The sequence below is a fragment of the Pseudoalteromonas sp. SWXJZ94C genome (genome assembly GCF_015864385.1).
In the GTDB taxonomy this organism is placed as follows: domain Bacteria; phylum Pseudomonadota; class Gammaproteobacteria; order Enterobacterales; family Alteromonadaceae; genus Pseudoalteromonas.
In genome coordinates, this window is sequence record NZ_JADYXF010000019.1 from 1 (window position 1) to 57,671 (window position 57,671).

At 37.9% G+C, this 57,671-nt stretch carries 51 protein-coding genes and 1 riboswitch; of the genes, 34 read left to right on the forward strand and 17 right to left on the reverse strand.

Annotated elements, in window-relative coordinates:
* The first annotated feature begins 440 nt into the window (after nt 1-440).
* The gene (locus tag I6F65_RS09730; RefSeq protein WP_197112674.1) at nt 441-959 is read left to right on the forward strand and encodes a hypothetical protein; all 519 of its coding nucleotides are present in this window, start codon (nt 441-443) and stop codon (nt 957-959) included.
* 39 nt (nt 960-998) lie between these two features.
* Here the strand turns inward: I6F65_RS09730 and coaD are convergent, their stop codons facing one another.
* The gene (gene coaD / locus I6F65_RS09735; RefSeq protein WP_024611896.1) at nt 999-1,493 is read right to left on the reverse strand and encodes a pantetheine-phosphate adenylyltransferase; all 495 of its coding nucleotides are present in this window, start codon (nt 1,491-1,493) and stop codon (nt 999-1,001) included.
* Between the two features lie 198 nt (nt 1,494-1,691).
* On the opposite strand from coaD, the gene I6F65_RS09740 reads away from it, so the two are divergent.
* Nucleotides 1,692-2,345, forward strand: a complete 654-nt coding sequence (locus I6F65_RS09740; protein ID WP_024611897.1) for a TetR/AcrR family transcriptional regulator — start codon at nt 1,692-1,694, stop codon at nt 2,343-2,345.
* A gap of 97 nt (nt 2,346-2,442) precedes the next feature.
* The gene (gene thiI, locus I6F65_RS09745; protein WP_024611898.1) at nt 2,443-3,900 is read left to right on the forward strand and encodes a tRNA uracil 4-sulfurtransferase ThiI; all 1,458 of its coding nucleotides are present in this window, start codon (nt 2,443-2,445) and stop codon (nt 3,898-3,900) included.
* A 27-nt stretch (nt 3,901-3,927) separates the two neighbouring features.
* Here the strand turns inward: thiI and I6F65_RS09750 are convergent, their stop codons facing one another.
* Nucleotides 3,928-4,830, reverse strand: a complete 903-nt coding sequence (locus I6F65_RS09750; RefSeq protein WP_197112676.1) for a ketopantoate reductase family protein — start codon at nt 4,828-4,830, stop codon at nt 3,928-3,930.
* A complete protein-coding gene (locus I6F65_RS09755) occupies nt 4,823-5,176 on the reverse strand; it encodes a VanZ family protein (protein ID WP_197112678.1) in 354 nt (117 codons plus the stop codon). The genes I6F65_RS09750 and I6F65_RS09755 overlap by 8 nt, the downstream gene beginning before the upstream one ends.
* 152 nt (nt 5,177-5,328) lie before the next feature.
* On the opposite strand from I6F65_RS09755, the gene I6F65_RS09760 reads away from it, so the two are divergent.
* On the forward strand, nt 5,329-5,811 hold the full coding sequence (locus I6F65_RS09760; protein WP_024611901.1) for a YajQ family cyclic di-GMP-binding protein: 483 nt from the start codon (nt 5,329-5,331) through the stop codon (nt 5,809-5,811).
* 326 nt (nt 5,812-6,137) lie between these two features.
* Nucleotides 6,138-6,324, forward strand: a riboswitch (cobalamin riboswitch).
* A gap of 36 nt (nt 6,325-6,360) precedes the next feature.
* Entirely contained in the window at nt 6,361-8,190 is a 1,830-nt protein-coding gene (locus I6F65_RS09765; RefSeq protein WP_197112680.1) for a TonB-dependent receptor, read from the forward strand.
* Between the two features lie 250 nt (nt 8,191-8,440).
* On the opposite strand, the gene msrA is transcribed toward I6F65_RS09765, so the two are convergent.
* The 3 genes from msrA to I6F65_RS09780 all read right to left on the reverse strand — a co-directional run bounded on the left by msrA (nt 8,441) and on the right by I6F65_RS09780 (nt 13,217).
* A complete protein-coding gene (gene msrA, locus I6F65_RS09770; protein ID WP_024611903.1) occupies nt 8,441-8,977 on the reverse strand; it encodes a peptide-methionine (S)-S-oxide reductase MsrA in 537 nt (178 codons plus the stop codon).
* Between the two features lie 85 nt (nt 8,978-9,062).
* Nucleotides 9,063-12,161, reverse strand: a complete 3,099-nt coding sequence (locus I6F65_RS09775) for an efflux RND transporter permease subunit (RefSeq protein WP_197112682.1) — start codon at nt 12,159-12,161, stop codon at nt 9,063-9,065.
* 3 nt (nt 12,162-12,164) lie between these two features.
* Complete coding sequence (locus I6F65_RS09780) at nt 12,165-13,217, reverse strand: efflux RND transporter periplasmic adaptor subunit (protein WP_024611905.1); 1,053 nt, start codon at nt 13,215-13,217, stop codon at nt 12,165-12,167.
* A gap of 245 nt (nt 13,218-13,462) precedes the next feature.
* Between I6F65_RS09780 and I6F65_RS09785 the strand changes: the two genes are divergently transcribed.
* From I6F65_RS09785 to I6F65_RS09810, 6 genes are all read left to right on the forward strand, one after another.
* Complete coding sequence (locus tag I6F65_RS09785) at nt 13,463-14,170, forward strand: DUF2982 domain-containing protein (protein WP_166110413.1); 708 nt, start codon at nt 13,463-13,465, stop codon at nt 14,168-14,170.
* A gap of 22 nt (nt 14,171-14,192) precedes the next feature.
* Entirely contained in the window at nt 14,193-14,525 is a 333-nt protein-coding gene (locus I6F65_RS09790; RefSeq protein ID WP_024611907.1) for a hypothetical protein, read from the forward strand.
* A gap of 68 nt (nt 14,526-14,593) precedes the next feature.
* Nucleotides 14,594-16,243 (forward strand): DUF1566 domain-containing protein, encoded by a 1,650-nt coding sequence (locus I6F65_RS09795; protein WP_166110416.1) that lies wholly within the window; start codon nt 14,594-14,596, stop codon nt 16,241-16,243.
* Nucleotides 16,244-16,252: 9 nt separating this feature from the next.
* Nucleotides 16,253-16,771: a DUF1566 domain-containing protein gene (locus I6F65_RS09800; RefSeq protein ID WP_166110419.1), complete on the forward strand. Its 519-nt coding sequence runs from the start codon at nt 16,253-16,255 to the stop codon at nt 16,769-16,771.
* A gap of 154 nt (nt 16,772-16,925) precedes the next feature.
* Complete coding sequence (locus I6F65_RS09805) at nt 16,926-17,843, forward strand: ExeA family protein (RefSeq protein WP_166110422.1); 918 nt, start codon at nt 16,926-16,928, stop codon at nt 17,841-17,843.
* Between the two features lie 11 nt (nt 17,844-17,854).
* A complete protein-coding gene (locus I6F65_RS09810; protein ID WP_197112684.1) occupies nt 17,855-18,973 on the forward strand; it encodes a general secretion pathway protein GspB in 1,119 nt (372 codons plus the stop codon).
* A gap of 59 nt (nt 18,974-19,032) precedes the next feature.
* Here I6F65_RS09810 and I6F65_RS09815 read toward each other — a convergent pair whose 3' ends face one another.
* Together I6F65_RS09815 and putA are read right to left on the reverse strand one after the other, a co-directional pair.
* On the reverse strand, nt 19,033-20,226 hold the full coding sequence (locus I6F65_RS09815) for an HD-GYP domain-containing protein (protein WP_197112686.1): 1,194 nt from the start codon (nt 20,224-20,226) through the stop codon (nt 19,033-19,035).
* 119 nt (nt 20,227-20,345) lie between these two features.
* Nucleotides 20,346-24,149, reverse strand: a complete 3,804-nt coding sequence (gene putA / locus I6F65_RS09820) for a bifunctional proline dehydrogenase/L-glutamate gamma-semialdehyde dehydrogenase PutA (RefSeq protein WP_197112688.1) — start codon at nt 24,147-24,149, stop codon at nt 20,346-20,348.
* Between the two features lie 169 nt (nt 24,150-24,318).
* On the opposite strand from putA, the gene I6F65_RS09825 reads away from it, so the two are divergent.
* The gene (locus I6F65_RS09825; RefSeq protein WP_024611914.1) at nt 24,319-24,801 is read left to right on the forward strand and encodes a winged helix-turn-helix transcriptional regulator; all 483 of its coding nucleotides are present in this window, start codon (nt 24,319-24,321) and stop codon (nt 24,799-24,801) included.
* A gap of 64 nt (nt 24,802-24,865) precedes the next feature.
* Here the strand turns inward: I6F65_RS09825 and I6F65_RS09830 are convergent, their stop codons facing one another.
* The 4 genes from I6F65_RS09830 to I6F65_RS09845 all read right to left on the reverse strand — a co-directional run bounded on the left by I6F65_RS09830 (nt 24,866) and on the right by I6F65_RS09845 (nt 27,693).
* Nucleotides 24,866-25,702 carry a mechanosensitive ion channel family protein gene (locus I6F65_RS09830; RefSeq protein ID WP_197112690.1) on the reverse strand — a complete coding sequence of 279 codons (837 nt, stop codon included), beginning with the start codon at nt 25,700-25,702 and terminating at the stop codon, nt 24,866-24,868.
* A 37-nt stretch (nt 25,703-25,739) separates the two neighbouring features.
* Nucleotides 25,740-26,483: an LrgB family protein gene (locus tag I6F65_RS09835; protein WP_197112692.1), complete on the reverse strand. Its 744-nt coding sequence runs from the start codon at nt 26,481-26,483 to the stop codon at nt 25,740-25,742.
* The gene (locus I6F65_RS09840) at nt 26,476-26,829 is read right to left on the reverse strand and encodes a CidA/LrgA family protein (RefSeq protein WP_197112694.1); all 354 of its coding nucleotides are present in this window, start codon (nt 26,827-26,829) and stop codon (nt 26,476-26,478) included. Before I6F65_RS09840 ends, I6F65_RS09835 begins: the two co-directional genes overlap by 8 nt.
* A 72-nt stretch (nt 26,830-26,901) precedes the next feature.
* Nucleotides 26,902-27,693, reverse strand: coding sequence for a crotonase/enoyl-CoA hydratase family protein (locus tag I6F65_RS09845; RefSeq protein WP_197112695.1), 792 nt, complete (start codon nt 27,691-27,693; stop codon nt 26,902-26,904).
* Between the two features lie 254 nt (nt 27,694-27,947).
* On the opposite strand from I6F65_RS09845, the gene I6F65_RS09850 reads away from it, so the two are divergent.
* From I6F65_RS09850 to I6F65_RS09860, 3 genes are read left to right on the forward strand one after another with little or no spacing between them, the layout of a single operon-like run.
* A complete protein-coding gene (locus tag I6F65_RS09850; RefSeq protein ID WP_024610599.1) occupies nt 27,948-28,268 on the forward strand; it encodes an HI1450 family dsDNA-mimic protein in 321 nt (106 codons plus the stop codon).
* Nucleotides 28,269-28,310: 42 nt separating this feature from the next.
* Nucleotides 28,311-29,123, forward strand: a complete 813-nt coding sequence (locus I6F65_RS09855) for a DUF481 domain-containing protein (RefSeq protein WP_166110437.1) — start codon at nt 28,311-28,313, stop codon at nt 29,121-29,123.
* Nucleotides 29,124-29,149: 26 nt separating this feature from the next.
* Nucleotides 29,150-29,638, forward strand: a complete 489-nt coding sequence (locus I6F65_RS09860; protein ID WP_024610597.1) for a hypothetical protein — start codon at nt 29,150-29,152, stop codon at nt 29,636-29,638.
* Between the two features lie 42 nt (nt 29,639-29,680).
* Here the strand turns inward: I6F65_RS09860 and I6F65_RS09865 are convergent, their stop codons facing one another.
* Entirely contained in the window at nt 29,681-30,166 is a 486-nt protein-coding gene (locus I6F65_RS09865) for a peptidylprolyl isomerase (RefSeq protein WP_024610596.1), read from the reverse strand.
* Nucleotides 30,167-30,178: 12 nt separating this feature from the next.
* Nucleotides 30,179-31,090: a tRNA-modifying protein YgfZ gene (gene ygfZ, locus I6F65_RS09870; protein ID WP_197112697.1), complete on the reverse strand. Its 912-nt coding sequence runs from the start codon at nt 31,088-31,090 to the stop codon at nt 30,179-30,181.
* 164 nt (nt 31,091-31,254) lie between these two features.
* On the opposite strand from ygfZ, the gene I6F65_RS09875 reads away from it, so the two are divergent.
* Together I6F65_RS09875 and I6F65_RS09880 are read left to right on the forward strand one after the other, a co-directional pair.
* Complete coding sequence (locus tag I6F65_RS09875) at nt 31,255-31,506, forward strand: succinate dehydrogenase assembly factor 2 (RefSeq protein WP_024610594.1); 252 nt, start codon at nt 31,255-31,257, stop codon at nt 31,504-31,506.
* Nucleotides 31,507-31,561: 55 nt separating this feature from the next.
* Entirely contained in the window at nt 31,562-31,903 is a 342-nt protein-coding gene (locus I6F65_RS09880) for a hypothetical protein (protein ID WP_166110451.1), read from the forward strand.
* Here I6F65_RS09880 and nadB read toward each other — a convergent pair.
* Nucleotides 31,884-33,488 (reverse strand): L-aspartate oxidase, encoded by a 1,605-nt coding sequence (gene nadB, locus I6F65_RS09885; RefSeq protein WP_197112699.1) that lies wholly within the window; start codon nt 33,486-33,488, stop codon nt 31,884-31,886. The two genes, I6F65_RS09880 and nadB, sit on opposite strands and share 20 nt — an antisense overlap.
* A gap of 246 nt (nt 33,489-33,734) precedes the next feature.
* On the opposite strand from nadB, the gene rpoE reads away from it, so the two are divergent.
* The 10 genes from rpoE to pdxJ all read left to right on the forward strand — a co-directional run bounded on the left by rpoE (nt 33,735) and on the right by pdxJ (nt 42,442).
* Entirely contained in the window at nt 33,735-34,316 is a 582-nt protein-coding gene (gene rpoE, locus I6F65_RS09890) for an RNA polymerase sigma factor RpoE (RefSeq protein WP_024610591.1), read from the forward strand.
* 1 nt (nt 34,317) lies between these two features.
* Nucleotides 34,318-34,935, forward strand: coding sequence for a sigma-E factor negative regulatory protein (locus I6F65_RS09895; RefSeq protein ID WP_024610590.1), 618 nt, complete (start codon nt 34,318-34,320; stop codon nt 34,933-34,935).
* A gap of 4 nt (nt 34,936-34,939) precedes the next feature.
* Nucleotides 34,940-35,890: a MucB/RseB C-terminal domain-containing protein gene (locus I6F65_RS09900; protein WP_024610589.1), complete on the forward strand. Its 951-nt coding sequence runs from the start codon at nt 34,940-34,942 to the stop codon at nt 35,888-35,890.
* Between the two features lie 19 nt (nt 35,891-35,909).
* Entirely contained in the window at nt 35,910-36,359 is a 450-nt protein-coding gene (locus I6F65_RS09905) for a SoxR reducing system RseC family protein (RefSeq protein ID WP_166110462.1), read from the forward strand.
* A 275-nt stretch (nt 36,360-36,634) separates the two neighbouring features.
* Entirely contained in the window at nt 36,635-38,422 is a 1,788-nt protein-coding gene (gene lepA / locus I6F65_RS09910) for a translation elongation factor 4 (RefSeq protein ID WP_024610587.1), read from the forward strand.
* A 15-nt stretch (nt 38,423-38,437) separates the two neighbouring features.
* Nucleotides 38,438-39,373, forward strand: a complete 936-nt coding sequence (gene lepB, locus I6F65_RS09915) for a signal peptidase I (protein ID WP_166110465.1) — start codon at nt 38,438-38,440, stop codon at nt 39,371-39,373.
* 2 nt (nt 39,374-39,375) lie between these two features.
* Nucleotides 39,376-40,053 carry a ribonuclease III gene (gene rnc, locus I6F65_RS09920; protein ID WP_024610585.1) on the forward strand — a complete coding sequence of 226 codons (678 nt, stop codon included), beginning with the start codon at nt 39,376-39,378 and terminating at the stop codon, nt 40,051-40,053.
* Nucleotides 40,043-40,975 (forward strand): GTPase Era, encoded by a 933-nt coding sequence (era, locus tag I6F65_RS09925; RefSeq protein ID WP_024610584.1) that lies wholly within the window; start codon nt 40,043-40,045, stop codon nt 40,973-40,975. Before rnc ends, era begins: the two co-directional genes overlap by 11 nt.
* Before the next feature lie 20 nt (nt 40,976-40,995).
* Nucleotides 40,996-41,688, forward strand: a complete 693-nt coding sequence (recO, locus tag I6F65_RS09930; protein ID WP_197112701.1) for a DNA repair protein RecO — start codon at nt 40,996-40,998, stop codon at nt 41,686-41,688.
* A gap of 22 nt (nt 41,689-41,710) precedes the next feature.
* A complete protein-coding gene (gene pdxJ, locus I6F65_RS09935; RefSeq protein WP_166110471.1) occupies nt 41,711-42,442 on the forward strand; it encodes a pyridoxine 5'-phosphate synthase in 732 nt (243 codons plus the stop codon).
* A 26-nt stretch (nt 42,443-42,468) separates the two neighbouring features.
* On the opposite strand, the gene barA is transcribed toward pdxJ, so the two are convergent.
* Entirely contained in the window at nt 42,469-45,255 is a 2,787-nt protein-coding gene (gene barA / locus I6F65_RS09940) for a two-component sensor histidine kinase BarA (protein WP_166110474.1), read from the reverse strand.
* 124 nt (nt 45,256-45,379) lie between these two features.
* Between barA and rlmD the strand changes: the two genes are divergently transcribed.
* The 5 genes from rlmD (at nt 45,380) to eno (ending at nt 53,349) form a co-directional block, all read left to right on the forward strand.
* Nucleotides 45,380-46,705: a 23S rRNA (uracil(1939)-C(5))-methyltransferase RlmD gene (gene rlmD / locus I6F65_RS09945; RefSeq protein WP_197112709.1), complete on the forward strand. Its 1,326-nt coding sequence runs from the start codon at nt 45,380-45,382 to the stop codon at nt 46,703-46,705.
* Nucleotides 46,706-46,713: 8 nt separating this feature from the next.
* Nucleotides 46,714-48,870 carry a GTP diphosphokinase gene (gene relA, locus I6F65_RS09950; protein WP_166110480.1) on the forward strand — a complete coding sequence of 719 codons (2,157 nt, stop codon included), beginning with the start codon at nt 46,714-46,716 and terminating at the stop codon, nt 48,868-48,870.
* A gap of 2 nt (nt 48,871-48,872) precedes the next feature.
* Nucleotides 48,873-49,667: a nucleoside triphosphate pyrophosphohydrolase gene (gene mazG / locus I6F65_RS09955; RefSeq protein WP_024610629.1), complete on the forward strand. Its 795-nt coding sequence runs from the start codon at nt 48,873-48,875 to the stop codon at nt 49,665-49,667.
* Nucleotides 49,668-50,302: 635 nt separating this feature from the next.
* Nucleotides 50,303-51,937: a CTP synthase gene (locus I6F65_RS09960; RefSeq protein ID WP_166110486.1), complete on the forward strand. Its 1,635-nt coding sequence runs from the start codon at nt 50,303-50,305 to the stop codon at nt 51,935-51,937.
* A gap of 113 nt (nt 51,938-52,050) precedes the next feature.
* Nucleotides 52,051-53,349, forward strand: coding sequence for a phosphopyruvate hydratase (eno, locus tag I6F65_RS09965; protein ID WP_024610627.1), 1,299 nt, complete (start codon nt 52,051-52,053; stop codon nt 53,347-53,349).
* A gap of 198 nt (nt 53,350-53,547) precedes the next feature.
* Here eno and mutH read toward each other — a convergent pair whose 3' ends face one another.
* Nucleotides 53,548-54,219 carry a DNA mismatch repair endonuclease MutH gene (gene mutH / locus I6F65_RS09970; RefSeq protein ID WP_024610626.1) on the reverse strand — a complete coding sequence of 224 codons (672 nt, stop codon included), beginning with the start codon at nt 54,217-54,219 and terminating at the stop codon, nt 53,548-53,550.
* Nucleotides 54,220-54,782: 563 nt separating this feature from the next.
* On the opposite strand from mutH, the gene rppH reads away from it, so the two are divergent.
* Together rppH and ptsP are read left to right on the forward strand one after the other, a co-directional pair.
* Complete coding sequence (rppH, locus tag I6F65_RS09975; RefSeq protein WP_024610625.1) at nt 54,783-55,301, forward strand: RNA pyrophosphohydrolase; 519 nt, start codon at nt 54,783-54,785, stop codon at nt 55,299-55,301.
* Between the two features lie 30 nt (nt 55,302-55,331).
* Nucleotides 55,332-57,596 carry a phosphoenolpyruvate--protein phosphotransferase gene (gene ptsP, locus I6F65_RS09980; protein ID WP_024610624.1) on the forward strand — a complete coding sequence of 755 codons (2,265 nt, stop codon included), beginning with the start codon at nt 55,332-55,334 and terminating at the stop codon, nt 57,594-57,596.
* Nucleotides 57,597-57,671: the final 75 nt, after the last annotated feature.

The window sequence follows — 57,671 nt, forward strand, 5'->3', positions numbered from 1 at the left end:
AAAGGCTGAAACCAGTTTTAGTAAAGGTATGCCAGCAAAGCAGAAGAAAGCGATGCGCAGTACAGCTTATCTTGAAAAGGTATTGAATTTATAGTGTTTTTTCATGCTCTTGCCCTGGGACTATTACCTACTTCGAATTTTTCTTATTTGATTTACTTACTTTTTTAAGTATTGTTTTTTTACTTTTTATATCAAAAAAAATATAATTTCAATTTATTTGATAATTGGTTTATCTATAAACATGTCTCTTTTTTTTGCGATGTATATTGATTATGAAGTTTTGTATAACGATGAATTTTGGTGGTTATGGTGGGTATATATATTAGGTGTAAACACTGTGGATTTTTTGATGATAGCTATATTCTTTATAAACAAAGATTTCTTGGGTTTAGACATGGCTAAAAAATGGCTAATAAATAGTACTGTTAAGGGAAAAGTTAATGGCTGACATACTTTGGAGAATTGTTGATTTAGGGTCCAATGTAGGCATACTATTTACTTGGTTTATCTTAATTGCATTTTTATATAACTTGTCTGCTAGTATAAATAAAGTTGATAAAAGCAGAGTTCATTTGTCACTTATAATGTTGGTATCGTATATTTCTAGCCTGTTTATGGATACAAGTACTGCAACCCCTCATTTAAATTACTTTTATTATGACTTTGTTACCATTGGTATTTTACTGCTTTGGTTATTTGCATATGAAAAAACAGTACCAACTGCTTTTTACTACTTAATTGTAGGTCTTTCTATCAACGCATTCTTGTTTTTAGGTATGCATTACGACATTGTAATTGCTGAAACACGCTACTATTGGTGGTTTTGGACGGTCTATGTCTTTGGTATGTATTTTATCGATTTTACCATGGCACTTGTACTTATTATAAACAAAGACTTGTTAAAATTAGTATGGCTAATCAAAAAGCTAAAACCTAGTTTTGTTACAAAAACGAATTAGCGTATATTTTTATACGCTAATGTAAGGTAAGAGTGCAATCTAATTACTGGCGCCATCACCAAGTTTAGTTTTAAGCGCTTTGACTATTATAGGATCTACAAACTCACTAACATCCCCATTGTGGCGGGCTACTTCTTTAACGAGCGTTGATGAAATAAATGAGTTTCGCTCTGCAGGTGTTAAAAATACACTTTCTAAATCCGGATTTAGGCGGCGATTCATATTAGCTAATTGAAATTCGTAGTCAAAGTCAGATACAGCTCTAATTCCACGAATTAAAACATTGGCGCTATGCTCTTTTGCTAAATCAGCGAGCAGACCTGAAAAACCAATTACTTTAACATTATCTAAGTGGCTTAAAATACTGTTTGCAAGTTCAACACGTTCTTCAAGGCTAAAGCAGGGCTTTTTACTCGGATTATGTGCAATAGCGACTAGCACGGTATCAAACATTTTTGCAGCACGCTGAATAAGATCGGTATGGCCATTTGTAAGCGGGTCAAAAGTACCTGGATAAATTGCAGTAATGTTCATAAAGTTCACTATCTATTATTTTTTCGCTAGTCTAACAGTGTTTTTTACACAAATCAGCTTTGCTAAAAAACAGGTGTTTTACTAATACGCTAAAGGGTGGGAAATAGTGTTAGAGTGTTTTAATGGTAAATATTTGTTTATACTGCATAGCTTGTTATAAGTGTAATGTAGTCCATAAGATAATTAGAGTGTTAGCATATGAATACCAAGGATAAAATAATACACACCAGTATTTCGCTATTTAATGAGCAAGGTGAACGTGCAATATCAACTAATCATATTGCATCACATTTAGGGATGAGCCCGGGTAATCTTTACTATCATTTTAAAAATAAAGAAGACATTATCCGTCATATTTTTGCGCTTTACCGCGAGCACCTAAGTACACACTTTAAGCCAATTAATAAAGATGACGATGCTTTTAGTCATTTAACCGCTTACCTAGATTCGTTATTTGAATTGATGTGGCGCTATCATTTTTTTTACGACAACCTTGGCGACATACTCTCCAGAGACAGTGATTTAAAGCAAGCCTATATTGATTTTCAGCTTGAGCTATTAGAGCAAGTACGCAAAATAATTATTGGCTTACGCGATAGTGAAATGATTGCTATTGATGAGCAAGATGTAATTGAATTAGCACATACCTTAAAATTAACGGTTAGCTTTTGGACGCCTTACATTAAAGCGCGTAGACCAAGTGGCACACTAGCCGAGCAAGATATATATCATGGTATTTTAAAAGTACTTACGCTATTTAGGGCGTACAGCACGGATAAAAGTATCGATAAAATGAATCTATTACGAGAAAAATACACAGAATTAGCACAACAAGCTTCAGCGGTTGTATAACAACTGCCTTTTGGCTATTTCCTAGACGCTGAATTTTTTGCTATAATCGCGCGCCAAATGCCTGGGAGCGCGAATTCCCGCAGTCTAAGAGTGAACTATGCTTAAATTTATCGTCAAACTACATCCTGAAATAGCCATTAAAAGCCGTTCGGTACGTAAACGCTTTACTAAAGTGTTAGAAAATAACATTAAAATTGTATTACGCCGTGTTGACGAAAAAGTACAAGTAAGAAATAACTGGGACAACATCTCAGTTGTAACCAAAATTGAAGATCCACAAGTTCGTCTTGATTTTATCGACAGCCTTAAGCGCATACCTGGCATTGTTCAGTTTATTGAAGTAACTGAAACACAATTTGAAACTCTTGATGATATTTACCAAAAAACAATAGCGCTAGTTGGGCATACAATTATAGGTAAAACATTTTGCGTACGTGCAAAGCGTATTGGGCAACATGATTTTACGTCTACTGATTTGGAGCGTTATGTTGGAGGTGGTTTAAACCAGCATATTGAAGGCGCAAGTGTGAAGCTTAGCCACCCAGAAGTAACAATACGCCTAGAGATAAAAGACGATAAAGCTTACATCGTTTCGCAAACACATTACGGCATGGCAGGCTTCCCGTTACCAACTCAAGAAGATGTACTGTCGCTTATGTCGGGTGGTTTTGACTCGGGTGTAGCCAGTTATCAAATGATCCGTAAAGGTGCACGTACACACTTTTTATTCTTTAATTTAGGTGGCGCGGCACACGAAATTGGTGTTAAACAAGCAAGTTATTACTTATGGAAAAAGTACAGTTCAACTCATAAAGTTAAGTTTGTAACTGTTGATTTTGAACCTGTAGTGGCAGAAATCCTCGAAAACGTTGAAAACAGCCAAATGGGTGTAGTACTTAAACGTATGATGATGCGCGCAGGTAGTGTTGTAGCGCAAAAGTTAAATATTCAAGCACTTGTCACTGGTGAAAGTATTGGTCAGGTATCTAGTCAAACATTAGCGAACTTAAGCGTGATTGACCGTGTAACCGAAACGCTTATTTTGCGCCCACTTATTCAACATGATAAACAAGAAATTATTAATATTGCTCGCCAAATTGGCACAGCTGAAATGGCTGAAACGATGCCTGAGTACTGTGGTGTAATTTCTAAAAAACCAACAGTTAAAGCTAAAATTGACGTTATTCTTGGTGAAGAAGAGAAGTTTGACTTTGATGTGCTTGATACTGTTGTAAATAACGCGCGCATCATGGATGTACGCGATATTGACGTTGAAGCTAAACAAGAATTAAAAGAAGCTGAATCAGTCGCAGATTTACCAGTAGGGTCTGTTGTTGTTGATATTCGTTCACAAGAGGAAGAAGAAGCCTCGCCTCTTGAGATTGACGGTATTGAAGTTGTGCACTTACCGTTTTTTCGTTTAGCGACTAAGTTTGGTGACTTACCAAAAAACACTGACTACTACTTGTATTGCGATAGAGGTGTAATGAGCCAACTACAAGCGCTTATGCTACACGAGCAAGGCTTTGAAACTGTAAAGGTGTATCGCCCGTAAAGTTGAGTTAAATTTTATAAGCGTGGTTTAGACCACGCTTTTTTTTGCCTGCATTTTAGCAAGTAGATCATCGTTATATGGTGTTTTAATATTATAGAGCTTACCTTGCTCGCTAATATAACCACAAATTGCCATTATTTCTGTTGATCTATTATGAGCTGCGTCTTGTTGCATTGAAGAGTAGTTTTCTGAGGTGAGGGTCATTACTTTATAAGCAGTTGTAAGTGCGTTAATTAAAGTTATATTGAGGTTTTGTGCTTTAGCTATGTTACATGCTTCAGTTAATAAGTTAATAATGGTTGAGTTGTATTGAGGCGCACGTAACTCACCGTTTTTAACATTATGCAAAGCACTAAGCGGATTAATTGCAATGTTAACCATCAACTTTTCAAAACGTAATTGTTGAATGTTGTTAGTTACAGTTAAGCGAGGAATTTCTTTTAATAGCTCGGTTATATCTGCTGCATTTTTAAGTGCTAATTCATTACACCCACCAATAACACTCTGCCCATCACCAGTATGCTGCACAATATATTGATTTGATTTAAAACCAGCCATAGTCGTGGTTAAAAAGTATAGTGCTTGATGATTACTTAGCTGATTGTTTAGCGTTTTAACATTTCCCATACCGTTGTGCGAGAGTATTACGCTAGTATGCTTTGATAAAAAAGGTCTGACTTGTTCAAATGCACTTTGCACCTGAAAAGCCTTAACGGTAAATAAAATTATATCAAATTCCGCTAAACTATTTAGTTGATTTAACGAAACAAAATGAGCATTTATTTTTTTTGAAGCGTAGCCATCTCGGCTATAAAAGCGTGTGTTATTGGTATTTTTACGTGTTAAAACATTTACATTATGCTGTGCGCTTAAAAAATGGCTAAATAATAAGCCTATCGCACCATCACCTACTACAAGAATATTAGTCATATGGGTTCTTTTTGCGAGTAATAAAAATAGCTTTAATTAAAAAGTAGCTTGCTGCACCTGCAAAATCAGCAAAAAAATCACCTAGAGATGCTTGTCTATAAGGAAGGGTATCTTGCATTATTTCTATTGAAGCGCCATAGCCAGCTAATAAAAGTATTTGCACATACAAAGGTATTTTAAATGCTTTATCCATTATTATGGCAAGTATAAAAAAAATCCCAAAATGAGCTACTTTATCAACATGAGGAAATAAGTTTACAACACTACCTTTTACTTCTTTGGCAAATAAAAAGGTAAACGCTACGATACTGACTAAAAAAATTGCTTGATAAACACGCCTTGTCACGACAAATCCTAAAATCGCTTAAAAAAGAAACTTAAGTATATCAAACTAATTTAGTATCGCACCTGAACAAGATGCAGAAAAATGTAAAGATTTATAATTTTAGCGTTATAATTGCGGCATAAAATTAAGATTAAATAGTTAGGAGCAAACCAATGCCTTCATTTGATATTGTATCTGAAGTAGAAATGAACGAAGCTAAAAACGCAGTTGATAACGCAAACCGTGAGCTAGAAACTCGCTTTGACTTTAGAGGCGTTGACGCATCTATTGAGCTAAACGATAAAACAATTAAGCTTAAAGCTGAAGCTGATTCTCAGGTTATGCAATTATTTGATATTTTGGCTAACAAAATATCTAAGCGTGGTATGGATGTATCAAGCTTAGAACTTCAAGATATTAGCCGTGCAGGTAAAAATGTTTTTCGTAATGTAGGCTTAAAGCAGGGCATCGAAAAAGACATGGCTAAAAAGGTAGTTAAAGCCATTAAAGATTCGAAGGTTAAAGTACAAGCAGCCATTCAAGGTGAAGAAGTTCGCGTAACAGGTAAAAAGCGTGACGATCTTCAAGAAGCAATGCAAGTAGTTCGTAGTGCTGATTTAGGACAACCTTTCCAGTTTAAAAACTTCCGCGATTAATACGCTACATTTTAAGCATAAACTATTTGGTTTATATGCTTTGCTTCAATCGTTTTATGTATTTAGTACATAGCGATTGAAGCTCTTTTTACTTCTAAAATCACCACTTCTTCTCATACATTATATTTTGATATCACCTAACATAATGACTAAGCGTGTTTTTTATAAAAAGATTAAAATGTATGAAGCCCAACCTTAAGTTACAAAAAGTTATTAGCTTAATATAAATTCGTAACAAACATCATCTATAAAAATGTGATCTAATATACTTTAGTTGACTTTGGCTATATAGACGTCCATTGACATTTGTAAACAAAATACTCACAATAGCGAAATATTTTCAAGGTGCTTAATAGATGCTTCACACAGTGAATTGTCTAGCTAGATAATCGGGAAGTTGGTGCGTTTTATTCAAATAACAATCCCAACACTGCCCCCGCAACGGTAAAGTATTAACACATATTAATAGGTGTTTACTGAGTCCGGAGACCGGCCTTGATACAATCTTACTTACTTAAATCTTTGCGGTGGGCAAAGGTAGGGGACATCATGTTAAACAAAACAACTCTAGGCGTTGCAATTTCTGCTGTGCTTTCATTTTCTGTGTCTGGTACAGAACAATCAATTGAAAAAATAACCGTTACAGCTAATAAATTTGAGCAATCAATCAATGACGTTTTAGCAAGTGTAAATGTTATTGAGCGTGCTGAAATAGAAGCAAGCAACGTACGTGATCTACCAACATTATTAAGCAAGCAGGTTGGTTTTCAGGTTAATCCAAACGGTGGTTTTGGTCAAAATACAGGTGTGTCACTTCGTGGTACTGGCTCTGGCGATACGTTAATTTTGATTGACGGTGTGCGAACGGGTTCTGCAACACTTGGTCAAAAAGCGTTAAGTAATGTGCCGCTAAATAGTATTGAGCGTATTGAAATTATTAAAGGTTCACGCGCAGCTGTTTATGGCTCTGATGCATTGGCTGGTGTTATAAACATTATAACGCGAGAGTCTGATAATTTATCTGTAAGTGCTACGTTTGGCTCAGATGCTTATCAAGATTATCAGGTAGCTGGTTCTGTAAAGTCAGGCGATGTTACTACTGCGTTTAATGCAGGTTTTGAAAAAACAGATGGCTTTGATGCACTGCAAGGTGTAGCACCCGATGAAGATGGCTATGAAAATAAAAACCTTGGTTTTAAAGTAAATTACAGCGATACACACTACGGCGACTTTAAAGTGTTAGGTCAATACAGCGAAGGTTTTGCAGATTACGATAGCCGATTTAGTTCAGCCGATAGCAATATTGAGCGAGGGGACTTTAAAAATTATCAACTTTCTGCTGGTTGGAATAAAAGCTACACAAATCAAATGCACAGCATTGATATTGCTATTTCAACAGATGACTCACAAGATACCGCATCATTTGGTGTGAGTGATTTTATAACTAAGCGTGTGCAATTAGATTATAACGGTCAATATATATTATCAGAAGAGCTTAGTATTAGCGGTGGTGTTAACTGGTACAACGATGATGTATCGCACAGTTCAACGCAGTATGATATGCAAGAACGTGATGTATTGGCAGTATTTGTTGGTGCTTATTACAATGCTGAAAAAGTGTTAGCTAATTTAACAATTCGCCAAGACGATGATGAGCAGTTTGGTGACGAAACAACATATACAGCCGCTGCGGGTTACCATTTATCTGAAGACGCCACGTTCCGCATAAGCCAAAGCACTGGTTTTAAAGCGCCTACATTTAACGATTTATACTTTCCAGCTTTTCCTGGTTTTCCACCTTCATCTAATCCTGATTTAGAGCCTGAAAAATCATTAAATCGAGAGATTGGGTTAAATGTAGATTTTGATATAGCAAGTGTTGACGTTGCTATTTTTAGAAATGATATTGAAGATAAAATATCTTTAGATTCTAACTTTTTTCCTATCAACTTAAATGAAGCACGCTACGAAGGGGTTGAGTTTAGCCTGTCACAGCAAATATTTGGTTTTGATAGTAACCTTAATTTTGCCTACTTAAGCGCCGAGGACAAAGAAACGGGAGCTGAGTTACGTAATGTTGCTAAACGTACTTTTAATTGGGAAGTTGCAAAACAGTTTGGTGCTTTTGACGCAAGCTTAGATATGCAATATCGCAGTGACCGAGAGGGTACTGTAACGCGCTTAGGCTCTTACACACTTTGGGACCTAGCGGGCAATTATCAAGTAAATGAGCACATTGAGGTTTCGCTTCGTGTAGAGAACTTATTTGATAAAGAGTACAACGCGGTTGACTCTAACGCTGACTTTACAACAGGCGAAATATATTACTACAACACGCCAGAGCGCCGCTTTTTTGCGGGTGCTAGCTACCAGTTTTAATAATGTTTAATAATTAAATATTATTAAACTAAGTTGAAAAAAAACAAAAGCCCGGAAAGTTACCGGGCTTTTTGCTGTTTATTTTTAAGTTATATCAACCTGCATAAACCTCTAAACAATTTAACGGGTTAAATCACACGCTAACGTCGTTAAAATTTTTTATTTAGAACCACTAAATATAAAATTCTTTGTCTAGTTAGAGCGCAATATTATTATCCTTAAATAGCTCCTATATTTATGCAGATTGGTATTAATCAGTTAAAAACTCTTTAAATACAGTTTCAAACTTGTGCAGTTTAGGTGCAATCAAAATACTACAGTAACCTTGCTCTGGGTTTTCGTTATAGTAATCTTGATGATAATGCTCTGCTGGGTAATAAATAGTAGCAGGGCTGATTTCTGTCACAATAGCTTCAGTTACATGGCTTTGTAGTTGAGCTATCATTTCGTTAGTTTGTTTTAGTTGGATTTCATCATGGTAATAAACAACGCTTCTGTATTGCGTACCTACATCGTTACCTTGTTTATTTAGCTGGGTTGCATCATGCAAAGTAAAAAACATAGCGAGTAGAGTCTCATAAGTAACAACTGAGCTATCAAATTCAACTTTAACTACTTCTGCATGACCTGTGGTGCCAGAACACACTGATTTGTAGGTAGGAGTATCTGTATTTCCACCTGTGTAACCAGAGCTTACATTTAATACACCATTTACACGTCTAAATGCAGCATCTATACACCAAAAACAGCCGCCACCAAATGTTGCCACTTGCGTTGTTGAGCTCATAAGTATTCCTAAAAATATGTAGAAGGGTTATGCAGAGCATAAATTGTATACGCCGCAACAACAAGGTTACGGCGCTATACGAAGGTTAGATCTCTTCTAAAGGTTTTTCTGTGGCTTGCTTGTCGAGTTTTTGCTGTAAAAACTCTGGTGATTGCGTATTACGCGCCAATGCATAATAAGCAGCAGGCACTACAAAAAGAGTAAGTAAAGTGGATACAACCACACCGGTGAATATTACAACACCAATTACCATACGACTTTCAGCGCCAGGACCTGAAGCGAGTACTAATGGTACAGAGCTCATTACCGTTGTTAGTGAAGTCATAATAATTGGACGCAAACGTTGAGTAGCCGCTTGTAATATTGCTTCACTAAACTCAATGCCTTTATCGCGTAACTGGTTAGTAAATTCGACTATGAGTATACCGTTTTTAGCACTTAACCCTATGAGCATTACAATACCTATTTGGCTGTAAATATTAAGAGTAAGCCCTGTAGCCCAAAGTCCGAACATAGCGCCCATCAAACCAAGCGGTACAGTAAGCATAATCACAAATGGGTGCATAAAGCTTTCAAACTGCGCAGCAAGTACTAAAAAGGTAACCGTTAGAGCAAGTATAAATACGTAGGTCATTGCTGAAGCACCTTCGTAATATAACTGCGATTCGCCTTTGTAATCTATTGCACCATCAATGTCGTTTTCCTCCGCAGCTACTTCATTTAAAAAGTTAAGTGCTTGTTCTAATGTATAGCCTTCGGCTAAATTAGCACTAAGTGTAATTGCACGCATACGGTTATAACGGTTTAAACGTGATGCAGTTGCTTCTTCTTTTAAACTAATAAGACTATCAAGTGGCACGAGTTCGCCGCTACGAGATTTAAGATAAATATTTGAAATGTCAGTAGGGTTCGTAAAGTCTTCTTTTGTACCCTTTAAAATTACATCGTACTCTTCGCCACGGTCAATAAAGGTAGTAACACGGCGCTGACCCAACATTGTTTCAAGCGTTGTGCCAACATCTGATACAGATACACCTAAATCAGCCGCTTTGTTTTTATCAATACTGACTAAAAACTGCGGGAAGGTTTCTTTGTAGTCGTGGTCTAGTTTTAGCAAGCCTGGGTTTTGTTCTGCACGTTTAATAATACGGTCGCGCCAATCGGCAAGTTGATCATAGTCGTTACCTTGCAGTACAAATTCAAGAGGCTGAGATATACCTCTACCGCCAATGCCGCGTCGCATAATTGCAAATGCGCGTACGTCAGTAACTTCTTGCATTTTACCGCTTATTTCGTCCATTACTTCCCATGTTGAACGTTTGCGTTTATCCCAATCTGCCATACCAACAATAGCTACGCCGCCACTGCTACCAAAGCCAGGAACTCGAACAAGCACACGGCTTAATTCGCCAGCTTCAGAGTAGGGAATAAGGCGTTCTTCAATTTTAGCCATGTTAGCCGCGTTGTTTTCGTAACTAGCACCTTCAGGACCATTCATTAGTATGAAGAAAGTACCACGGTCTTCTTTAGGTGTGAGTTCAGATGGAACTTGTAAAAATAGTGAGTAACTTACAAATCCTGCAAGTAATAGGCTGACCATTAAGCCCCATTTACGGGTCATGTTAGTGGTAAGTGAATTACGGTAGCTTGATTCTATTTTGGTAAATTGACGGTCCATCCATTGGCTAAATTTATTTGGCTTATCAGATACTTTCAATACTTTAGAACACAACGCAGGTGCAAGTGTTAGTGCCGTAACACTTGAGAAAAATACAGCGGCACTCACCGCCATTGCAAACTCAGTAAATAACGCACCAATACGACCATCCATAAATACCAATGGTACAAATACCGATATAAGCACAAGGGTAGTTGCTACAATTGCAAAGCCCACTTCGCGTGCGCCTCTGTATGCAGCAAGTAGTGGTGGCTCGCCTAATTCGATACGTCGGTGAATGTTTTCAAGCATTACAATCGCATCATCAACAACTAAACCAATGGCAAGCACTAAGGCAAGTAGAGTAAGTAGGTTGATTGAGTAACCCATGGCTAGTAAAAACATAAAGCTACTAACTAACGCTACAGGTACGGTTACCGCAGGAATAAGTGTTGCTCGTATATTACCTAAAAACAAAAATATAACTAAAACTACCAATCCCATCGAAACGGCAAGGGTGCTATATACTTCACTTATTGATTCTTTAATAAATACAGATGAGTCGTAACTATCTTGAATCGTTGTGCCTTCTGGCAAATTGCGTTTTATTTTTTCGAGCTCACTACGGGCATTGTCTACTACCGTTAATGTGTTGGCTTTGGCTTGTTTTACAATCCCTAAACCAATCATGTTACGACCATTACCGCGAAATAAACTTTCGTCATCTTCAGCTTCTAGACGTACATCTGCAACTTCGCCTAAGCGAACTAAATAACCTTCTTCACCTCGTTTAACTACTAAGTTATTAAAGTCGCGCTGATCTTTGTAACTACGTGCTGTACGTACTGTAAAATCACGATCGATTGATTCTATTTCACCGGCTGGTAATTCTACGTTTTCAGTGCGTAATGTATTTTCTATATCGCTTGAAGTAATGCCTCGTGCAGCCATTGCTTGGCGGTTTAGCCAAATTTTCATGGCGTATTTACGTTCACCACCAATGCGCACATTAGATACACCATCAACAACCGCTAAGCGGTCTACTATAAAGCGCTGTGCATAGTCAGATAGCTGTAATGAGTCCATTTTATCGCTGTTTAATACAAACCAAACAATCGGGCTTTCATCACTATTTGATTTAGATACTTCAGGTGGGCGTACTTGGTCTGGCAGGCTGTCTAGCGCACGCGCTACACGCTCACGTACATCGTTAGATGCTGCATCTATGTCACGATTAATATCAAACTCAATAGTAATATTGGAACGACCATTTTGACTCGATGAGTTAATACTTTTAATGCCTTCAATACCCGATATACGGTTTTCAATTATTTGGGTTATTTTAGTTTCTATAATTTCGGCAGATGCACCTGTGTATTCAGTACTAATATTTACTATTGGTGTTTCAATGTCTGGGTACTCACGTAGTGGCAGCATCGTAAATGCTACCATTCCAAAAGTAAGAAGAAGTAAATTAATTACAATCGCAAAAACGGGGCGCTTTACACTCGTATCGGTAATTTTCACTAATTACCCCTTAACGCTTACTTTACTTCCAGTGCGGATTTTTATCAGCCCTTCAGTAACAACTTGCTCACCACTTGCTAGACCTTCATCAATAGCAACCCAGCCATTATTTCGACCTGAAACATGCACTTCAATTCTGTTAGCAATACCGTCTTTAATTTGAAATACATAGTGTTTATCTTGTAAAGGGATAACTGCTTTTTCTGGCACCATCAATGCTTGATTACTGCTTAGTTCTAGCGCTGTGTTTAATAGCATACCTGGGCGTAACAAACCTGATTTATTAGCAAAGCTTGCAGTTACTTCTACGCTGCGTGTTACAGAATCAATACGTGAGCTAATATGAGTTACTTTGCCGGTAAAGGTTTGACCAGGGTAAGCATCATTTTGGGTTAATACTTTCATACCTATAATAAGTTGCGCTAAGTATTTTTCAGGAACTTTAAAATCAACTTTAATAATGCTAACGTCATCAAGAGTTGTAATAACCGTTGTGTTATCAAGGTAAGCACCAATTGATATTTCACGTTTACCTAGAAGGCCTGAAAAAGGAGCGGTGATTAGCATTTCATCTAATTTTGTTTTAGCGTTTTCTAGTTGAGCTTCTGTTGCATCAACGCGAGAGAGCTGCTCCTCTAATAACGATTTAGCTGTTGATTGCGAACGCGAAAGCTCTGTTAAGCGATTAAGTTGACGTTTTTCTTCTTGTAAGTTAATACTAAGTTCTTTAACGGTTAGTTGTTCTTGCTTATTTTGTAATTGAACTAACTTTTGACCTTTACTGACTAAGTCGCCATCTTTAAAATAAATATCTGTGACATAATCGTTTTGCGCACTATTAATGTAAATCGCTTGGTTAGCGCGCGCGCTACCAATTGCTTCAATCATTACTGCGTTTTCTTGTGAGCTTACTGTATGCGCAGATACCTGCGTAGATTTTTGAGATGGATCTGCTTGCTTGCCATGGCTTGATGGTAAATATAAATAAACACTAAATATTAAAAGTAACGCAATAATAAATGGAAAAAGCGCTTTTCCTGATTGTCTTGAGTACATCGTTTTCACACCTGAAAATTAATTGTAAGTATTGTACGAAATAAGACCGGAAAAAGGCTGTTATGTGTCTCGTTAATTTGTGCGTTAAGCGTAAAAGTAATTAATATTTATGGGGTGTACCTTTTTTTATATATCAATAGGTTAATATATGAACTTTAAAACATCCTGTAAGGTTTGTTTAACAACTCGAAAAGTAGTGCTGTGGGCTATAATTATGTTTGTATTTTATATGGTGTTTTACCAGCATGGATAATCAAGATAAACAAAATGTTAAATACAGAGCGCAAGGTGCTCGTAATGGAATGGAAGTATTAATAACGGGGGCTATCGGATTGATTTTTATAATGGGATTTAACTTATTACGCCCTGGCGAAATTAGTATCATCGAAATATTTTTAGTCAGTGTTTGTATTGTGGCTGTTTTTGTTGGTTTTTTAAAAACTCAAGAACCTTTTTATAGTTTAATGCTTAGCGAATCTTCGCTGGTTTATAAGCATAAATACGGCTATTGGAGCTTGGCTCATCATAATTTTCATCACAGCGGTATCCCTAAAGTTGAGGATGGATTTGAGTATTTAGAATTAAATGCTGTAGGCGTGAAAGTAAATGATATTGATGAGTTTTTAGCAAGTATTGCCCCTCGTATAGCAGGTAAATTACTCATAGAGCAACGACATTTATTTATGCAAGTTGTTCAAAAACATTGCAAAAATGGCAATTGCCCATCAGAATGGTTAATAGAAGATACGCAACATACATCTCAAAATGGGATTAGCTATAACGGACTTATTGCTATGTTTGCAAATAGAACAAAGCATCTTCAACAATTAACAGGTTACGATTTGTTATTACCTGCCAGTGTTTTAGATACAGATATTTGGGGGTTTAGCGCTAACTTAAATAAATGGAAGCGCGAACCCTCTCAGTTTATAGCATCGGAGCTAGGTGATTAAGCTACGGTAAGTAGGAACAGTAATGAGCCAAGAAAGATCCTTCATTAAAAGTGGTAGAAACACCATAATACATAAAGATAAAAAACTTGATTTAGTGATTGTAAATTCTGAGATTCATCCTCGAATTAAAGTAACACAACATGGTTTAGAGCCGTTTAAAGAAGAACTACCAAAAAATAGACGCGACGCAAAAGAGCGCTACCTCGAAATGGTTTATATTAGTAGTGCCGATATTTTTGGTGAAGAAAAACAATTATTATTTATTCAGGCATTAGATGGGCGCGAATATAAAATAGATTACAGTAAAGTAGGAACAAAGCTGTTTGTGCGTATTCATCAAGATGCTTATATGTAATGTTTGATGGCATCTTTATTGCTTGTAATTACATTATAGTAATTATTTGACATAAAAAGGTGCTGCGTATGAAAGCGTTTGCTTTAATCCCTCTCATTTCTTGCGGTTTACTTAGTGCGTGTGGAGGCGGTGGTGGTAGTAGTGATAGTACAGCTGTAGAAACATCTGTTAACGCTGGAATTGATTTACAAATTATCGAAAAAACCGAATTCACCATTACTGCACAGGGCTCTCCCGCTAATGGCACATTTACTTGGCAGCAAGTTAGTGGTCCTAGTTTAGAGGGGTTTCCGCTTGACGGAGCAGAACAAACAATTACGGCTCCTGATATAAAAGCCGATAGCAATATTATTTTAAGGGTGAGCTATCAAAGCTCAGGAAGTAACGTTGTTACAGACGATATTTCTATTTCTGTAAGTTCTAATAATCAACTGCCCCTTGCGGTTATAACGCAAACACTGCCCGAAACACTTCCTTCAGTATATAAAGATACCGTAACCCTCAGTGGTGTTGAGTCAAATGATCCGGATGAAAATGGTCAAATTGATAGCTATTTTTGGCAATTATTATCTGGTCCTGATTTAGATATTACGAGTTTTAATGAGTCAACACTTAGCTTTTCTCATCCTTTATTGGAAAGTAATGTGAATTTATCTTGGCAGTTAACGGTAACCGATGATGAAGGCGGTGAAGCAAGTACCCAATACTCAATTACACTTAATAAAACAAATGAGTTAGTGGATGCAAATGCGGGTGAAGATCAGGATATTGAAGAGTTTGAACAAGTAACGTTAGATGCCACCAGTAGTGAAACCGTTACAGATACATATCAATGCCGCTGGCAACAACTTACCGGTAATGCCGAAACATTAAGTAACAGCAATCAATGTACAACTACATTTACTGCCTCTGATGTTGATACTGACACCATATTGAGTTTTGAAGTGACAGTAACTGATTCAAAAGGGCGCACCGATACAGACTCTTTATTTATAGATGTATCGCCAAAAGCGCTGGGGCTTATAAATGATAGTGGTGTTGGCGAATGTTATAATAATACACAGCGTATTAACTGTGCCAGTGATGACTTTCCTGCTCAAGATGCAGAGCTTGGTCGTGATAGTTTTGCTAATCGATTAGATAAAGTTGGCAAAGGTAATTTAGCATTTGATTACACAAAGCTAAATGAATTTGCTGATGAGGTTTCAGATGACAGCAACTCCTTTAGTTGTGTGCGTGATAATGTGACCGGGTTGGTTTGGGAAGTGAAAAGTGTGAATTCTGGGACTTTACCAAATACGTCCGTGCGTGATGGTCAAAACCATTATTTTTGGGATTTAGGCGACACTGAATTTACAGATACAAGTACTGCTAATACTACTTGTCCAAATGGCACTAGTTGCGGAATACAAACGTATGTAAATGAAGTTAACGCGCTTGATTTTTGTGGTGGAACAAATTGGCGAGTCCCTACTTATACAGAGCTATTAAGCTTAATTGATTACGGTAAGCAAGCTCAAAGTGTATTAATAGATACTGATTTTTTCCCTAATTTACCAGATGAAAGTGCACTTAACCACTTACGTTATTGGACCTCACAAACGGCGGCCGATGGTACAAGCTTATCGCAAGCGTACATTATTGATATGAGTGATGGCAACGACCTTGCTTATCCAAAAAATAATACGGCGTATGTTCGTTTAGTTAGAAGTCGTTAGGAGAAAGCTATGAAATTTAAATTACTATTAACAATAGCAGCGATGGGTTTTAGTTTTAATGTTGCTGCTGAGCAAACGTGCTATGCCGGCGCTGATACAACAACACCGACAGATCAGTTTACTATAAATACTGATGGCACAGTATCTGATAGCGAAACAGGTTTAATGTGGCAGCGTTGTAGCTACGGCCAAGTTTATAATAGTGAAACAAGTGCGTGCGATGGCTCAACGCCCTCGTTAACATGGCAAGAAGCGCTTCGCGGCGCGCTAAATGATACCACTGCAGATTATGATGATTGGCAAGTACCTAATATCAAAGAGCTCGCCAGTATTTTAGAGCACAGCTGCACAGAACCAAGTATTAATGAAAATGTGTTTTTTGGTACTAAGCTGCAAAATTATTGGTCTAATACTTCAGGTGTCAGCAATATGAGTTCTGCTTGGGTGTATCAGTTTGATAGTGGACTAAATAGCCTGCATGCAAAAACAAGCAGTGTGTATTTACGATTAATGCGTTACGAAAAATAAATGTTTATTACTCATGCGCAGCACAATATTGTGTTGCGTATTTTGTCTTTTACATAAATTTACGTTATTTCAATAATAAAGCACTCACAGTGTTGTCACTGAGCGTGTTTTTTTGCCATTATAGGCCGTGATTTAATTACGAAGGAACATCACGGTGTATTTAAGCTATTTTGGTCTGAATGAAAAACCTTTTTCCATCTCACCTAACCCTCATTATTTATTTTTAAGTGAACGACACAAAGAAGCCTTAGCACACCTTACCTACGGATTAGGGGAGGACGGTGGTTTTGTATTATTAACAGGTGAAGTAGGAACCGGTAAAACCACTATTACCCGAAGTATGCTTGAACAGTTACCTGAAAACACGCAAGTGGCAATGATCCATAACCCAGCGCTTTCAGAATTAGAATTGTTAGCAAGTATTTGTGACGAGTTAAATATTAACTACGATACACAAAATGCAACGCTTAAAAGCCTTACGGATATTATAAAAAAGCACCTCGAGACAAATAATAAAGCGGGTGGGCACACCATACTTATTATTGATGAAGCGCAGCTGCTAGCGCCTGGCGTGTTAGAACAGTTACGCTTATTAACTAATATAGAAACTGACCATAAAAAATTATTACAAATTGTTTTAGTGGGGCAACCTGAGCTACAAGAATTACTAAAACGGAATGAACTGAGACAACTCGCTCAAAGAATAACGGCGCGTTATCATTTACTGCCCCTTACACAAGGGCAAACCATTGCATACATTAAACATCGGTTACATATTGCAGGATGTGATAAAGGAATATTTTCGTTGGATGCTATGCAAGCGGTTCACCAGTTAACTGGTGGTGTTCCTCGGCTTATGAATTTAGTTTGTGAGCGAGCTTTAGTTGGCACATTTGCTAAGCAACAATTAATTGTTGATATTGATATTATTAAAAAATCAGCTCAAGAATCTCTTCCAATGGATTTTATCGCTTCAACTAATACGCCACAAAAAACAGTGCCGCTTTTATCATATAGCTTTAGCTTTGTTGCTTTGTTTGCAGCAGGTGTTGGGCTTTCATTTATATTATAGTTGGGTTAGTTATGTCTTATTTATTAGATGCTTTAAAGCAATCGCAACAAACAGATATGAGCGCTGAGCAATATGATTTGCAATCGGAACAGTTAAAACAACAGCAAGCTTTAACACGTTACCGTAGGCTTGCTTTAGTTTTTGGCACAAGCTTAGCTGCATTTATTGTTGTAGCGGGTGGTTTTGCTACAGGTAAGTGGCTACAAAGTGAAAGCGTTGAAAATATAACAACGACTACAAAAATACAGGCAGTGCCTGTTAAAGTAGCATCTGAAAAAGAATCTAAAGCTTTAGATGAATCAGATAGTAATGCTCAGTCGCCTTTACAAGGCGTTGCTCAAAAGACGGTTCAGCAGCAAGCACCTCAGCAAGCAGTAAAGAGTCAAACTTTGCAAGGGCAGTTAGTTTTTGTGCAAACACCAAATGGTGTTCAGCAAATGTTATTAACACCGCAAGGGCAATATATGCCAATGGCGCCTAACCAAGGCAATGTTGCACCAACGAGAAATCAACAAGTTTATAACTCTCAAGCTTATGGTTCGTCAGTTCAGGCTAATCAACAAGGTTATAGCCAAGCTAACCCTAATCAGCAAAGTTATCAGCAGCAAACTCAAAGTGTACCTGAGCTTCAATATAATCAACCTCAGAATAATCAACCTCAATATAATCAATCGCAAAATAATCAACCGCAGAATATAGAATCTGCGCAGCTTGATATGAGCAAATATAAAGTATTGGGTCGTCAGTTAAGTAATAAACAAAATATGGTAAATGATCCAGAACTTGATGCAGTGTCTAACAAGCTTAAAGATGCATTTGCCCAAGCAGTTCAAGAAACTCAAGAATCAAATGATTATGAAGTAACACAAGGGACGTACCATTCATCAAGAGTTAGACCAGTAGAGTTATTACCTGATGGACTACAAATTATGTTGCCGCCAATAAAGTATCAAGCACATATTTACTCATCGAGTAACGATAAGCGCTGGATAAAACTTAATGGACGAGAGCTTCATGAAGGCGAAAGCATTGGAGCGCTTACAGTACAAGAAATTACACCAGAGCAAAGTGTGCTGGATTTTGATGGGTATGAATTTAGTTTAAAAGCCTTACAAGACTGGCCTGAATAAAACTGTTGGAGCTACTTCAATATGCAGTTAACTGCGTTCAATGAAGTAGCTTAATACACTTAAGGTAAAATAGAATTTTTGTAAAAACGCTCTAAATCAATATTATATTCTTTGGCTTTAACCGCAGCCTCAAGCGAATCTGAAGTTTTTTTGCTTGATAAATCAATGTCCTGAATTTGCGTGTAACGGCTATGTTTAGCGCTATAGAATGTTTTAACCACCGGTTTTAATGGTGCTGTTGGGTTGCTTTCTGTTACTAACCCTACTTTTTGGCTGGAGAGTTTAACTAATGTACCCACTGGGTGAATACCAATACATTGAATAAACTTAGTTAGTAATATAGGGTCAAAGCTGTCTGGGCATCCATCTTTCAATATTTTAAATGCCTTGATTGGCTCCATACCGGCTTTGTAAACACGCTCTGCTGTAAGTGCATCATAAACATCTACAATAGAAGCCATGCGTACGTATTGGCTTATTTCATCGCCTTTTTTACCAAATGGATAGCCTTTACCGTCCAGTCGCTCATGGTGCATACCCGCTATATCAATAGCAACACCAGTTAATCCTGACTCTTCTAAAATTTCTTTACTGAAAAGTGAGTGCATTTTCATTATCTTAAATTCGTCATCGGTAAAGCGACCCGGTTTGTTAAGGACCTCATCAGGGATTTTTATTTTACCAATGTCATGTAATAGAGCACCCGTTGTTAGCTGCTCTATAATTTCTTTTTCTATTCCTAAGTGCTTTGCAAAAATACTCATTAAGATAGATACATTAATAGAATGTTCGAGCAGATAGGCATCTTTTTGACGCATTTGTGTGAGGCACGCTAGTGCATCTTGGTTTCTAAAAACAGAGTCCATAAAGCCACTAGCAAGTTCTCTAAATGGCGCAATATCTATATCTCGACCCGCTTTTATGTCTTTAAATGCTTTTATTTGCAGTGTTTTTGCTTCGTCGTAAAGCTTTTTAGCTTTTCCCATTTCTTGCTCGGCGCTATGCGTTTTTTGCCAAGGATCTCTTTTAATTTTTACTGATGGTATTTTGGCTGGTTCTTTTTCAGGAACTGAATCGACGAGTGTTTTATCAGGGTCAATTTCTACTTCTAAAATGCCTGCTTTTATTAGTTTATCTATACTCGACTTAGTTTTAACCCAGCCTTGGCTTTTTACTTTTATTTTACCAGTCTGCTTTGTAACATTTTGCACAAACATACCAGGGAGTAATTGTGAGATAGGGAGTATTTTCAAATTTACGACTTCTGCTGCTAATCTTCTATCAAATTAACAAACTTATACGGTGTTACCTAATAAAAAAGGCACTTTACAGTGCCTTTTTTTTATTTTTAACTAAAAAAGTATTAGATTAATTAATCATCGTCTTCGACGAGTGTCATTAGTGATGTGTTACCACCTGATGCCGTTGTATCAATACTGATAGTTTTTTCGGTAATAAGGCGTTTAATTAGCGTATCGTAATACTCTGAGCTAATTACCGGTAAAATAGCACCTTTACGTTGTGCAAGCTGTTGGCTAAAGTAGCCTAAACGAGACGAACGAGCAGCAACTACCGCACCCGCTAAATGAGGGTGAGCCAAAATAGCTTGTAACTGATTAGGTTTAGCTACTTGAAAAACACCTTCAGCAACACCGGTAGAGATAAATTTATCTTTAAAGGCGACTGCTTCATCATAAAACAACTCAGACGCTACTGTAATTACCGTATTACCCGCTGCAATAGCGGTAATAATAGATAATGCCCAGAAGTTAAATGAAGTGCTCTTATCTGCATAACATACTACACAACCACGTGCCTCTAGATGAAGTGTATTAGACTCACCCGTTGGTCCAGGAAGGGTTGTAAATTTACGCATGTGTTTTTCAAGGCGATTAAGTTGTGCGCGCGCTTCAGATAATGTTAATGCTAAATCGTCTGCTAAATCGTCGATAATTTCTACCGTAGCAACTTTAGCAAGCAATTGACGCACAGCTGAAACTCGGTCGTTTAATGGAGTTGCACGCCAGATTTTTTCATCTCGCATTGAATTAGCCATTAGCTTTTTAACTTGCTCATTTGCACCGCTGTAGTGGTGTAAATCAAGTTCGTCTGGCGTTAGGTTAGTCATTTGTACGTTATCTGGTGATGCTTTTTCTTTCACTAAGCGTTGTAGGTAGTTAGGGCCACCAGCTTTAGGACCAGTACCTGATAAACCACGGCCACCAAATGGTTGCACACCAACAATTGCACCAATCATGTTTCGGTTAATGTAAACATTACCTGCACGTGACATTTTAGCAAGGTACTCACAACGCTCTTCAATACGTGAGTGCACACCCATTGTTAGACCATAGCCCGTGTTATTTATTTGATCCATTACATCGTCTAGTTCGCTCGATTTAAAGCGAACAATATGAACACATGGACCAAATACTTCGCGCTTAAGTACTGATAAGTCTTTAATTTCATATAAACGAGGAGCAAAAAAGAATGCACCGTTTTGCGTATTGTCAGGAATTTTGCACTCGTAATGAAGTGTTGCATTGCCTTTTAAATACTCAACGTGATCGTTTAAGTTTTTAAGTGCTTTTTCGTCAATTACAGGTCCTACGTCGGTAGAAAGTAACGATGGATCACCAATGTGTAATTCAGCTAATGCGCCTTTAAGCATTTCAATAATGCCATCGGCTACGTCTTCTTGAATGAACAAAACACGAAGAGCTGAACAACGTTGACCTGCACTTTGAAAACCAGAGCTGATTACATCATCAACTACTTGTTCAGGAAGGGCTGTTGAGTCAACAATCATACAGTTTTGACCACCAGTTTCTGCAATTAGCGGTACTTGAATGTCGTTACGAGCAGCGAGTGTTTGTGAAATGATGGTACCTGTTTCGGTAGAACCCGTGAACATAATTGCTTGAATTCGCTCATCAGGCACTATCACTTTACCTACTTCGCTACCGCGAGCAATAACAGGCTGAACAACATGCTCAGGTAAACCAACAGATAGCATAAGTTCAATTGCACGTAATGCGATTAAGCTTGTTTGCTCTGCTGGTTTTGCAATAACTGTATTACCAGTAACAATAGCAGCAGCAACTTGACCTAAGAAAATAGCGAGAGGGAAGTTCCATGGGCTAATACATAAAATAACGCCACGGGCTTCAAAACGCTCATCTTGCGATAAGTCTTCTGCGCGCGCTGCATAATAACGACAAAAGTCTACGGCTTCACGTACTTCATCAATACCGTCTTGCGCTACTTTACCTGCTTCTTTAATACATATAGCAACGAGTTCGTCATGATGACGCTCTAAAATATCAGCAATTCGACGCAGCAAATTAGCACGCTCTTTTACTGATGTTTGCGACCATGATTCAAAAGCAGCTTCAGCATTAGCAAGCAATACTTTCATTTCTTCGCCAGTTTGCAATTTAACGTGACCAATAATTTCTTTATGGTTAGCTGGGTTTTTAACTGCAAGCGAGCCTTCAGGTACTTGGCTTTGCTCAATTAAATTTTCGTTAAACCAGATTTCAAGGTTTTCTTTGAAAGGGGTAATAACGTTTATATCGGTTAAATCCATGCCTTTAGAGTTAGCGCGTTCTTCACCGTATAAATCAATTGGCATTTTAATTTGCGTATTGTACTTATTACGTAAACCTTGCAGTGTTTCAACTGGATCTGGCAGTAACGATTCAACAGGTTTAGTTGTATCTACAATTGCATTTACAAATGATGAGTTAGCGCCATTTTCTAGTAATCGACGTACTAAGTAAGCGAGTAAGTCTTCGTGCTGACCTACGGGTGCATATACACGACATTGGATTTTTTCTTCGTTAACGATTTGGTCAAATAAAGATTCACCCATACCGTGCAAACGTTGAAATTCAAAGCCTGTGTTATCACCTTTTGCAACTTCTAAAATAGTGGCAGCAGTATAAGCGTTATGCGTTGCAAATTGCGGGTAAAGTACGTCGCGCGCTTCGAGCATTTTAATTGCACATGCTTTATAAGAAACGTCAGTTGTCGCTTTACGTGTAAATACAGGGTAGTGGTCTAAACCGTCTTGCTGTGTGGTTTTGATTTCTGTATCCCAGTAAGCGCCCTTAACCAAACGTACCATCATTTTACGACCAACACGGGTCGCAAGTTCTGTTAGCCATTCAATAACAAAAATAGCGCGCTTTTGATACGCTTGCACAGCTAAACCAAACCCTTGCCAATCGCCTAAATCTTTATCGCTAAATACGGCTTCAATAACATCAAGAGAAATATCTAGACGGTCTGCTTCTTCTGCATCAACGGTAAAGCCGATATCGTATTTTTTAGCAGCAAGCGCAAGCTCTTTTAGCTTTGGTACAATTTCTTTCATTACACGGTCTTTATGAGTGAACTCATAACGAGGGTGGATTGCTGAAAGCTTAACTGAAATACCTGGGCTTTTTATTGGACCACGACCATTTGCCGCTTTACCAATAGAGTGTATTGCATTCATGTAGCTGTCAAAGTAACGCTTCGCATCTTTCATTGTGCGCGCGCCTTCGCCTAGCATATCGTAAGAGTATACATAGCCTTTTTGCTCTGTATCGGCAGCGCGTTCAATTGCTTCGTCAATGGTACGACCCATAACGAATTGCTTACCCATAATTTTCATAGCAAAATTTACAGATTTACGAATAACGGGTTCACCTAAACGACCAATGGTCTTTTTAAGCATACCAAACTGCTGTTCTTTCGTTTTGTCTGTGTAGTTAACCATTTTACCGGTAACTAGTAGGCCCCAAGAAGACGCATTTACAAATAAAGAATCGCTGCTTCCTAAGTGAGAACTCCAATCACCTTTAGCTAGTTTGTCACGGATTAAAACATCCTGTGTTGCTTTGTCTGGAACGCGAAGTAAAGCTTCGGCCAAACACATTAATACTACGCCTTCTTCACTAGAGAGTGAGAATTCATTTAAAAGCGCATCAACACCGCCTTGCCCATCTTGCTCTTTACGAATGTTTAAAACAATCTGGCGAGCTCTTTCCCATGCACGACTTCGTGCTTTTACACCTACTTCTGCAAGCGGTAAAATATGATCAATAACCGCATTCTCGTCAATGCGGTAAAAGTCACGAATTTTCTGTCTAATAGGACAGTGTGTTGTCAAATCGCCTTTGAATAACATAAGCAACTCCCAGGAGTGTTTAGATTTAAAGTAAAATTAATTACCAATAAATTACCAGTGATATAGTGAGTGCATTCTAATTAAATTTCAGCAGAATATGCTGGTTAAATTTCGCGTTTTACGATAATTTACAGGGCATAAATTTAACTTATCCGCATAAAATTCTGTTATGACAATTCCAAATAGATTACGCATGCTAGATCGTATCGATTTAGCCATATTAGACGTTCTACAAAAGAACGGCAGAATTTCAAATGTTAACCTCGCAAAACAGGTTAATTTGAGTGCAAGCCCATGTCTTGATCGTGTAAAACGATTAGAGCAAGAAGGCTATATTGAAGGCTACTACGCTAAGCTTAGCGAAGCAAAACTTAATCAAAGTTTAGTTGCGCATGTGCAAGTATCACTTGTTGCTTCTAACACGGCTGTGTTTAAGGTATTTAGAGAACATATTTTAAGAATACAACAAGTAGTTGAATGCGATATGGTTGCTGGTGGTTATGATTACTTATTAAAAATACGTGTTTCTAATATGGAAGAATATAGACAAGTTCTTGGTGATTTAGTCGATATTCCAGGCGTTGGTACGCATCATACTTATATGGTGATTGAAAAAATTAAAAAAGACGACGGATTAATAATAGATATTTAATTTATTCTAAAAAGTACAGATAGTGTGAGCTTGCGGCTAAAGCAAGCCCACAATTAAAATTAAACTAACTTTCTAAATCGCTTTTATTAATTGTAATAACGCGTTGTGGGAATGGGATTTCAATATCAGCGTTATTAATTGCTTTATAAACACCACCGTTAATTGCAAGTTTGGTTTCGATGATCTTTGTAGTAGGTACCCAATATCGGTAGCTTATTGTAACGCCGCTATCGGCAAAGCGTTCAATACCAACTTGTGATAATGGAGTTTGCGCTACTAATTCATGTGCTTTAAGTACGTCTTCAATAAGGCTAATTGCGTTATCAGAGCAAGCGCTATAAGCAATATCTATTTCACCTTTTACTAATGAGTAACTAAATGAGTTATGAAGAATCTCGCCAACAATGTGTTTGTTAGGGATTGTGATCTCTACTTTTTCTTCATTAATTAAAATAGTGTATCCCAGCTCTATTGTTTTAACCTGACCACTTACATTTTTAACTTCAATAGTGTCGCCAACTACAAAAGGGCGAGTAGCTATAATAGCAAGACCGGCACCATAGTTAGAGAGCATTCCTTGCAGTGCTAAACCAGCACCTAATGATGCGGCACCAATAGCAGCTACAAAAGGTGTTACGCTTATCCCTATTTTGCCCAGCGCAATAATTATAACCATTACAATTAGCAACACTTTTACAACGCTACTCACAAAATTAGTGAGCGTAATATCAACGTTATGGCGGGTCATTAAGCTTGCTACAATTTTTGCAAGCTTTTGGGCTATCCACAAACCAATAAGGACGATAAAAATAGCGCCAACAATTTGCATACTGTAGGTAACCATATACTCAGTAAGCATGGTGTAATATTTTTCAAATTGTTCAATTTCAGAACTGATCATAAAGCGCTCTATGTTTGGACTATGTGGTATTTGCTTACTATAGCAAAATGGTGATTAAAATTGGATATAACAACGGTACTATAATTGCGGTTAGTAAAGCGCTTAATGCCATTGCAACCGATGCAAATGCGCCAACTTTAGGGTGTTCTGCAATTGCAGCTGCGGTACCAATTGCATGGCATGCCGTGCCTATTGCAACACCTTGCGCTTCATGGTTATAAATTTTAAACAGTTTAAAAAGCATAAAACCAAATAAAGCACCTAATAAGCCGATAAAAATAACTAACGCAGCAGCAAGGGAGCTAATTCCACCTAAGGAGTCAGTAACAATTAAAGTTATAGGGGTGGTAACGCTAAGTGCAGCAACTGATGCACTTAACTGTGTTGGTACATCAAATAACATACTTAATAAAAAAGCGACAAAGGTGGCGTTAATAATACCTAAACTGCAAGTAGTCACTATTAACAGTAAGTTTTTACGTACGTGAACAAATTGCTGATATAAGGGCAGGGCTAAAGCGACAATAGCAGGCTCTAATAGCCAACTTAATAATTTACTATGTGATGCAAACTCAGTGTAAGGTAAATTTAAATTAACGAGTAATAAAGCAATAATACTGATACTTAAAAATACAGGATTGGTGAGTGATTTTAATGCGCCGTTTTTTACACGTTGATTTATAGCTCTTAGCACTAAAAATAACGTAATAATAAAAGGGACACTGAACCACCATAAGTCAGGCGTGAGGTTTAACACTTCTTTGCTTATTAGCTCAATCATTGTTTTCTCGCCCTTTAAAATAAGCAATAACACCACTGATAAGCAATAAAGAGGTAATAGGAATTAAAACAAGGACAGAAACTAAAAAAGGCCATTGTGATTTTATTATGCCAAGGTGCTCAATAAATCCAATACCAGCTGGTATAAAAAATATAGGCATAATGTTTAAAATAGGTGAGGCGCATGGTTTTACATAATGCTCCTTTACAATACCTGATAAAAGTAAAACTAATAGAATAACCATGGCAAGTAGTGGTGCAGGAAAGCTTCCGCCAATAAAATGCATGATAAATTTAGCCAACGTTAAGCACAGTAAAATAATAGTGCCACTGAGCAAATATTTCATCAAAGTGGTTCTCAAAAAATATAAGAGCTTCACTTTACCAAACCCAAGCATTTTATGCATTGTGCATTAGTCTTACCAGCGCTTTGAGTCACTATAAGTTATATCTGTTTTTCCTTTAGCTTTAGCAATCGCCTTTTTAGTATTTGAGCTTAGTAACAAGCGGATTTGGCTTAACGTTTCTTTGGCGAGTATTTTGCGTTGCAGTGGTTTATAGCTTTGTTGAGTCACTCGCTTGATAGCGGCTAGTGTATCTGGGGAGCGCTCAAGTAATATGTTAAGCATATTTTGTGTGGCTTGTTGGGTATTATCGGTAAGTTGAGTAACTAACCCAAGTTCGTTTGCCTGTAATGCCGAAATAGGGTTTGCATGACTCGCAAGCCAAAGTGCTTGGTCACGTTTTACTAAACCACTCATCATTACATTAGCCCCCATATCGGGGCATAAACCCCAGCGAGCTTCCATAATGGCAAGTTTCGCATCGTGATGTACTATTCTGTAATCGGCACCGAGCGCAATTTGTAATCCACCACCTAAGCAATTGCCATTAATTTGTGCAATAACGGGCACACTCAGTGATTGCCAACCAAGGACAACTTTTTGTGCTAAGTTTTGATTGCCAGGTAACCATTTAAATAATAATTTTATAATATTAAATGGAGATGCCATTACCGACGATATATCAAGGCCTGCACAAAAATGCTCGCCATCACCGGTTATTACTACAGCGCGAATACTGCGATCTTTTTTTATGCTATGAATTGCCTTTTTTAACTCAATAAACATTTCAAAGCTCAGCGCATTTTGTTTTTGTGCCCTGCAAAGTGTGACAGTAGCAATTCCATTTTGTTTTTCTAATTTAATCATTACACACTCCTCTGACCTGTTGTTTGAGCTTATGTTGTTATGAGTAGTAAGTAAAGGTAGGGTATTTTTATTAAAAAATGGAATTTTTTTATAAAGGAGTAGTCTTAATTAGTTGATTTTACTTATAACAAAGTAAATGCTTAATAAAGTATGACTCGGTTACAAAAAAACTGAATATTTAAATGTTTTATGAACAAAATAGTTGTCATATTTGATAATATAGCAGGACTCCAAAGCTTAAAGGTTAAGCGAATATGTCAGGTCCGCGTTTATACACTGTAGAAGAAGCAACTCATCAAGCTTATGATATTTTTTTAGAGCTAGCGCCAAATAACTTAAGCGAAAAAGATGTTGAAGACTTTAATGAGTTTAGAGAAGATCTTGGCTTTATTGAAGAAGACGAACCAGATGAGCAATGGCAAGATTTTGTAGCGCTTGAAATAGAGCCTGAGCATTTTATTCAGGTTTTAGTGGGTTTAGAATTTGAAAACGATGATGTTCTATTTGCCAAGATTTTAATTAGCCGTGATAAAGACGCGCCGTTTTGTCATATTTTATGGAAAGAAAGTGAATAAGTCAGTCTGATTTATTTATAATTATGTTCAAGAGAGAGTACTGTGCGTAAGTATTTATTATTAATTCTTTTAATTATTAGCTGCCCAACCTGGGCTGTTGATCCTTTTGAGGACTTTCATGAATATGGACAACTCTCTGATGAAGAAATTCATGATTTGCATAAAGGTGAAATGCTGTACGGCGACACCGAATTTGGCTTTATTTTAAGTAAAGGCAACACCAATTCGACCAGTTTCAAGTTTAAAGGTAATTTATATCAAGACTTTGAAAAATGGCGAAACCAATTCAAAATAGATACCCTTTATAAACGTGATCACAACGATGATACAGGTGAAACCGACGTAACCGCTAACCGTATATTTTTATCGGCACAAGGTAATTATAAAGTAGGTGTTAAAAACTCTTCATTTTTTATTTACGGTGATTATGAAGAAGATGAATTTAGTGGTCTCGACTTTAAGGGCACAATTGCGACTGGTTATGGCTCACGTGTATATCAAGGAAGCAAAAATAAAGTAGATATAGACATAGGTCCTGGTTTGTATCGATCAGTTGCTGCAGATGATTCTGAAGCAAGTGAAGATGAACTTGATAAAGTAGGTTACCTAGTTCGTATTGCCATGCAATGGGAGCGCTTAGTATCTAAACGCACGCGCTTTAACCAAGATGTAAGTATAGAACAATCTCTTTCTGGGCTTAATTCTCGTTTGAAATCAGAAACGGCGCTTATTAGCCAAGTGATTGGTGCTGTATCGCTTAAATTTGCTTACATGTATCGTTATAATTCAAAACCTGAAGATGATAAACTCAAGTTCGACTCAGAGCTTAGCGCCACATTGGTATATAGCTTTTAAGTATTTATTTAATTTTAGAGAGTATTATGTATCAGCATAAGCAGTATGCGGTGTTTATCTTTTTTGTATTAGCATGGATTGGTGGCTTTGTTGCTCTTGCGTGGAATTTACTGGGCGCAGATGGACCATTAATAATATTTGCTGGCATTTTGGTGCTGGTGGGTTTTTTGTTCCATGGATTAACTGTAAAAGTAGATGATAAAACAATTAGCTGGGCATTTGGTCCCGGAGTTGCAGGTCAAAGCGTAGAGCTTCTTGATATTGCAGAAGCAAAAGCAGTTCAAAATTCGTATCGTCATGGTATTGGTATGCGTATTACCCACGATGGTTGGATATATACAGTATCTGGGTTTAGTGCAATTCAACTTACACTTAAAGATGGCACAATGTACCGAGTAGGTACTAATGATCAGCAAGGTTTATTAGCAGCCCTAAAAGAGAATAAGGTATTAATCGCGCTCCCAAAGGCACCCAAAAGCGAATCTAAAGCGGTTAAACCCAATAATATGATATAAAAAAAGCGCCTTAGGCGCTTTTTTTATCAGCTTTACATAATCTTAGTGATCGTGACCACAACCACCTTCACCATGTACGTGACCATGAGTTAGTTCTTCTTCTGTTGCATCACGTACTTCAAGTATTTCTACATCAAAGTTAAGTGTAGTGCCAGCAAGTGGATTATTGCCATCTACAATTACTTCTTCATCTTGAATGTCGATAATCATTACAGATTGGTCGCCATCATCTGTTGATGCACGAAATTGCATACCCACTTCAATTTCCATGCCTTCAAACATAGATTTAGGCACCGCTTGCATTAGATTTTCGTGACGCTCGCCATAACCTTCATCAGGTTCAACTTTTACACTTAGCGTATCGCCAGCTTGTTTGCCTTGTAGAGCATTTTCTAAACCTGAAATTAAATAGCCTGTGCCAATAATAAAAAGTAGTGGTTCACCACCGAACGAGTTATCAATGCTATTACCATCATTATCCATAACAGAATAATGCATCTTTACTACTTTGTTTTGCGCAACGATCATAGTCATTCCTATTTATTCATCTTCAAGAGAGTAAGGTAGAGGCAGAATGCTTAGCTCTACCTGAGGTGTGTGTTTTGCACGAAATACCTGAGTTACATCAGTATCGTTTGGCAACACAACAAGGCCCGTTAATCTGTTTGTTTGCTCATCAAAGCTTTGCGTAATAAGCTTGCCTGCACGACGCCAGTTTTCGCCTAATTGAATTTCTAAATCAGGTTCACTAAGCAGCCCTTCGCTTTGCCCAGTAACGATATACATTGCACGTTTGTTTTTACCTAGGTATTTCATACGTGCCACGGTTTCTTGACCTGTATAACAACCTTTTTTAAAACTAATACCATTAATAGCATGTAAATTAACCATTTGTGGTACGTACTCGCCAATAGCTTCAGAGCTTAATTGAGGCTCTCCAGCTAAAATTTCCGCTTGTTTCCATGGGGCATCTGTATCAAGAGTCGATACATTATCAGGAACACTAAATTGGCTATCAACCATTAATAATACGCGGTTACTTGCTAGTTTTAATGCTTTACCATGGCTAAAGTCGCATGCTGTAGCATCATCTTCAAAATTGATATTGAGTTGCGTAAGTATCTCGGTTAAGTCATCGCCAATAAGACCAATTAAGCGCTGTGAAGCGGCGCTTATATCAACCCTTGCAAATACGGCATATTTTTTAAGCTCAGCTAAAGATTTTTCTACTTCAGCGTCGCTACCAGCTAAATAGTAGCTGTCTTGATGGGCGAATAATTTAAACACCCCCCAAAGTTTTCCTTTTGCACTACAATGACCAGCCCATAAATAATTGCTGTTAGTTAGTTTATTGAGATCTTGAGTGATTTGTCCGTGTAAGTAAGATAATTTATCAGCACCATTAAGGCTAATAAGTTTATGAGATAATGGACATGCATAAACGCTCGACATAAAAACCTTCTTTGCAATATAAATGAAGTGACATAATAACGCAGTTAATACGTATGGTACAGACTAGCAATAGGCAGCGTCGATTTATTCTTTAATGAGAGATTAATAGCTGCTAAATAGGCTTGTATTTGTTAAACTTGGGGCAATTAAGTATGAGGTTTAAAATGGTCGAGATTCATAGTAAAGCACGTATTCGTTGGGCTTGTCGTCGTGGTATGTTAGAGCTAGATGTTTTGTTTATGCCGTTTGTTGAAGACGCATACGATTCTTTGAGCGCAGAACAACAAGCTATTTTTCAACGTTTATTAACAGAAGAAGACCCAGATTTGTTTGCATGGTTTATGGGTCATCAAGAATGTAAAGATGAGCAGTTAAATGCCATGGTTCAGCTTATTCTAGATAGAGTTCGTGTATAGATTTACGGTTACAGAAAATAAAGCAGACCACAAACCGATTGTGGTCTTTTTTTGTATGCTTGCTTTAATATTATGTTTATTTTTAAGCTCAATTACGGCAATGATTTTCTGCATCGTTGTTAATGCGTTAAGTGGGTTATTTGTTTGGCGTAAAATATTAGCTGCACACCCACTGCAAGGTACAATTATATTAGAGCCTAACCAATTTAGATTTGAAAGTACTACGTTAAAAATTCAAGGTGAGATAAGTATTAAAAGTCGCTTATTTGGTAATAGTATTTGGTTGTATATTAAAGGTTTTAATACAAACCATTGGCTAATAATATCAGCCAATGGTGTTAATGAACAAAGCTATGTAAGGTTAAAACGTGCGTTATTTAACGCGGCGTTAAAATAGTAGGTTTTGGGTTTTTATTTTGCTTTGGATAGTCAATAGTATAATGCAGACCTCGACTTTCTTTACGTTCCATTGCACTTCTAATAATTAATTCAGCGACTTGTACTAAATTACGTAGTTCTAATAAGTTATTACTTACTCTAAAGTTAGCGTAGTAATCGTGTATCTCTTGCTGTAGTAACTCAACTCTGTGAAGCGCACGTTCTAAACGTTTGGTTGAGCGAACAATTCCCACGTAATCCCACATAAACAAACGTAATTCATGCCAATTATGAGTAATTACAATTTCTTCATCTGAGTTACTAACACGGCTTTCGTCCCAGTGAGGAAGAGCAATCGGTTCTGGTGCGCGTTCAATTTTGCTTAAAATATCTTTTGCAGCAGCGTGAGCAAAAACAATACACTCTAATAGTGAATTACTTGCCATACGGTTTGCACCATGTAAGCCCGTGTATGCAACTTCACCTATAGCATATAAATTGTCTAAATCGGTTTTACCGTTAAAGTCTGTCATTACGCCGCCACAAGTATAGTGAGCCGCGGGTACAACCGGAATCGCTTCTTTTGTTATATCAATACCTACACTTAAACATTTTGCGTAAATAGTAGGGAAGTGCTCAATAATAAATTCTTGATCTTTATGGCTTATATCAAGGTACACACAGTTAGCGCCAAGGCGTTTCATTTCAAAGTCAATTGCGCGAGCAACAATATCGCGCGGAGCAAGCTCTTCTCGTTCATCAAAGTCTTTCATAAAACGAGTGCCGTCAGGGCGTTTTAAATAAGCACCTTCGCCACGCATTGCTTCAGTAATTAAAAAGTTTTGTAATTCTGGGTGGTATAAACTTGTTGGATGAAATTGATTAAATTCCATATTGGCGACTTTACACCCAGCGCGCCAAGCCATAGCAATACCATCACCACTTGAAACGTCTGGATTTGATGTATACAAGTACACTTTGCTAGCGCCACCGGTTGCAAGGGCGACAAATTTTGCTGAAATGGTTTCTACTTTTTTAGCTTTTTTGTTCCACACATACATACCTTCAATGTGTGAGCCAGTTTTACCTGCACTTTTATCTGTAATTAAGTCAATTGCGTTATATTGCTCAAGAAGCGTAATGTTTTTATGAATTTTAACTTGGCTAATTAGTGTAGTTTGCACCGCTTTACCAGTCGCATCAGCAGCATGCAAAATACGACGATGGCTATGACCACCTTCGCGCGTTAAATGAAAACGCTCTTTACCTTTGCTATCAAACTCCATATCAAAAGGCACGCCTTGATCAATTAGCCATTGCAGGCAATCATGAGCGTTACTCGCAGTATAATGAACGGCGTCTCTGTCGCACAAACCGCCACCTGCATCGAGTGTATCTTCTACGTGAGACTCAATGCTGTCATTTTGTTTATCAAATACTGCTGCTATGCCACCTTGAGCATAAAGTGTAGAGCCTTCGGTAAGCGCTCCTTTACTGATCACGGTAACGTTACAATAGTTAGCTAAAGACAAGGCAAGTGATAAGCCCGCTGCGCCGCTACCTATAATAGCGACATCTGCAATATGATGTTTATTTTGGTTCATGTCAGGGGTACTTTGCGGTTACAATGCTCGTAATAGAGCAATATTTGTTTTTAATATATGTAGTTGTACCATATTTGTCATATTACTACGTAGTGATTTTAATGGCTTAGCGTCGTTATTTAGAACTAATTTATATAAAAATAATATTAAGCAGAACTTTTTATTCATATGGAAGTCATAGTATTTGTGAACAATGGCGATAATATAAATAACAAGCAAAAATCAGACATAGGAGTACCGGCTCGAATGAGCGAGCAGGAATTGGATTTAGTGCTAGTAAAAAGGGTTCAGGAAGGCGATAAAAATGCCTTTAACCTATTAGTAAAGAAGTATCAAAACAAGATTGCAGGTTTGATCTCACGTTATGTGTCGAATCAAGGTGATGTTGCAGATGTAGCACAAGAAGCATTTATTAAAGCTTACCGTGCGCTTCCTAACTTTAGAGGTGATAGTGCCTTTTATACTTGGTTATACCGTATTGCCGTTAATTGTGCTAAAAATTACTTAGTTGCACAGGGTCGTAAACCGCCAGCAAATGATATAGACGCTGAAGAAGCAGAGTTTTATGACTGCGCGGATTCGATGCGCTCAAATGCATCCCCTGAAAATTTGCTGTTAAGCGAAGAAGTACGCGCTGTTATTTTTAGTACGATTGATAGTTTGCCTGAAGACCTTAAAACTGCGATCACCCTCAGAGAAATTGAAGGGATGAGCTATGAAGAAATAGCCGTAGTAATGGATTGCCCAGTCGGTACGGTACGTTCGCGTATATTTCGTGCCCGCGAAGCAATAGATAATAAATTACACCCATTAATAGGCGAGTCTTAGTATGACAAAAGCACACCTTAACAAGTTAGATAACGAAGCGTTATCAGCATTACTTGATGGCGAACAACATCTAACAGATGCAAAAATTGCAGAGCAAGATGTAACTACGTTTGGTCGTTATGCGTTAATTGGTGATGCGATGCGTGCTCAAAAAAATAACGACGACATACATATTGATATAAGTGACCGCGTTGCATTCGCACTTGAAAGCGAACCTGTTTATGCTGACTTTAGTCAGTCAAACAAACAACCTCAGCCAAAAAGTGATACAGAACAAGATAATAAAGTCGTTGCTTTTAATTGGCGTAAACCAGTTGCTCAACTTGCAATTGCCGCTAGCGTAGCAATGTTTGCTATTGTTGGTGTTAACACATTACCGCAAGGTAATAACGAGCAACAAAGCGAAATACCGCTACTGCAAACAACGCCTCTTGCTGGTATGGCGTCGCCAGTGAGTTACTCATCTGAACCTGCACTTGAAAATGCAGAAGAAGGCTTACGTGAATTACAGCAACAGCGTATTGGAGCACTTGTTTTAGAGCATCAACGCCAAGCTCGTGTTGCTAACTCGCTGCAAACAGCGCAAAATGATACGAAAGCACAAGAGGAAAAAAACTAATTAAATGAAAGTAATCACTTTTGTTCTGTCGTTTGCATTAAGCTTTAATGCGTTTGCGAGCGACACAAACCCCGCTAAAGATTTATTACTCAAAATGGCTGATGCTGTTCATAATCGTAATTTTGACGCTTCATTTGTAGTTGTTAAAGGTAAAACGATGGAACCATATCGCTGGGTTCATGCAAAGCAAGGTAATACCGAACTTGAACACTTAAGCTTACTCAATGGCGCAGGTCTTGAAATGGTGCGAGTTGATGATCAGGTTACTTACTTTGAGCCACAATCAGAACCTTATTCACTTAAAACAGATTCAATTGCAGGACCTATTCCTGAAGTACTATTTAAAGATATAGATCGCCTAAGTGCGCACTATGATTTTGTCCTTGGTGGCAAAGGACGTATAGCAGGGCGAGCAGCTCAATTAGTACGCATTGAATCTAAAGACGAATACAAATATAACTACTGGATTTGGCTTGATATGGAGTCGTCTTTATTATTAAAAGCGGCCTATGTAAATCATGAAGGTGATGCATTAGAGCAGCTACAGTTAACGCATATCAGCGTAACTGAGCAGCCTGCAAACATGCTTCTTGAAGTGCTAAATCGCAATTTCCCAACGCCTTTACCTGAAAGTGCTCTTGAAAATACAGAAAATGAAGCAACTAATTGGGAAATAAGCTGGGTACCTGATGGGTTTAAATTATTAAAATCTGATAGACATAAGTTAGATTTAAATAATGAATTAACAGACTATTATCTATATTCAGACGGGTTTGTTGAAGTATCAGTATTTATACAAAGACCTTTACCTGGCAAGCGTTTAAGCGGAGCATTAACTTCTGGTGCAACGACTGTATATGTGCATAATGGCGGTAATTTTGATGTATCGGTTGTTGGTAATGTACCGAGTATGACCGCAAAAGCAATTGCAGAGTCAGTAACTCGCGCGTTATAAACGATTCGTAAGGATTGTTATGATTGAACAAACACTCACCGTTGTGGCCATTAACGGCCACATTGCAGATTTAGAAGCAGAGCAAAAGCAAGCTTGTGCAGGCTGTAATGGTCGTTGTGGCTCACAAGTCTTTAGCAAATTATTTGGTACTGCTAAAAAAACACTTCCCTATAAATTTGACTCATCTGTTTCGATAGGTCAAAAAGTTACTTTATCGTTAGACGACAGCCATGTAGTTAAACATGCCTTTGCTGTGTACATGGTTCCACTATTTTTAAGCCTTACTTTTGCTTTAGCTGCATCTGAACTTTTTAAAGTTGCAGAAGGGTGGCAAATTTTAGCTGCTGCATTTGGCGGAATTACAGGCTTTTTTATAGCTAAAACTCAGGTTAAATCGCTTAAACACGATATAAAAGTAATAAAAATTCACCCAATTAGTATCCCTTTAACTCAAATAGATGGTGATTGACGCCAATTAAATGTAAAATTGTCGTTTTATACCAAAGTAACTTGGAAATACAGGGAGTGGTGGTTTTTAATATCGTTTTATCTTATATAACAAGGCAAGTTTATTTTATATAACTTGTTGTTTAATAATGAATAAAATATTTATAGCCCCTCTTAAAAAGCGCAAGCGGAATCTGTGTTTTACGCACTGAGTTTGTGGCATCCTACAGCAAGTATTTTCAAGTCACTTCGGTATTCATAATTAGTCCATTAAAATAGAAGTATAGAATCCAGTTTATGAAGCATATCCGTAATTTTTCGATCATCGCCCATATTGACCATGGTAAATCGACCCTTTCAGATCGTTTGATCCAAGTTTGTGGCGGTTTAACAGACCGTGAAATGCAAAAACAAGTTTTGGATTCAATGGATATTGAGCGCGAACGTGGTATTACCATTAAAGCGCAAAGTGTAACGTTGAATTACAAAGCGAACGATGGCGAAACCTATCAGCTTAATTTCATTGATACTCCAGGACACGTCGATTTTACTTATGAAGTATCACGTTCTTTAGCTGCGTGTGAAGGCGCACTACTTGTTGTTGATGCAGGTCAAGGTGTTGAAGCACAAACATTAGCTAACTGTTACACCGCTATTGAAATGGAATTAGAAGTAATTCCAGTACTTAATAAAATAGATTTACCACAAGCAGATCCTTTGCGTGTTGCAGAAGAAATTGAAGAAATTATTGGTATTGATGCATTAGATGCAGTGCAATGTAGCGCTAAAACAGGCGTAGGTATTGCTGAAGTACTTGAAATGATTGTTAGAGACGTTCCGCCACCAGTAGGTAACACAGATGGACCTCTACAAGCTCTTATTATAGATTCTTGGTTTGACCCATACCAAGGCGTGGTATCACTAGTGCGTATTAAGCATGGTGAATTACGCATTGGCGACAAAATAAAAATAATGTCGAACGAGCATATACATACAGCTGACCAGGTAGGTGTGTTTACACCTAAGCAAACTAATACCGGTATTTTAAGAACGGGTGAAGTAGGCTTTGTTATTGCTGGCATAAAAGAGATACATGGTGCGCCAGTAGGCGACACTATTACTCATCAAAAAAATGCTGCACCACTTCGTTTACCAGGCTTTCAAAAAATTAAGCCACAGGTTTATGCAGGTATGTTTCCAATTGCATCAGATGAGTATGAATCATTCCGCGATGCGCTTAATAAATTAAGCTTAAACGATGCGTCGTTATTCTTTGAACCAGAGAATTCAACAGCACTAGGTTTTGGTTTCCGTTGTGGCTTTTTAGGTATGCTGCACATGGAAATCATTCAAGAGCGTTTAGAGCGTGAATACGATATTGATTTAATAACAACTGCACCTACGGTAATCTATGAAATAGTTACTAAAGAAGGTACATTTCAGATTGATAACCCGTCTGATTTACCTGCAGTAAACGATATTTTAGAAATTCGTGAACCGATTGTTGAAGCTAATATTTTGGTGCCTCAAGAATACCTAGGTAATGTTATTACCTTATGTATTGAAAAACGTGGTAGCCAAACTAAAATGACTTATCACGGTAAGCAAGTAGCTGTTACATATGAGCTGCCTATGGCTGAAGTGGTAATGGACTTTTTTGATAAATTAAAATCAACAAGTCGTGGTTTTGCATCGCTTGACTATAACTTTAAGCACTTTCAAACATCAGATATGGTGCGTGTAGATATTTTAATTAATAGTGAGCGCGTTGATGCACTTGCGATTATTGTTCACAGAGATGGTGCACAGTCTCGCGGTCGTCAGTTAGCTGATGCATTAAAAGAGCTTATTCCTCGTCAAATGTTTGATATTGCGATTCAAGCAGCTATTGGGCAACATGTTATTGCACGTACCACGGTAAAACAATTACGTAAAAACGTAATTGCTAAGTGTTACGGTGGTGATGTGAGCCGTAAGAAAAAGCTACTTAAAAAGCAAAAAGATGGTAAAAAACGTATGAAACAAGTAGGTAATGTTGAAGTACCTCAAGAAGCGTTTTTAGCTATTTTAAAAGTTGGTAAATAAAACAAAGGATTATAAATGGCTGGTTATTTTTCAGTTTTTTTGGTGTTATTAACTTTAGGCTCAGGTTTAATATGGTTAATAGATCACTTAATATATGCACCTAAAAGGCAAGCGCTTCTAGATATGGCGCAAAAGTCTGCAGGTGCTCCGTTAGATGAAGAGACAGTGGCGTTAATAGCGCCAGAACCAGTAGTAACTGAAACTGCAAAGTCAATTTTTCCTATGATTGCAGCAATTACTATTTTTAGATCGTTTATTTTTGAACCGTTTCAAATTCCATCGGGTTCAATGATGCCTACACTGTTAGTAGGTGATTTTATTTTAGTACAAAAATACGCTTATGGAATAAAAGATCCTGTTTGGCGAACGCAGTTGGTAGATGTAGATAAACCATCACGCGGTGATGTTGTTGTTTTTAAATTTCCGTTAAATGAAAATATCGACTATATAAAAAGAACGATTGGGCTACCTGGCGATAAGATTGTTTATCGTGATAAACGTTTGTTTATTCAGCCAAATTGTAAAGAGGGTGAAACACAACAAGGTAACTTGGTGTGTAATGAGTACAATAAAATTGATATGGAAATCATCAAAAACGGCGAATTCAATTTAAATGGAAAGACCTCTGTGCGTTTAACTGAGTCTTTAACTGACGATGGTCATGATATTTTAATTTATCCTGAACGAGCTGAAAGAAAAGGGCGATACTATAAACAACCAGGCACACCTTCTGATGAATGGGTTGTACCTGCGGATCATTATTTCATGATGGGCGATAATCGTGACAATAGTGAAGATGGTCGCTTTTGGGGTTTTGTACCAAAAGAAAACTTGGTGGGTAAAGCTGTCTTTATATGGATGAGTTTTGAATTTGAGAATGGCCCTGATGATTTTTTACCAGGATGGGTTCCAACTGGTGTTCGTTTTGAGCGCCTAGGTAATATTCAGTAACAATGAAAAAAAATGTAACCGAACTATATAAAAAAATTGGCTATGAGTTTGCTGATCAAGGTTTACTTGAACAAGCAATGACGCACCGCAGCCACAAAGGTCAACACAATGAGCGACTAGAATTTTTAGGTGACTCTATTTTGAGCTTTGTAATTGCGAATGCACTTTATGCTAAATTTCCTAAAGCGCGTGAAGGCGATTTAAGCCGCATGCGCTCTACACTTGTACGTGGTCAAACTCTTGCTGAGTTTGGACTTGAATTTGGTCTGGGTGATTATTTACGCTTAGGTCCTGGCGAGCTTAAAAGTGGCGGTTTTCGTCGCGAGTCAACGCTTGCCGATGCAGTTGAGGCTATTATTGGTGCTGCATTTTTAGATTCAGGTATTGATAGCTGCGGCGATCTAATATTAGCGTGGTACGAATCACGCTTGGATGCTATTTCACCAGGGCTTAATCAAAAAGATCCGAAGACCCTGCTGCAAGAGCATCTACAAGGCCGTAAGTTGCCTTTACCTGGCTACACCGTTGTTGATACACAAGGCCAAGCACACAATCAAACATTCACGGTTGAATGTATTGTTGATGGAATGGATAGCATAATTTCTGTTGGTAGCTCGCGCCGAAAAGCCGAACAAAAAGCTGCTGAAAAAGCATTGAAGATAATTAAAAATGAATCTTGATACCTTAATACAACATCGCGAAGGCGATGTAGATACGTTTTGTGGCATGGTCGCAATTGTAGGACGTCCAAACGTTGGTAAATCAACTTTACTCAATGAAATTATTGAGCAAAAAGTAAGTATTACCTCACGTAAACCACAAACAACACGCCATCGTATTATGGGTATTCATACCGAAGGTAAACACCAAGCGGTTTATATTGATACACCAGGGCTACACGTTGAAGAAAAACGAGCAATTAACCGTTTAATGAATCGTGCAGCATCTAGTTCAATTGGCGATGTAGAACTTATTGTATTTGTAGTTGAAGGCACTCATTGGAATGCCGATGACGACATGGTACTCAATAAAGTATCGCAAAGTGGTAAACCTGTGCTGTTGGTTATTAACAAAATAGACCAAGTGAAAGACCGTGATCTTGTACTACCTCATATGAAGTGGTTAGGTGATAAGTTTGATTTTATCGGCATTATGCCAGTATCAGCTAAGCAAGGTAAAAACGTTGATTTAATTAAAGCTGAAGTAACTAAGCGCTTACAGCCTTGTGAATTTTACTTTCCAGATGATTACGTAACTGACCGTTCAATGCGCTTTATGGCTGCTGAAACCATCCGTGAAAAGCTAATGCGCTTTATGGGTGAAGAACTTCCGTACTCTGTAACTGTTGAAATTGAGCAGTTTAAGTGGCAAGAAAACGGTGTTTGGCACATCAATGGATTAATTTTGGTTGAGCGCGAAACACAAAAACGCATGGTTATTGGTAATAAAGGCGAAAAGCTAAAAACCATTGGTCGTGAAGCACGTAAAGATATTGAAGAAATGCTTGATAATAAAGTGTTTTTAGAGCTTTGGGTGAAAGTTAAATCGGGTTGGGCTGATGATGAGCGTGCACTGCGTAGCCTAGGTTATGGTGAAGACTAAACTCATAAGCGATATAGTTTATGGATAGCGACTTCTACACTGCTTATTTATTGCATCGACGTCCCTATAGTGACTCTCAAGTGATGCTTGATATGCTTGTAGAGGGCGTTGGTCAGCTTAGAATGCTCGCACGTATTAGTGGTCGCCAGGCCACTAAACATAAAGCACAGTTACAACCTTTCCAATCGCTGCTTGTTCATTACAATGGCAAGTACGACTTAAAATATATTAATAAGTTTGAATTACATGGCAGATCTCTTTTTTTAAAAGGGGATGAGCTTTACTGTGGTTTTTATTTAAATGAGCTGACTAACCGAATAGTGCCAATTAATGAGCCTATTGAACAAGTATTTCACTTATATAAAACTCATTTAGAGAACTTAAATAGTGGCGCTAATTTACAAGCTGTTCTTCGCTCGTACGAATTTCAATTATTGGAGCTACTTGGTTATGGTGTTGATTTTAATTTTGATGCCAGCGGTGAGCCTATAGATGAGACGCAAACGTATAGTTATTTCCCCGAAGTTGGATTTTTAATACAAGATGACACTCGTTCAGGTTTTAGTGGCTTGCAGCTTAATGCTATTGCAAACCATGACTTTAGCCAAAGTGATGTGTTATATATGGCTAAGCAATTAAGCCGATATCTATTAAAACCATTACTAGGTAATAAGCCATTAAAAAGCCGTGAGTTATTTACGGCCTCTCAATAAACGTAATTTTACAGGTAAAATAATGAAAGATATTCTTTTGGGTGTAAACGTTGATCACATTGCAACGCTTCGCCAAGCACGTGGTACAAGCTATCCTGATCCAGCACATGCAGCGAGCGTAGCAGAGCATGCCGGTGCAGACGGTATTACGATTCACCTACGTGAAGATCGTCGCCACATTCAAGATCGTGACGTTTATGTAATGGCCAAAACTATTCAAACCCGTATGAACCTTGAAACTGCCGTTACCGATGAAATGATAGCGATTGCACTCGAAGTTAAACCAGAATACGTATGCTTAGTACCTGAAAAACGCGAAGAGTTAACTACAGAAGGTGGTTTAGATGTTGCTGGAAATATTGAAAAAATAAAAGCAGCGACTAAAACACTCAGCGAAGCTGGTATTAAAGTATCGTTATTTATTGATGCAGACAAAGCACAATTAGATGCAGCAAAAGAATGTGGTGCGCCTTATGTTGAAATTCACACTGGTGCTTACGCTGATGCAACAAACGATATTGATTTAAGCAAAGAGCTAGAGCATATTCGAAAAGGCGTTAAATATGCAGCAAGCTTGGGCTTAATTGTAAATGCCGGACATGGGCTTCATTATCATAACGTTAAACCTATAGCTGCAATGCCAGAAATTTATGAGCTTAATATTGGTCACGCAATTATTGCCCGAGCGGCAATTGATGGATTAGATAAAGCCGTTCGTGATATGAAACGATTAATGATCGAAGCGCGTTCTTAATTATTTTTAGTTTTGAAAAGACGCGCTTATAGCGCGTCTTTTTTGTTTTTATCGTTTAACTTTGCATCTATAAGCAAGTTTTCAAGTTCATCTTGTAACTCAAAAAGTTCAGGCTCAATATTTTCAAGTACGCATTTGTTTTTAAGTGAAGTTTCGATAGTCTCGGCTAATAATTTAAGCTTTGGTACACCTGTATAACAACATGCTCCGTGAAATTTATGAACGATAGTCAGTACTTGTTGGCAGTCTTTTTCCTCAATTGCTTTAACCAGTAGGTTGAGCGTTTCTGGCACACTCAATAGCAGCATATTAAGCATTTCTGATGCGAGTTCACTTTTACCACCAGCTCGTTGTAAAGCAAGTGCCCAATCGATTCGGTTGCTTTCAAATGGGGCAGGGCTTTGCGGTATATCATTTTTTGTTTTGTCGCGATTAATAGGTGTTTGTGGGCTATGGTCACTAATAATTTGTCTTAGCATATCCTCATCAATTGGCTTAGTTAAGTAGCCTTTGAAACCATCTTTAAGAAGTTGTTCTTTTTCGCTATGCAGTGCATGCGCTGTTACAGCAATAATAGGAGTATCTTCGTTTAGAGATGACTCTTGTATAAGCTTACATGCAGTAATGCCATCCATAATTGGCATTTGTATATCCATAAAAATGATATCGTATTTATGGCTTTTACTTAAACTGTAAGCTTGTGAACCATTATAAGCTGTGTCGATCACTTCAATTTGTTCGGCAAGTAATGTATTAATTAGCTTTAAATTTGCATCGTTATCATCAGCAATAAGCACTTTAAGAGGAAGTAATTGTTGCTCATTTTGTTCAATATTATGTACCGGATGGTCTAGTCGATAAGGAGCTGCAAGCACCTCACACAGCTTACGATGATTAAGCGGTTTACTTAAACATGCATCTGCACCGCTGCCAATAAAGGCTTCACGCATATTATGCGATACTGTATTAAGCATTAAGTATAAGTAATCAGTAGATTCGCGTACCGCTTTTACATAGCTTTTTAGGCGTTGCATATCATCAACAGAAGCCATATGACCAATTAGACAAATATCGTATTTAAAGTCTTTATTTTTTATAGCATCTAAAAAGCTGGTTTCGTTAAAGCAAGCTGTAACATTAGTTTGCCACTGCGTTAATAATGACAAAACAGCATGATGAGTATGCTCATGTGGCTCTAAATATAAAATACGTTTACCAACAAGTGATTTGCTTGGTAGATCGTCTGTAAATACATGATTGGGTAATCTAAATATACTATTAAAGGTAAAGCAGGTTCCGTTACCTGGCGCTGAGTTTAATGTTATGCGCCCGCTCATTGCTTCAACAATGTGCTTAGTAATAATTAACCCCAAGCCAGTTCCACCAAATTTACGTGTAATACTTGAGTCAGCCTGACCAAAAGGGGTAAATAAAGAGTCTTGCTTATCCATAGGAATACCTACGCCTGTATCGGTAACAGCTACCAGTACAGATGCACGTTCCTCGTCAAGTAATCGATAGCTTATATCGACCTTTATTGAGCCTTTTTCAGTGAATTTAATTGCATTACTTAATAAATTTATAAGTACTTGTTTAAAGCGAGTTGGATCGCCTGTTAAATTATCAGGTACTTGTGGATTGATATAAATAGACAGTTCAAGTTGTTTATCGTGCGCACTAGGTGCAAGTAAAGTCATTACTTCGTTAATTGCATCGCGTAATTGGAACTGAATTGATTCAAGTTCCATTGCACCAGCTTCAAGTTTAGAGAAGTCTAAAATATCACTAATAATAGTCATTAAGCTATTTGCTGAGAGCATAATAGTATCAAGATAATCTTTTTGATGTTTATTAAGAGGCGTTTTATAAAGCTGACGAGTAAAGCCCATTACACCATTTAAAGGTGTACGTAATTCGTGACTCATTTTTGCTAAAAAGTCTGACTTAACGCGGTTAGCATCTTGCGCCTCTTTTTTAGCCATAGTGAGTTCAATATTTTGAGTTTCGTATTGCTCTAGTGTTTCGCGGTAGTCGCTGGTTGCTTGATCGATGTTTTTTTGCATTTCATCTTTTTGCATCACCATAGTTTGAGCAATTGTATTTAAGCCTTCACGAAGTAGTTCAAACTCACCAATCATACTGTCGTTTAAGCCCGTACTTCTTTTACCTTCTACGAGTTTGTCGGTTGCGAGCACTAACTTATTTAACGGCGTCATAAACATGCGGCTTAATCTTAATGCTAAAATAGCAGCAAAAACTAACGAGATAATAATTACAATTCCGCTAATTAGCAGAGCACGCTGTTGACCTATTACAGCTTGATCTTTATTTAACTGTAAGATAACGGTGCCCAAAGGAGATTGAAATGCAGATGGGTCCCATTTTGAATCATGAGTAGAGTGATTAATGATTGGACTGAAAAAGGTAATCAACTCGTCTGAGACTTGTATTTGAGTCGTATTTAAGTTTTGCAGCGATTTTTGATTAATTAGTTTATCAAAAGAGCGATGATAATTGCTGGTCATTAGTAGCTTGTTGTCATTATCAAAAATTGCAATCGACTTTATAGCTGGAGAGTGTTTGTTATGCGTGTAGCTAATTAAACGGCTAAGTAATTGTATGTTTTTTTCTATTAAGGGCTGCTCGAGCGCAATTGCAAGAGGCTCTGAAATAGTTGCGCCTTGCTGATATAAAATTTCATCAAGCTCAATGTAACGATTTATTGTAAAATAACCACCAAGTAGTAATCCAATGATCACCGTCGGGATCAGGGTCAGTGTTAAAACAGAATCGCGTAAGCCTAATTTGGTCATAATGGAAGCATTTTTATCATTATTAGTATGCTTTGAGTATATACGGTTCAACACCTATTCTCAAAGCATCTACGATAGCAGCAGATTAATTGTTTTAACCAATAAGCATTTAAGGTAACACCTAATGGCACAAATTTTTAAAGCCAAAAAAAAGCCACTACAAAAGCAATCCGTAGTGCTCGATATAACAGCAATGGATCATCAAGGTCGTGGTATAGCTAAACATAATAATAAAGTGTGTTTTGTTAGTGGTGCTTTACCTAACGAACAAGTTAAAGCAACTATTGTTGATGATAAAGCGCGCTATAGTAGTGCGGTTACTCAAAAGGTTATTAAAGCAAGTGAGTCACGCGTAACTCCTTTTTGTGAGCATTATAATCACTGTGGCGGTTGTCAATTACAACACTTAGATGCACGCCAACAAGTTGTTGAAAAACAAGCGGCAGTAAATCAGTTGTTTGAAAAGTTTGCTAAACAAAATAATTTAAATTGGCAAGAGCCATTATTAAGCAAGCCTACGCATTACAGACGCAGCGCTCGTATAGCGGTGATGTTTGATAAAGCAGCTAAAAAAATGAGGGTAGGTTACAGAGCAAGTGGTTCAAAAAATATTGTAAGTATTAATAAGTGCGCCATATTAAGTGAAGCGTTTGTAGATGTATTTACACTATTTGATAAAATAATTAATCAGCATAAAGCGTTGCACAGTATAAGCCATCTACAATTGTGTCAAAGTGATGAGCAAAATTTTGTTGTTATTCGCCATACAAAAGCAATACCTGATGAAATTAAAGGGTTAGTTGAGCAAACAACTGCAAATTATAAATATAATATTGTGTGGCAAAGTGAAACTGATGTAATTGATCACTCACATACAGCAATGCCATTTTATTACCTGGATGAGTTTGACCTTAAGTTTGAATTTGGTTTAGGTAACTTTATTCAGGTAAATGCGCAGGTTAATGAGGCTATGCTCAAGCAAGCCGCAAATTGGCTTAATTTAAATGGTGATGAAAATATATTAGATTTATTTTGTGGTATTGGTAATTTTTCACTAGTGCTGGCAAAACAAGCGAAAACGGTAATTGGTGTTGAAGGAGTTGTTTCTGCGGTTGCAATGGCTACTCAAAATGCGCAAACTAACTCTATTGATAATACGCAATTTCATTGTTTTGATTTAACGCAAAAAATTGAAAAAGCACAATGGTTTACTGATAATTTAAATGTACTCGTACTTGATCCATCTCGCACCGGTGCAATGGCTGTATTAGAGCAATTACCTTTAAAGCAGTTTAAAACAATTTTATATGTTTCTTGCGACCCTGTTACCTTAGCCCGTGACAGCGCTATTGTTTCGCAAGCAGGCTTTGAGCTTAATAAAATAGGGCTAATGAATATGTTTCCTCATACAGGACATATCGAAACAATGGCGTTATTTCAACGGAGGTAGAGCGCATTATGGTAGCTACACGTCAATCGCATCAACAAGATGAAACAGGTGATTTTGCCTCTCGTCTTAAATCACTCGACCTTTCTACCGAAAGGTCTGAGTTATTAAATCAAGCGCAAGCACTATGTGTTAATTGCGATAACGAAAGTCGACAAAATATGGCCATTGAAATGGTCGAGATTTTAGTTGAATTAAACCTTGATGCTGAATCGCTAGCTACTGCGTATTTAACACCTTATTTTTTAAGTGACTTAGTGTCGCTTGAAACCGTTGAAGAGCAGCTAGGTAATAACGTAGCAATGCTTCTAACGGGTGTAGCACAAATGGCTACAATTAGTACTTTATCGCATCAGGGTAAAGGCAATGTACAGGTCGATAATATTCGAAAAATGCTATTAACTATGGTGGAAGATGTGCGCGCCGTGGTTATTAAATTAGCTGAGCAGGTTTGCCACTTACGCAATGTAAAAGATGCCAACGAAGAAGAACGTGTAATTGCAGCAAAAGAAACAGCCGACATTTTTGCACCACTAGCCAACCGATTAGGTATAGGGCAATTAAAGTGGGAGCTTGAAGACTTATCGTTTAGATACCTTCACCCTGATATATATAAAAGTATAGCCAAGCAACTTGACGATAAGCGCTTAGCCCGAGAAGCCTATATGGAAGATATGGTTGAACAGGTTAAAAGCCGTTTGAAAGAGGCAGGTATTGAGGCGCAAGTGTATGGGCGTCCTAAGCATATTTACAGTATTTACAAAAAAATGGCGCAAAAAAATTACGAATTCGATCAGCTTTTCGATATTCGTGCAATGCGAGTTGTAGTTGAGCGCTTACAAGATTGTTATGGCGCGCTGGGAATCGTACACACAAATTGGCGCCACCTTAATAAAGAATTTGACGATTATGTAGCGACGCCAAAACAAAACGGCTATCAGTCTATTCATACCGTAGTATTTGGACCTGAAGGTAAAACGGTAGAGATTCAAATTCGTACCAGCGATATGCATCAAGATGCAGAGCTTGGTGTTGCTGCGCATTGGATATATAAAGAAGGTGCACTGCCAGGGCGCGGCTCAGGTTATGAGCAAAAAATCAGCTGGCTACGTAAATTATTACAATGGCAAGAAGAAGTAGTCGATGGCGGCGATTTAGCTGAAGAGCTTAAAAACCAAGTGGTCGAAGACCGCGTATACATATTTACTCCAAGCGGCGACATTATTGATTTACCACTTGGCGCAACACCACTCGATTTTGCTTACTATATTCACTCAAACGTTGGGCACCGGTGTATTGGCGCAAAAATATTTGGTAAAATAGTACCGTTTACGCATCAACTTACAACAGGCGATCAGGTAGAAATACTGACCCAAAAACAACCAAATCCAAGTCGTGATTGGTTAAACCCGTCATTAGGGTACATTAAGTCATCTCGTGCTAGAGCTAAAATTCATCACTGGTTTAAACAGCTCGACCGCGACAAAAACTTAAGTGCGGGTAAAGATATTCTCGACAGTGAACTTCAAAAGCTCAATTTAACTTACAAAGATTTAGAGCCCGCCATTAAGCGTTTTAATTTTAAAGAACTTGATGACTTAATGGTTGCGATTGGTGCAGGCGATGTACGTTTAAATCAAATGCTTAACTTTGTAAGTGATCGGACAGAAGATGAGCCGGTTATTCGTATTAAAGCACCTAGCAAAGTAACGGGTGATAAAAATGGCATAGTGGTTGATGGCGTTGGTAGCTTAATGAGCCATGTAGCTAAATGTTGCCGCCCAGTGCCGGGTGATGAAATTATTGGTTATATAACTCAAGGGCGTGGTATTGGTGTTCACCGAGAAGATTGTGACTCGTTTAACAATTTAAAAACTCAGCACCCAGAGCGCGTAATTTCGGTAAGTTGGTCTGATGATATTAATGGCTCCTATGCACTAAGTATTAAAATTGAAGCGAGCGACAGGTCGGGTTTAATACGCGACATAAGTTCAGTGTTAGCTAACGAAAAAGTGAACGTACTTAATATGAATGTAAACACGGTAGGAGATAATCAGTTAGCAGTATTTACCATGCAAATAGAAGTGCATGATTTGTCTGGTACCAATCGTGTGCTTTCAAAGTTACACCAAATTGAAGGCGTGCACGATGCCAAGCGTGGACATTAAATATGAATAATACAGCGCTTACAAAGCTACTTAATATAATGAAAACACTACGAGATCCTAAAGACGGCTGCCCATGGGATCTCAAGCAAGATTTTAAATCTATAGTGCCACATACATTAGAGGAAGCTTACGAAGTTGCCGATTGTATTGAATCAGGCAACTTGGGTGAACTTAAAAACGAACTAGGTGATTTATTATTTCAAATAATTTTTTATGCGCAACTAGCTCAAGAGCAAAACTTATTTGATTTTAATGGTGTAGTAGAGCAGCTTAACGATAAACTTACGCGCCGTCATCCTCATGTTTTTGGCGATAAAAAAGAGCTAACAGATGAGCAGTTATCGTACCAGTGGCAATCAATTAAAGCACAGGAACGCAGCGAAAAAGTAGATAAAAGTACAGCCTCGCTTTGGCAAGATATACCTATAAATATGCCAAGCTTGAGCAAAGCTAAAAAAATTCAGCAACGTGTTGCCTCACTTGGTTTTGACTGGCCTACCTATCATGGAGCACTTGATAAAGTGAGTGAGGAAGTGCTTGAAGTAAAAGAAGCGCTCGAGCATGACCCATTTTCAGATCACACGGCAGAGGAAATAGGCGACCTACTTTTTGCTACAGTTAATGTTGCACGCCACGTAAAACGCGATCCTGAACAATTAATGCGCAACGCTAATAATAAGTTTTCAGCCCGATTTGAAAAAGTTCAAGCTTACTTAAATGCACAAGGTAAAAGCCTTGATACAGCGACTTTTGAGGAAATGGACAGCGCATGGGATGCGATAAAAAAAGCAGGCTAATTTAGGGCGTGTTGAACTTTGTGGATTGAAACTTGTTCAATCTAGAGGCGATTAAATCGCGGCGTGAGTTTTATAACCTAGTGGGCTCGGTAACTGCTCCTGCGTTACTCTTGTAACTTATACCCATGTGAGAATAAGTGAAAATCGAGTAAAGCTCCCGCGTTCTGCTTACGGCCCTTATCTATATACATTTAGGCAACAAAGAGTTAGTCGGCCCTAAAAAGAACTAAAAGGGCAGTGCATGCCTGCCTTTATGCTGTTGTTATCGCCTATTTATAGGGAAAACCACACATCACAGGTTCTGCCTTGCTTAAATACCAAATAAGCTGTTGAAAATTAAACCACCAAAGATCAACACGCCTTAGTCAATTTATATACTGTAATCGCCCATTTATAGAGAGTAGCTTATTGTACAAATTCTATTTTTATAAAAAAACCAAACTTACTGCTGTAAAGTCAATCATTATAGATAAACAAGTACTTAAATAGTGTGTGTTTTTTGTGCGTGTATTTACTAATTTTAGCTGGATTGATTAGCCGTGTTTTGGTACAATTTCGCCCCGTCTTGATGATATACCCTAAGGCTCTTCTTTGGGTGTTATATTCCTTTTAATTCCTGATATTCTAGGGTTCGCATGAGTACAAAATTTATCTTCGTTACTGGCGGAGTTGTTTCTTCGTTGGGTAAAGGTATTGCCGCAGCTTCACTGGCCGCTATTTTAGAAGCCCGTGGTTTAAATGTTACCATTTTAAAGCTGGATCCTTACATCAACGTTGACCCAGGCACAATGAGCCCAATTCAACACGGTGAAGTATACGTTACAGAAGACGGCGCAGAAACTGACCTTGATTTAGGTCACTACGAGCGTTTTATTCGTACCAAAATGACTAGTCGTAATAACTTCACACAAGGCCGTGTATACGAAGACGTATTACGTCGTGAGCGCCGTGGTGAATACCTAGGCGCAACTATTCAGGTTATTCCACATATCACTAACGATATTAAGCAACGTGTATACGATGGTGCTGAAGGTTATGATATTGCTATTGTAGAAATTGGCGGCACAGTAGGTGATATAGAATCACAACCGTTTATTGAAGCAATCCGTCAGATGGGAACTGAAATTGGCCGCGAACGCGCGCTATTTATTCACTTAACGCTAGTGCCATTTTTAGGTCCTGCAGGTGAAGTTAAAACGAAACCAACTCAGCACTCTGTTAAAGAGTTACGCTCAGTAGGTATTCAACCAGATATTCTTATTTGTCGTTCAGACCGTAAACTACCAAATAATGAGCGTGCAAAAATCTCATTATTTACAAACGTAGAAGAAAAAGCGGTTATTTCATTACCTGACGTAGACAGTATTTATAAAATTCCAGCGCTATTAAAAACGCAAGAATTAGATAACTTCGTATGTCGTCGTTTTCACTTAGATCTACCTGAAGCTGATTTAGCTGAGTGGGAACAAGTACTTTATCAAGAGTCTAACCCAACGGGTGAAGTGACTATTGGTATGGTTGGTAAATACACTGAATTACCAGATGCGTACAAATCGGTTAACGAAGCCTTAAAGCATGCGGGTCTTAAAAATCGTTTAACAATAAATATTCAATACGTAGATTCACAAGATCTTGAAAGCAAAGGTGTTGAGCTGTTATCTAATTTAGACGCTATTTTAGTACCTGGCGGCTTTGGTGGTCGTGGTGTTGAAGGTAAGATATTAGCGGCTAAATATGCGCGTGAAAACAAGGTGCCTTATTTAGGTATTTGTTTAGGTATGCAAGTAGCGCTTATTGAATATGCACGAAATGTTGCCGGTCTTACTGATGCTAACTCAACAGAGTTTAATGCAAAATCTGCGGCTCCCGTTGTTGGTTTAATTACTGAATGGCTTGATGCTGAAGGTAATGTTGAAACACGCAGCGAAAAATCTGATTTAGGTGGCACAATGCGTTTAGGCGCACAAAAATGTCATTTAACACCAGGTTCTAAAGTGCATGAAATGTACGGTAGTGATGAAATTGTAGAACGTCATCGTCATCGTTACGAAGTTAACAATAACTTTGTAGAGCAACTTGAAAAAGCAGGTTTGAGCTTCACTGGTTTATCAGAAGATAAAAAACTGGTAGAAATTATTGAAAATAAAGATCACCCTTGGTTTATTGCCGCTCAATTCCATCCGGAATTTACGTCAACACCACGTGATGGTCATCCGCTATTCGAAGGGTTTGTAGCAGCCGCTCATATCCACCAGAAAGCGTCATCATAATTTAAAAAAGCCGTGCATATTGCACGGCTTTTTTGTTTTAAGGGCTGACTAAGTTATATAAAACGTAGTAAAGTTAGTCGAACTCACCATTTTGGGAATATAGAGGAAACAAGATGTCAAAAATCGTAAAAGTAATCGGTCGCGAAATTATGGACTCGCGTGGTAACCCAACTGTTGAAGCTGATGTACATTTAGCTGATGGTTCATGGGGTCGTGCTGCAGCACCTTCAGGTGCATCTACAGGTACTCGCGAAGCATTAGAGTTACGTGATGGTGACAAAACACGTTATTTAGGCAAAGGCGTATTAAAAGCTGTTGGTTTTATCAATAACGAAATCGCAGACGCTCTAGCTGGTCAAAACGCATTAGAACAAAGCGCTGTTGATAAAGTAATGCTAGATTTAGATGGTACTGAAAATAAAGAAAAACTAGGTGCCAATGCAATCTTAGCTGTATCACTAGCGACTGCAAAAGCAGCAGCTCAATCTAAAAAAGTTGAGCTTTACGAACATATTGCTGACTTAAACGGTACACCGGGTGTTTATTCAATGCCTCTTCCAATGATGAATATCATCAATGGTGGCGAGCATGCAGATAACTCTGTAGACATCCAAGAATTTATGATCCAGCCAGTTGGTGCTAAAAACTTCCGCGAAGGCCTACGTATGGGTGCTGAAGTATTCCATAGCCTTGCTAAAGTACTTAAAGCTGACGGTCATTCAACGGCTGTTGGTGATGAAGGTGGTTTTGCGCCTAACCTTGCTTCTAACGAAGCGGCACTTGCTGCAATTAAAGTTGCTGTTGCAAACGCGGGTTACGAGTTAGGTAAAGACATCACTTTAGCGATGGATTGTGCTGCATCTGAGTTTTACGACAAAGAAGCAAACATTTACGACCTTAAAGGTGAAGGTAAAAAATTCACTTCTGAAGAGTTCAACTTCTTCTTACAAGATCTTACTACTCGCTACCCAATTGTTTCTATCGAAGATGGTCTTGATGAGTCTGATTGGGATGGCTTTGCACACCAAACAAAACTAATGGGTGATAAAATCCAATTAGTAGGTGATGATTTATTCGTAACAAACACTAAGATTTTAAAACGTGGTATCGACAACGGTATTGCTAACTCAATCTTAATTAAGTTTAACCAAATCGGTTCTTTAACTGAAACTTTAGCTGCAATTAAAATGGCTAAAGACGCTGGTTTTACTGTTGTTATTTCTCATCGTTCAGGTGAAACTGAAGACTCAACAATTGCTGATTTAGCGGTTGGTACTGCTGCAGGTCAAATTAAAACGGGTTCATTGAGCCGTTCTGATCGTGTTGCTAAGTATAACCAATTGCTTCGTATTGAAGAGCAATTAGGTGATAAAGCACCGTACAATGGTCTTAAAGAAGTTAAAGGTCAGTAATTCTATTTCATATAGAATCTGATTTTTAATTTAGATTATAAAATCCTCGCACAAGCGGGGATTTTTTATGCCTGATACTTTTATTCAAAGAGGTGAGAATAAGTTGTAGGCGTTAAACTTGCTGACGCGCGCACGCAGTGCAAACAAAGGGGACACAAAAGTATAATTATTTATTGAAGCTTTCGTTTTTTTGCGCACTTAAAGCTGAAACTGCTGTTTTAAAATATCACCAGTAAAACTCGTTTTTAAATAAAAACCACGTGGTAAGGTTTTTATTATTTGTCCATTAGGACCAATAGCATCGGTTACTATTTTGCTATGGGCCGCTTTAGGGCGAATTTGCATTACATCGCCTAAATGCCCTGATATTTCATCAATTCGACCAAGTGCAATTAACTCCATTTGCTCCTCCCAGTCACGCTGTAGCAGTGCATCTTGCGCAGGAGTAGGTTGCCATAAAAAACCGCTGCCTATCGTCCTATCAAATGGAGCTATATCGCGTTCACTTAAAATAGGTAACCATAAAACATGGTTTAGTTTTTTACGCACACTGCTGTTATGCCAAATCATGCCGGTTACATTCATGAGAGGTGTAACCGATACAAATGTTGTTTCTAGCGGTTTACCTTTATAAGAAATAGGCAGTGTTTTAAGTTCAATTCCTAAGTCTTCAAAATCGGGAAGGGGCTTTGAGCCCGCTGTAGCTCCTAAAACATATTCAATTAATTGTCCCGTCCAGCCTTTTTCTCGTAGTAAATCGTCAGGTGTTTTAAAATTATACTCATTGGCTAATTGACCAAGTGTAAGCCCTGCAATGTTATTAACGCGCTGTATTAAGTCATTAATTGAATGTGGTTTTATCGGTCTCATATCACTAATTTAAGTTGTATAAATATCATGAGCATGATAGCAAATAGCCTAAGCCGTGGATATCTTTAGGGTTGTTTGTTTTTTGTGCAGGGTGTGTGTGCTGTAATTTTATGCACACCAAAAAATGAGAAAATTAAGTTAAGTGACTGAACTACATTATTATTTTTTAAATTTGCGTTCATAATTGATTAAGCTAATTTAGAGTTGTATTGATAAATACATATGTATAAACAAGTTTATCCACAGATTCTGTGGAGAACATGGGTTTTTAGATCTTATATTGTGGATTTGTTTGCAAAATGAGCGTGTTTTACAAAAGTTATGCACAAGCTGTGAGTAAGCATAGTAAAACTACGTGTTAAAGTTATCTTAATGCACAAATTCAATTAGCATTGTTACTATTTCGAAAATGAATGCAATTGTTGTAAAGTAACACCTTGATATTAAGCCCTTGTGAAAAGCCTAATTTTAAAGCGCAACGTGGCTTGGGTATAATAGTGTTTGCCGTATTGCGGGTAATGTGGAACAATCATAAAAAATCGACTTACAAATGAGGCACTAAGGTGATTGATGCCGAAGGTTTTCGTGCCAATGTCGGAATTGTAATTTGCAATAATCAAGGGCAGGTATTTTGGGCTAGACGTTATGGTCAACATTCTTGGCAATTTCCCCAAGGTGGTGTTGATGATGGTGAAACGCCGGAACAAACTATGTACCGTGAATTACACGAAGAAGTAGGGCTGCGACCAGAAGATGTAGAAATAGTCGCAAGTTCAAAACATTGGTTACGCTATAAATTACCCAAACGATTAATCCGCCGCGACTCTAGTCCGGTGTGTATTGGGCAAAAACAAAAATGGTTTTTACTAAAATTACGTTGTGAAGACGAAGATGTAAACTTACTTAAAACTCATCATCCAGAATTTGATGATTGGCGTTGGGTTAGTTATTGGTATCCTGTAAGACAGGTAGTATCGTTTAAACGGGATGTTTATCGACGTGTAATGAAAGAGTTTGCACCTTTCGCCATGCCTTTTAACAAGAGAGAACAACATAAAGATCATTGGCGAACTAAAAGGTAGAAAACTAAGTACAAAATAAAGGAGCAGGACATGCTGGCTACACTGAGATCTATTGCTGAGTCTGTATCGCAACAAGCGAGTTTAGACAATGCTTTAGTGTGCTTTGTGCAAATGGTAAAAGATGCCATGAAAACCCAGTGCTGCTCTATTTATTTTGCTGATTATAGCCAAGATAATTTTGTACTTATGGCAACCGAAGGGCTAAACCCCGATGCGGTAGGTAAGTTTAGAATAGGTTTTACCGAAGGTTTAGTTGGTTTAGTAGCGCAACGCGAAGAACCGATTAATATTGCATTTGCTAAATCTCACCCGCGCTTTAAGCTCTCCCCCGAAGTAAATGAAGAAGGCTACAATGCTTTTTTATCTGTGCCCGTGGTACATCAAAAAAAAGTACTCGGCGTTATTGTTGTTCAACAAAAAATGGCGCGTGTATTTAGCCAAGATGAAGAATCGTTTTTAATAACTCTTTCAGCTCAACTAGCTTCACAGTTAGCACATGCTGAGATTAAAGAAGTTTTACGCCAAGATGAATCATCTCATCAAACGTCTGTTTTAAAAGGGGTATCGAGTGCTCCAGGAATTGGTATCGGCCAAGCGTTTGTGCTTCTTCCAAAGCTTGATTTTAAATCAATAGAACTTTTAAAAGATAGTGATGTAGTAGAGCAAAGACGTTTATTTACTCAAGCAGTTGCCGCCACTCGTAAAGAGTTTAATACCCTTTCAATGACACTAAGTGACTCTATACCGCATGAAGCATTAGCAGTATTTGATGTATACCAACAATTACTTGATGCTAAAAGTTTAGGTCATAATGTTGAAATGCAATTGCAAGAAGGCTGGTGTGCTAAAAGCGCTCTAAAAATAGTGATAGAGCGTTTAATATCACAATTTAATGCCATGCAAGACCCATATATAAAAGAACGTGCTGTTGATGTTAAAGATATTGGCTTGCGTGTATTACACCACCTTGTAAACACGGAGCGAGCAGTTAAAGATTACCCGCCTAATACCATTCTTATTGCTAATACAGTAACGCCCGCTATGCTTGCTGAAGTACCTAAAGGGTGCTTGTCGGGAGTGGTTAGTGTTAGTGGTTCTGTAAATAGCCATGCGTCAATTTTAACGCGAGCTATGGGTATACCGGCAATTTGGGGTATTGAAGATTTACCTTTGTTGCAGTTTAATAATAAAACAATGATTTTAGATGCATTTGCAGGGCGTTTATATATATCGCCTTCGCAAATGTTGGTCGATGAATACACTCGATTACAACATCAAGATAACCTACTTAATAATCGCTTTTTAGAAGAACAAAACTCAGAAGCCGTTACTCTCGATGGTGAGCGTATTAGCTTGCGATTAAACGCAGGGCTTGAACTCAATACAGAGCAAAGTAGTGTTGATATTTGTGATGGCGTGGGGCTGTATCGTACTGAAGCGTGGTTTATGCAAAAAGGGCAGTTTCCTTCACAATTAGAGCAAGAAAACTGGTACCGAGAAGTATTAAAAAGCTACCATCCAAAACCAGTGGTTATGCGTACCTTAGACATAGGTGGTGATAAAGTACTTGATTACTTTAATATTACCGAAGAAAACCCATTTTTAGGATGGCGTGGTATTCGTATAAGTCTTGATCATCCAGAACTATTTTTAGATCAGCTCAAAGCCATGCTTAAAGCAAATATGGGGTTAGGTAATTTAAAAATAATGCTGCCAATGATCAGCGGCTACGAAGAAGTAGAAGAGTCGCTCGCTTTGTTCGAGCAAGCTTATTACGAACTAAGTGAAAAATACCCAGAGAAAACCATAGAAAAACCAGCAATAGGCATTATGATTGAAGTACCTTCTAGTGTATTTATGATCCCAGAATGGTCTAAAAAAGTCGATTTTTGCTCGGTAGGCAGTAACGATTTAACTCAATACTTATTAGCGGTTGATAGAGCCAATGCGCGAGTGGCAGATCTTTTTACGTCATATCACCCTGGTGTACTTAGAGTATTAAATAAAATAGCGTGTGAGTGCGAGCAATACAAAATACCGTTTAGCTTGTGTGGTGAGCTTGGCGGTGATCCTGAAGGTGCTATTTTACTTATAGCAATGGGTTATAGGCGCTTAAGTATGAACTTATCGTCACTCAATAAAATAAAATGGGTATTAAGGCGTTTAAAAGTGAGTGATATGGATAAATTACTTACTGAATGCTTGGCTCAATCTACCGCTAAACAAGTACTGCGTTTAACGCGTAACTTTATGCTAGATCATAAACTCGGTGATTTGTTTTATACACCTAAATAATTCGGCACTTCTAAATGTTTAGAGGTGCTATATATTATGCCAATAATCCTTTAATATATGCATTCCCAATAGGTA

Coding starts and splice junctions, on each gene's coding strand:
- I6F65_RS09730 (WP_197112674.1), top strand. CDS start 441: ATGGCTGACATACTTTGGAGAATTGTTGATTTAGGGTCCAATGTAGGC.
- coaD (WP_024611896.1), bottom strand. CDS start 1,493: ATGAACATTACTGCAATTTATCCAGGTACTTTTGACCCGCTTACAAAT.
- I6F65_RS09740 (WP_024611897.1), top strand. CDS start 1,692: ATGAATACCAAGGATAAAATAATACACACCAGTATTTCGCTATTTAAT.
- thiI (WP_024611898.1), top strand. CDS start 2,443: ATGCTTAAATTTATCGTCAAACTACATCCTGAAATAGCCATTAAAAGC.
- I6F65_RS09750 (WP_197112676.1), bottom strand. CDS start 4,830: ATGACTAATATTCTTGTAGTAGGTGATGGTGCGATAGGCTTATTATTT.
- I6F65_RS09760 (WP_024611901.1), top strand. CDS start 5,329: ATGCCTTCATTTGATATTGTATCTGAAGTAGAAATGAACGAAGCTAAA.
- I6F65_RS09765 (WP_197112680.1), top strand. CDS start 6,361: ATGTTAAACAAAACAACTCTAGGCGTTGCAATTTCTGCTGTGCTTTCA.
- msrA (WP_024611903.1), bottom strand. CDS start 8,977: ATGAGCTCAACAACGCAAGTGGCAACATTTGGTGGCGGCTGTTTTTGG.
- I6F65_RS09780 (WP_024611905.1), bottom strand. CDS start 13,217: ATGTACTCAAGACAATCAGGAAAAGCGCTTTTTCCATTTATTATTGCG.
- I6F65_RS09785 (WP_166110413.1), top strand. CDS start 13,463: ATGGATAATCAAGATAAACAAAATGTTAAATACAGAGCGCAAGGTGCT.
- I6F65_RS09790 (WP_024611907.1), top strand. CDS start 14,193: ATGAGCCAAGAAAGATCCTTCATTAAAAGTGGTAGAAACACCATAATA.
- I6F65_RS09795 (WP_166110416.1), top strand. CDS start 14,594: ATGAAAGCGTTTGCTTTAATCCCTCTCATTTCTTGCGGTTTACTTAGT.
- I6F65_RS09800 (WP_166110419.1), top strand. CDS start 16,253: ATGAAATTTAAATTACTATTAACAATAGCAGCGATGGGTTTTAGTTTT.
- I6F65_RS09810 (WP_197112684.1), top strand. CDS start 17,855: ATGTCTTATTTATTAGATGCTTTAAAGCAATCGCAACAAACAGATATG.
- putA (WP_197112688.1), bottom strand. CDS start 24,149: ATGTTATTCAAAGGCGATTTGACAACACACTGTCCTATTAGACAGAAA.
- I6F65_RS09825 (WP_024611914.1), top strand. CDS start 24,319: ATGACAATTCCAAATAGATTACGCATGCTAGATCGTATCGATTTAGCC.
- I6F65_RS09830 (WP_197112690.1), bottom strand. CDS start 25,702: ATGATCAGTTCTGAAATTGAACAATTTGAAAAATATTACACCATGCTT.
- I6F65_RS09835 (WP_197112692.1), bottom strand. CDS start 26,483: ATGATTGAGCTAATAAGCAAAGAAGTGTTAAACCTCACGCCTGACTTA.
- I6F65_RS09840 (WP_197112694.1), bottom strand. CDS start 26,829: ATGAAATATTTGCTCAGTGGCACTATTATTTTACTGTGCTTAACGTTG.
- I6F65_RS09845 (WP_197112695.1), bottom strand. CDS start 27,693: ATGATTAAATTAGAAAAACAAAATGGAATTGCTACTGTCACACTTTGC.
- I6F65_RS09850 (WP_024610599.1), top strand. CDS start 27,948: ATGTCAGGTCCGCGTTTATACACTGTAGAAGAAGCAACTCATCAAGCT.
- I6F65_RS09860 (WP_024610597.1), top strand. CDS start 29,150: ATGTATCAGCATAAGCAGTATGCGGTGTTTATCTTTTTTGTATTAGCA.
- I6F65_RS09865 (WP_024610596.1), bottom strand. CDS start 30,166: ATGATCGTTGCGCAAAACAAAGTAGTAAAGATGCATTATTCTGTTATG.
- ygfZ (WP_197112697.1), bottom strand. CDS start 31,090: ATGTCGAGCGTTTATGCATGTCCATTATCTCATAAACTTATTAGCCTT.
- I6F65_RS09875 (WP_024610594.1), top strand. CDS start 31,255: ATGGTCGAGATTCATAGTAAAGCACGTATTCGTTGGGCTTGTCGTCGT.
- I6F65_RS09880 (WP_166110451.1), top strand. CDS start 31,562: ATGCTTGCTTTAATATTATGTTTATTTTTAAGCTCAATTACGGCAATG.
- nadB (WP_197112699.1), bottom strand. CDS start 33,488: ATGAACCAAAATAAACATCATATTGCAGATGTCGCTATTATAGGTAGC.
- rpoE (WP_024610591.1), top strand. CDS start 33,735: ATGAGCGAGCAGGAATTGGATTTAGTGCTAGTAAAAAGGGTTCAGGAA.
- I6F65_RS09895 (WP_024610590.1), top strand. CDS start 34,318: ATGACAAAAGCACACCTTAACAAGTTAGATAACGAAGCGTTATCAGCA.
- I6F65_RS09900 (WP_024610589.1), top strand. CDS start 34,940: ATGAAAGTAATCACTTTTGTTCTGTCGTTTGCATTAAGCTTTAATGCG.
- I6F65_RS09905 (WP_166110462.1), top strand. CDS start 35,910: ATGATTGAACAAACACTCACCGTTGTGGCCATTAACGGCCACATTGCA.
- lepA (WP_024610587.1), top strand. CDS start 36,635: ATGAAGCATATCCGTAATTTTTCGATCATCGCCCATATTGACCATGGT.
- lepB (WP_166110465.1), top strand. CDS start 38,438: ATGGCTGGTTATTTTTCAGTTTTTTTGGTGTTATTAACTTTAGGCTCA.
- rnc (WP_024610585.1), top strand. CDS start 39,376: ATGAAAAAAAATGTAACCGAACTATATAAAAAAATTGGCTATGAGTTT.
- era (WP_024610584.1), top strand. CDS start 40,043: ATGAATCTTGATACCTTAATACAACATCGCGAAGGCGATGTAGATACG.
- recO (WP_197112701.1), top strand. CDS start 40,996: ATGGATAGCGACTTCTACACTGCTTATTTATTGCATCGACGTCCCTAT.
- pdxJ (WP_166110471.1), top strand. CDS start 41,711: ATGAAAGATATTCTTTTGGGTGTAAACGTTGATCACATTGCAACGCTT.
- barA (WP_166110474.1), bottom strand. CDS start 45,255: ATGACCAAATTAGGCTTACGCGATTCTGTTTTAACACTGACCCTGATC.
- rlmD (WP_197112709.1), top strand. CDS start 45,380: ATGGCACAAATTTTTAAAGCCAAAAAAAAGCCACTACAAAAGCAATCC.
- relA (WP_166110480.1), top strand. CDS start 46,714: ATGGTAGCTACACGTCAATCGCATCAACAAGATGAAACAGGTGATTTT.
- mazG (WP_024610629.1), top strand. CDS start 48,873: ATGAATAATACAGCGCTTACAAAGCTACTTAATATAATGAAAACACTA.
- I6F65_RS09960 (WP_166110486.1), top strand. CDS start 50,303: ATGAGTACAAAATTTATCTTCGTTACTGGCGGAGTTGTTTCTTCGTTG.
- eno (WP_024610627.1), top strand. CDS start 52,051: ATGTCAAAAATCGTAAAAGTAATCGGTCGCGAAATTATGGACTCGCGT.
- mutH (WP_024610626.1), bottom strand. CDS start 54,219: ATGAGACCGATAAAACCACATTCAATTAATGACTTAATACAGCGCGTT.
- ptsP (WP_024610624.1), top strand. CDS start 55,332: ATGCTGGCTACACTGAGATCTATTGCTGAGTCTGTATCGCAACAAGCG.